General features: G+C 58.2%; 39 protein-coding genes, 2 tRNA genes and 1 pseudogene (1 of these 42 running past the window's edge). 23 read left to right on the forward strand and 19 right to left on the reverse strand.

All coding sequences use genetic code 11. The features are described 5' to 3' along the window. The coding region (locus K315_RS10930; RefSeq protein ID WP_425304041.1) for an IS1/IS1595 family N-terminal zinc-binding domain-containing protein at positions 1-254 on the reverse strand (254 nt) is incomplete at its 3' end. Positions 255-433: 179 nt separating this feature from the next. On the opposite strand from K315_RS10930, the gene K315_RS0104025 reads away from it, so the two are divergent. The 3 genes from K315_RS0104025 to K315_RS0104035 all read left to right on the forward strand — a co-directional run bounded on the left by K315_RS0104025 (position 434) and on the right by K315_RS0104035 (position 8093). Next, positions 434-1585, forward strand: a complete 1152-nt coding sequence (locus tag K315_RS0104025) for a hypothetical protein (RefSeq protein WP_029576295.1) — start codon at positions 434-436, stop codon at positions 1583-1585. Between the two features lie 325 nt (positions 1586-1910). Next, positions 1911-2402 carry a hypothetical protein gene (locus K315_RS10380; RefSeq protein WP_152571448.1) on the forward strand — a complete coding sequence of 164 codons (492 nt, stop codon included), beginning with the start codon at positions 1911-1913 and terminating at the stop codon, positions 2400-2402. A gap of 636 nt (positions 2403-3038) precedes the next feature. Next, positions 3039-8093, forward strand: a complete 5055-nt coding sequence (locus K315_RS0104035; protein ID WP_081666390.1) for a type ISP restriction/modification enzyme — start codon at positions 3039-3041, stop codon at positions 8091-8093. A gap of 104 nt (positions 8094-8197) precedes the next feature. Here the strand turns inward: K315_RS0104035 and K315_RS0104040 are convergent, their stop codons facing one another. Then, positions 8198-10771: a DUF4268 domain-containing protein gene (locus K315_RS0104040; protein ID WP_029576298.1), complete on the reverse strand. Its 2574-nt coding sequence runs from the start codon at positions 10769-10771 to the stop codon at positions 8198-8200. 219 nt (positions 10772-10990) lie between these two features. Between K315_RS0104040 and K315_RS0104045 the strand changes: the two genes are divergently transcribed. From K315_RS0104045 to K315_RS0104055, 3 genes are read left to right on the forward strand one after another with little or no spacing between them, the layout of a single operon-like run. Beyond that, positions 10991-12394, forward strand: a complete 1404-nt coding sequence (locus tag K315_RS0104045) for a methyltransferase (RefSeq protein WP_029576299.1) — start codon at positions 10991-10993, stop codon at positions 12392-12394. After that, on the forward strand, positions 12376-13326 hold the full coding sequence (locus K315_RS0104050; protein ID WP_029576300.1) for a BsuBI/PstI family type II restriction endonuclease: 951 nt from the start codon (positions 12376-12378) through the stop codon (positions 13324-13326). Before K315_RS0104045 ends, K315_RS0104050 begins: the two co-directional genes overlap by 19 nt. 3 nt (positions 13327-13329) lie before the next feature. Next, positions 13330-13524, forward strand: a complete 195-nt coding sequence (locus tag K315_RS0104055; protein WP_029576301.1) for a hypothetical protein — start codon at positions 13330-13332, stop codon at positions 13522-13524. A gap of 588 nt (positions 13525-14112) precedes the next feature. Here the strand turns inward: K315_RS0104055 and K315_RS09945 are convergent. Together K315_RS09945 and K315_RS0104065 are read right to left on the reverse strand one after the other, a co-directional pair. After that, complete coding sequence (locus K315_RS09945) at positions 14113-15015, reverse strand: tetratricopeptide repeat protein (protein WP_029576302.1); 903 nt, start codon at positions 15013-15015, stop codon at positions 14113-14115. Positions 15016-15337: 322 nt separating this feature from the next. Beyond that, positions 15338-16777, reverse strand: coding sequence for an amidase family protein (locus tag K315_RS0104065; RefSeq protein WP_029576303.1), 1440 nt, complete (start codon positions 16775-16777; stop codon positions 15338-15340). Positions 16778-17377: 600 nt separating this feature from the next. On the opposite strand from K315_RS0104065, the gene K315_RS0104070 reads away from it, so the two are divergent. Beyond that, on the forward strand, positions 17378-17860 hold the full coding sequence (locus K315_RS0104070; protein WP_162142811.1) for a hypothetical protein: 483 nt from the start codon (positions 17378-17380) through the stop codon (positions 17858-17860). Positions 17861-17935: 75 nt separating this feature from the next. Here K315_RS0104070 and K315_RS10935 read toward each other — a convergent pair whose 3' ends face one another. Continuing rightward, on the reverse strand, positions 17936-18160 hold the full coding sequence (locus tag K315_RS10935; RefSeq protein WP_420796737.1) for an HNH endonuclease: 225 nt from the start codon (positions 18158-18160) through the stop codon (positions 17936-17938). On the opposite strand from K315_RS10935, the gene K315_RS10595 reads away from it, so the two are divergent. Continuing rightward, a complete protein-coding gene (locus tag K315_RS10595) occupies positions 18086-18256 on the forward strand; it encodes a hypothetical protein (protein WP_238556420.1) in 171 nt (56 codons plus the stop codon). The genes K315_RS10935 and K315_RS10595 overlap by 75 nt on opposite strands. 186 nt (positions 18257-18442) lie before the next feature. On the opposite strand, the gene guaA is transcribed toward K315_RS10595, so the two are convergent. After that, entirely contained in the window at positions 18443-20005 is a 1563-nt protein-coding gene (gene guaA / locus K315_RS0104080) for a glutamine-hydrolyzing GMP synthase (protein WP_029576305.1), read from the reverse strand. Between the two features lie 671 nt (positions 20006-20676). Between guaA and K315_RS0104090 the strand changes: the two genes are divergently transcribed. The 4 genes from K315_RS0104090 (at position 20677) to K315_RS0104105 (ending at position 27543) form a co-directional block, all read left to right on the forward strand. After that, positions 20677-23154, forward strand: a complete 2478-nt coding sequence (locus K315_RS0104090) for a phosphoketolase (protein WP_029576306.1) — start codon at positions 20677-20679, stop codon at positions 23152-23154. 534 nt (positions 23155-23688) lie between these two features. Next, a complete protein-coding gene (locus tag K315_RS0104095) occupies positions 23689-24330 on the forward strand; it encodes a hypothetical protein (protein ID WP_029576307.1) in 642 nt (213 codons plus the stop codon). Between the two features lie 123 nt (positions 24331-24453). Continuing rightward, positions 24454-26139, forward strand: a complete 1686-nt coding sequence (pta, locus tag K315_RS0104100) for a phosphate acetyltransferase (RefSeq protein ID WP_029576308.1) — start codon at positions 24454-24456, stop codon at positions 26137-26139. Between the two features lie 174 nt (positions 26140-26313). Further along, entirely contained in the window at positions 26314-27543 is a 1230-nt protein-coding gene (locus K315_RS0104105; protein ID WP_029576309.1) for an acetate/propionate family kinase, read from the forward strand. Positions 27544-27836: 293 nt separating this feature from the next. Here the strand turns inward: K315_RS0104105 and aroA are convergent, their stop codons facing one another. After that, positions 27837-29234: a 3-phosphoshikimate 1-carboxyvinyltransferase gene (aroA, locus tag K315_RS0104115; RefSeq protein ID WP_029576310.1), complete on the reverse strand. Its 1398-nt coding sequence runs from the start codon at positions 29232-29234 to the stop codon at positions 27837-27839. Between the two features lie 217 nt (positions 29235-29451). Here aroA and K315_RS0104120 point away from each other — a divergent pair. Continuing rightward, positions 29452-29528: transfer RNA gene (locus K315_RS0104120), tRNA-Pro, on the forward strand. A 313-nt stretch (positions 29529-29841) separates the two neighbouring features. After that, positions 29842-31182, forward strand: coding sequence for a hypothetical protein (locus tag K315_RS0104125; protein ID WP_029576311.1), 1341 nt, complete (start codon positions 29842-29844; stop codon positions 31180-31182). A 126-nt stretch (positions 31183-31308) separates the two neighbouring features. Here the strand turns inward: K315_RS0104125 and glgX are convergent, their stop codons facing one another. From glgX to K315_RS0104150, 5 genes are all read right to left on the reverse strand, one after another. Continuing rightward, complete coding sequence (gene glgX / locus K315_RS0104130; protein ID WP_029576312.1) at positions 31309-33450, reverse strand: glycogen debranching protein GlgX; 2142 nt, start codon at positions 33448-33450, stop codon at positions 31309-31311. 111 nt (positions 33451-33561) lie between these two features. Further along, positions 33562-34260, reverse strand: a complete 699-nt coding sequence (locus tag K315_RS0104135; RefSeq protein WP_029576313.1) for an NUDIX hydrolase — start codon at positions 34258-34260, stop codon at positions 33562-33564. 90 nt (positions 34261-34350) lie between these two features. Then, the gene (locus tag K315_RS0104140; protein ID WP_029576314.1) at positions 34351-35238 is read right to left on the reverse strand and encodes a Nif3-like dinuclear metal center hexameric protein; all 888 of its coding nucleotides are present in this window, start codon (positions 35236-35238) and stop codon (positions 34351-34353) included. A 122-nt stretch (positions 35239-35360) separates the two neighbouring features. Continuing rightward, a complete protein-coding gene (gene polA, locus K315_RS0104145; protein ID WP_044085840.1) occupies positions 35361-38426 on the reverse strand; it encodes a DNA polymerase I in 3066 nt (1021 codons plus the stop codon). Next, on the reverse strand, positions 38416-39216 hold the full coding sequence (locus tag K315_RS0104150) for an ANTAR domain-containing response regulator (protein ID WP_029576316.1): 801 nt from the start codon (positions 39214-39216) through the stop codon (positions 38416-38418). Before K315_RS0104150 ends, polA begins: the two co-directional genes overlap by 11 nt. Before the next feature lie 289 nt (positions 39217-39505). Between K315_RS0104150 and K315_RS0104155 the strand changes: the two genes are divergently transcribed. The 6 genes from K315_RS0104155 (at position 39506) to K315_RS0104180 (ending at position 45338) form a co-directional block, all read left to right on the forward strand. Then, positions 39506-39579: transfer RNA gene (locus tag K315_RS0104155), tRNA-Leu, on the forward strand. Positions 39580-40007: 428 nt separating this feature from the next. After that, on the forward strand, positions 40008-41162 hold the full coding sequence (locus tag K315_RS0104160; protein WP_029576317.1) for an ABC transporter substrate-binding protein: 1155 nt from the start codon (positions 40008-40010) through the stop codon (positions 41160-41162). Positions 41163-41315: 153 nt separating this feature from the next. Beyond that, complete coding sequence (locus K315_RS0104165) at positions 41316-42275, forward strand: ABC transporter permease (RefSeq protein WP_029576318.1); 960 nt, start codon at positions 41316-41318, stop codon at positions 42273-42275. Beyond that, positions 42266-43192 (forward strand): ABC transporter permease, encoded by a 927-nt coding sequence (locus tag K315_RS0104170; RefSeq protein WP_029576319.1) that lies wholly within the window; start codon positions 42266-42268, stop codon positions 43190-43192. The genes K315_RS0104165 and K315_RS0104170 overlap by 10 nt, the downstream gene beginning before the upstream one ends. Before the next feature lie 25 nt (positions 43193-43217). Further along, positions 43218-44387 (forward strand): ABC transporter ATP-binding protein, encoded by a 1170-nt coding sequence (locus tag K315_RS0104175; protein WP_238556442.1) that lies wholly within the window; start codon positions 43218-43220, stop codon positions 44385-44387. A gap of 285 nt (positions 44388-44672) precedes the next feature. Further along, on the forward strand, positions 44673-45338 hold the full coding sequence (locus K315_RS0104180; RefSeq protein WP_029576321.1) for an NUDIX domain-containing protein: 666 nt from the start codon (positions 44673-44675) through the stop codon (positions 45336-45338). 218 nt (positions 45339-45556) lie between these two features. Here the strand turns inward: K315_RS0104180 and pyk are convergent, their stop codons facing one another. The 6 genes from pyk to K315_RS0104210 all read right to left on the reverse strand — a co-directional run bounded on the left by pyk (position 45557) and on the right by K315_RS0104210 (position 54062). After that, positions 45557-46999 carry a pyruvate kinase gene (gene pyk / locus K315_RS0104185; RefSeq protein ID WP_029576322.1) on the reverse strand — a complete coding sequence of 481 codons (1443 nt, stop codon included), beginning with the start codon at positions 46997-46999 and terminating at the stop codon, positions 45557-45559. 214 nt (positions 47000-47213) lie between these two features. Next, positions 47214-48221 carry a TerC family protein gene (locus tag K315_RS0104190; protein ID WP_029576323.1) on the reverse strand — a complete coding sequence of 336 codons (1008 nt, stop codon included), beginning with the start codon at positions 48219-48221 and terminating at the stop codon, positions 47214-47216. 288 nt (positions 48222-48509) lie between these two features. Next, a complete protein-coding gene (gene uvrB, locus K315_RS0104195; RefSeq protein WP_029576324.1) occupies positions 48510-50621 on the reverse strand; it encodes an excinuclease ABC subunit UvrB in 2112 nt (703 codons plus the stop codon). 118 nt (positions 50622-50739) lie between these two features. Further along, positions 50740-51375, reverse strand: a complete 636-nt coding sequence (coaE, locus tag K315_RS0104200; protein WP_029576325.1) for a dephospho-CoA kinase — start codon at positions 51373-51375, stop codon at positions 50740-50742. A gap of 123 nt (positions 51376-51498) precedes the next feature. Next, a complete protein-coding gene (gene rpsA / locus K315_RS0104205) occupies positions 51499-52977 on the reverse strand; it encodes a 30S ribosomal protein S1 (protein ID WP_029576326.1) in 1479 nt (492 codons plus the stop codon). 203 nt (positions 52978-53180) lie between these two features. Further along, entirely contained in the window at positions 53181-54062 is an 882-nt protein-coding gene (locus K315_RS0104210) for a bifunctional methylenetetrahydrofolate dehydrogenase/methenyltetrahydrofolate cyclohydrolase (protein ID WP_029576327.1), read from the reverse strand. 350 nt (positions 54063-54412) lie between these two features. On the opposite strand from K315_RS0104210, the gene K315_RS0104215 reads away from it, so the two are divergent. From K315_RS0104215 to K315_RS0104225, 3 genes and pseudogenes are all read left to right on the forward strand, one after another. Beyond that, a complete protein-coding gene (locus K315_RS0104215; RefSeq protein WP_152571445.1) occupies positions 54413-55339 on the forward strand; it encodes a metal ABC transporter solute-binding protein, Zn/Mn family in 927 nt (308 codons plus the stop codon). Between the two features lie 195 nt (positions 55340-55534). Beyond that, positions 55535-56146: pseudogene (locus tag K315_RS10975) on the forward strand (ATP-binding cassette domain-containing protein); the annotation flags it as partial. Between the two features lie 358 nt (positions 56147-56504). Then, on the forward strand, positions 56505-57347 hold the full coding sequence (locus K315_RS0104225; protein ID WP_029576330.1) for a metal ABC transporter permease: 843 nt from the start codon (positions 56505-56507) through the stop codon (positions 57345-57347). Between the two features lie 36 nt (positions 57348-57383). Here the strand turns inward: K315_RS0104225 and ispF are convergent, their stop codons facing one another. Further along, positions 57384-57671, reverse strand: partial view of a 2-C-methyl-D-erythritol 2,4-cyclodiphosphate synthase gene (gene ispF, locus K315_RS0104230; protein ID WP_033520764.1) — the 3' portion only. It continues 189 nt past the right edge of the window; the window shows 288 of its 477 coding nt (coding positions 190-477); the start codon falls outside the window, past its right edge; its stop codon occupies positions 57384-57386.

Consider the following 57671-nt stretch of genomic DNA (forward strand, 5'->3'; position numbering starts at 1 on the left):
GGGCGCAGGCCCCAGCACCAGGAGGTCCTCTTGCGGAACGCGCGCGACCCGGACGGCTGCGGCGATGGCGCGAGCAGCCAGCCGAGGAACTCCGCCAGCTCGGCGCGTCTGCGCCTGGACAGGTCACGTACCGCGCCCGTCGTCCTGCAACCCGGGCACATCCAGCGTTGGCGTCCGAGCCGGTCATGGCCGTTCTTCTTCATCCTCGCCCCGCACAATCCACACTCCGGGGCCCTGTTCGATCGTGTCCTCATCACCCCATGAAGACACAGGAACCAAGTCCGACACCCCGACACGCTTACGGGCACAACGCCTGCGGGGATTATAAGCAATAACTTTGGTTCCTATATGCCTAGATGTCCGATGCCTAAGAACCGGATTGCGTACATGGGTGCTGACTCTTCACTCTCGCGGAGAGAATTACCATTCAGCAATGCTCATTGAGAGAGCAGAACAGCTGCTTCCACTAGCGTTACGAAAGGAGATTCCTATTTACGATGAAAAATCTCTTTACATTGGTCATCGATTATACCCATTGTTTGGCAGAATAGAGCAGCGACTCCGAGAAGTCATTTTCCTACTCAACTATGAATCAGGCGGGGAACTACTGAGTGATAAAAATAAAGAATTGAACGATTGGGATTTGAACACACTTCTTCAGAACTTGTTTAATTGGAAAGCCTACGTTGTTCGAGAAGATTCCGCCGGTTTCCGACAATACAACATTCGCTACAAGAACGAAGGCGGATTGCAAGGGGCAACTACAGCTACAATTGCCGACCGCTTGCCCGCAGATTACATTCAACCGTTAGAACAGCGCCAACAGGAATTCCGGAATAAAAGAAATGATATAATGCATTTCCACACATTGAACATCAGCTCGCTTCAACCGTCGCTCAATCGACTCGATGAATATGCCGAGAAAACTGACGAACTGATTAATGCGATGCCGAAAATCTTCGCTTACTCTGATGGATTTAATCAATCTCTCACCCTTCTCAATTCTCTCGTTGCAGAAATTCCTTCGATTATCACTTTCCCCACTACTCCTGTAGCCTTTTCCCGTTTTTCTGAAATTTTGAATACCGTCAGTAAAAACAATCAGAACATTCTATCCAATATCCCTGCAATCCGCAATATTTATCAGGGCATTGCAAATAACTTCTCGGAGTCTATCGAACGCACAATCAAGACCTGTAGTCTCGCTATCTTTGCGTCAGCGTCCGAAACAATGGAACAAACGATTTCAATAATGACAAAGCCCATCAAAACGGAAATCTCGAAACCTGTTCAGCAATTAGCTCAGATAGGGAATTTGAGTGCATCGATTGTCCGCGCTCAAGTAGAGACCATGGCAAACAATGAACTTGCCGCCCTGCGTGAATCTATCACGAAGATCCCGCGCCCCGAGACAGCAATACCACATGAAATGACGGCACAAGCGATCTCGAAACAATCCCAGCCCCCAACAGCGCAAAGAACGAGAAAACCCCGAGAGATATCGAGGCAGCCGATTCCACGAATGACGCAATGCAAACTAAGAACAACTGAGACATCCTACGATTCCATCCATCCACACGGATAGCAGCACCCATGTAACGAAACGGATCACAGAACACGCCGGACCTCTCTCTTCACCGTTACACAGCATCGTACCCGGAACGGAGAGAGCATAATCATGCTCCCTCACGCGAAACGGCTACGTGACCATACCTCGAGAATTGCAGTTATCGCGCATCTTGCGCTTATACAAACTCGCATGATTCCCTGCAAGCCCTGTCAACTCAGTGACAACGAGTTCAACTGTTGACGAACGCAACTTGCAATGGACGACGCAACCGAATAATCCTTTTCAACTCATTCTATGATTACAATATTCTCAGATACTGTCAGCGAAAGAAGAAAATACAATGAGCAATGACGAAAGACTTGACGTTGTTCAGTTTTCGGCTTTAAGTTGTTTGGCAAACGGCATGCTGCTTTGCCCGGCCGGCAATGAATTTGATTTTCATTTCATGCGCGCGTGGAACGATCAGCACCTCAACAACATTTACCCACACGCCAATCTCAGCATGTGTTGCAAACAAGGACAATCCTGTCCTCACGAACTGATTCAGCAGGCAATTAACGGACATAAATTCACATTGGCAAATCCGAATTGGATGTCAATCCCAATGCAAGAAAATGGACACACCATCTATTATTACTGCCCCGGAAAATTTGACAGTGAGACAAACTCATCCTGGTTACATGAGTACCGAAATGCCGAAGATAAAATGAAATGGATACGAGACACTTGGCTTGCCAGTACCCCAGAAGATTTCAGGATTTTTGAAGACTATTGGAAAAACTTTGGAAAAGTGTTTAACACACTTTATTCAAATAGTAAGCGAAAATCCTGATAACCCATGCGGTAGATTTTCATATATCGGATGCATGCTTGAACTTTCTATGCATCAAAATCGAGAAGCTTAGGAGCCGATCACCCCAGTCCCAATACACTCCAAGGCAAGAGAAACCGCAGAAAGCACTTGAACCCTCAGCCGCTTTCACGCTCTGATACACAGCACATCCAAGCACAGGGACTCTGCAATGTGCTACAGAATCCCCATGCATCAGGAATGCATCAATGCTTTGACTTGGCCCGCGACTTCAATCTTGGCCTTGCTTGCGCTAGCGCAGAGCCAGCCACAGCCTTCGCCGCTTTGCTAGCACGCGGATTACGCAACGTCTTGGAGGCCTTGCTAGCGACTTCAGGAGAAGTCTGTCTGATATTTCTCTTTACCACAATCATCACCCCCTCACATCAACAACCAAGTTCTTCCCTCACTTATTTGTCACAGTAAGCGTACCACATCATTCGAACATATGTTCGATTTATGCCAATGGCTTATTCGGCTTTCCCGCTCGGCCTCAACCATGGCATCGCAGGACCAGATCAGTCAATTATCGCTCAAGTCAGTCTTTCCCCCACCCCATAAATTCACGCACCCGCGTACACTCACAGATATATCGCAAGTCACTTTCCGGGGAGAGACATGGTAATGGAGCACGATGAGACCGACGAGACCGCCACGCCCTACGACGGGCATTCGATCTTAGACGAGTGGATGAAGAACATTCTCAAAACCGCCGCCGACAAGAGGCAGCGCGGAACCGATTTCGAGCGTCTGGTCAAGTGGTTCCTGCAACATGACCCATCATGGCAGTCGAAACTCCAGGATGTGTGGATGTGGGATGAAGCCCCGACCAATGACGGGCAGGATACCGGCATAGATTTGGTCGCCTTGGATGTCGACGGGTCGTATTGGGCAATCCAGGCGAAGTGCTATTCAAAGAGCCTTTCTTTTGAAGACGTGTCCACGTTCTTGGCAAAGGCCCACATGGACAAACGCTACCAGCACTATATGCTGGCAGATTCCGCCCCCGCATTGAGCGGCCAGCTTGAGAAGCTGATTGGAGAGGACACCGAGCTGACACGTGTGGATTATGAGACCATGCGTGATGCGAACGTGGACTGGGACGCGTTCATCCACAACAAGCAAGCAGTCCATCGCACGACGTTTGACCCGAGGCCTCACCAACGTGAAGCTATCGACAGCATCAAGAAGACTTTCGAGACGCATGACCGTTGCTCACTGGTCATGGCGTGCGGCACAGGCAAGACGTTGACATCCTTGCGTCTGTGCGAGGAGATGCTGGGCATGGGTGGCACGGTCCTGTTCCTTGCCCCTTCGATTTCGCTGATCAGCCAGACCATGCGCGCGTGGGTCAATCAGATTCGCGACAACGAGAAGATCAACCTGTATGTGGTATGTTCCGATCCGAAGGCGAGTAAGGTCGGCAAAACTAAACAAGAGGAAGACGAGGCATATGGGCGTTTGACTGACCTGCCCTATCCTGCGACTACGAATCCTATTACCATTGCCCATCGTTTCCGCAAGCACGGCGATGCGCTGAACGTCGTCTTCTCCACGTACCAGTCAATTGATGTCATTCACCAGGCTCAACAGAACGGGCTTTTTGATTTCGATCTGACAATATGCGACGAGGCGCACCGTACGACGGGCGTCATGGATGGGGAAAGCGCCTTCCAAAGGGTGCATGATCAGGAATACCTGCGTTCAGACAAGCGACTGTATATGACCGCCACCCCTCGTATCTACGGCGAGGATGCGAAACGTAAGGCACGTGAAGGTGTTGTCCCCATCGCCAGTATGGATGACGAGAAGACTTACGGCCCCATCGCGTATCGTCTCGGCTTCGGTCAGGCGGTCGAACGAGGTCTGCTGACCGATTACAAGATCGTTGTCATGGGTGTCACTGCGAATATGGTGCGCGTCCCATTCCAGAGCATCACGGACGCGGGGATGAAACTCCAGATTGAAGATACCGCGAAGTTCATTGGATGCTGGAAAGCCCTGTTCGACCGCCGTCATGCGCGTGGGGTCGAAGATATTGTGCAAATCGGACGTCATGCCCGGCGTGAGGACACCAATGATGATGCGAAACGTCCGCTTCACCATGCTATTGCGTTCGCCAGCTCTATCAAGGCGTCCAAGCAGCTCAGCGAGGAATTCCAGTCAGTCATCGACGCCTATACCAATAACGAAACCGATTCCTCCCAGCCAGAGGGGCAAGCGCAACCATTGCGTGTGACCATCGACCATATCGATGGCACGATGGATTCAGAGCTTCGCAAGGAGAAGCTTGCATGGCTCGCTGCCGACGAGGGCGAGTACCAATGCCATATCCTGTCGAATGCACGTTGCCTCGCGGAAGGCATTGACGTTCCTGACCTAGACGCGGTGATTTACTTGTCTTCCCGACGCAGCAAGGTCGATATCATCCAGTCTGTCGGCCGCGTGATGCGTCGCTCCCCCGGCAAGGAGTACGGCTATATCATCATCCCCGTGTTCCTTGAGAATGGCGAGGACCCGGATGCCGTGCTGTCCACGTCCGCATTCTCCACAGTCTGGGACGTAGTTCGCGCGCTACGCAGCCACGATGAACGGCTCGACGCCATCATCAACTCCGCCCAACTGGGTGATACCACCAAGCTCAGCCAGATTGTTGAATTCGACGTGCTCGACGCATCCAAGCTCGACTTGGATCGGAAACACAAGCAGAAAGACAGCAAAAGCCACGTCGGCGACAAGGATCAGAACCCGACTCCCGGCGACGATGACAACCCCCATAAGGACAGCGCGGCACAAGGTGAGCTGGATTACGTCAACGACATGGACAAGGGTGTAATCGCCCAGATTGTGCGCAAATGCGGCACCAAGGTCTATTGGGGCGAATGGACCGCGGATGTGGCGACCATCGCAAAACGTCGTGTCAGCCAAATCGGCGAACTCATCGAGCACCCGGGACCGGCACGGGACGCATTCTTGCAATTCCTCAAGGGTCTACGCGACAGCTTGAACTCCGACTATTCGGAAGTCGATGCGGTTGCTGTGCTCGCACAGCACGAGATCACGAAGCCTATTTTCGCAACGCTGTTCACGGATTCCACGGTCTTGGACAACAACCCCATCGCACAAGGTCTTGACTCCGCGCTGAAAGCCTTGTATGAGGCGGGACTTCCCCGAGTGGACGGGGATGCGACGCTGAGGGATCTCTACGCGAACGTACGGATGTGCGCGAACCAGCTTGAATCCGATGTTGCTAAGCAGAACCTCATCAAGGAGATTTATAACGACTTCTTCACTGTCGCCTTCCGCGACACGGCTGATTCCCTCGGTATCGTGTACACGCCCGTCGAAGTCGTCGACGCGCAGCTGCACATGGTCCAGCGCGCCCTCGAACACGAATTCGGACAGTCTCTCGGCGACCGTGGAGTGCATGTGCTTGACGGATTCGCCGGCACCGGCACGTATATCTGCCGCCTTATCGAAGACACGACGCTCATCAGCGACGCGGACCTGCCGTACAAGTACGCCAATGATCTGCACTCAAACGAAATCGTGCCTCTTGCAGCCACAATCATGGACATCAACATCGAGCAGTCCTACCACAAGCGCACAGGAGGCGAGTATCAGGCATTCCCAGGCGCCCTGCTCACCGACACGTTCCAGATGAGCGAAGACGGCGACACCATGGATGACACCGTATTCCTAGAGAACTCCCAACGCGTTCGCCACCAGCTTGACACCCCCATCCGCGTCATCGTCGGCAACCCGCCGTACCGGGCGGGTGACTCAAGCAACTCCGGTGTCAAGAACACCAAGTACCCCATGCTTGATCAATGTATCAGAGAGACCTACGTGGCAGGATCCGAAGCCACGCTGAACAATTCGCTGTATGACCACTACATCCGCGCATTCCGGTGGGCGAGTGACAGAATCGGCGACTCAGGCATCGTCTGCTTCGTCTCTAATGGAGGGTGGCTCACTGGCGCATCAGGCGCAGGAGTACGCCGTTCTTTTATGGAAGAATTCAACAGCATCTACGTCTATAATCTCCGCGGCAATGCGCGCTGCAGTGGGGAAGAACGTCGTAAAGAGAAAGATAACGTATTCGGTCAGGGATCCCGCACCACAATCGCCATCACCATGCTCGTCAAAAACCCCACTTCCAATGAACACGGGGTAATCCACTACCACGATATCGGCGATTACCTCTCCCGTGAAGACAAACTAAACATCCTCAAGGAATGCGTCCAGTCCGACCCCACATGGGAGACGCTCACCATGGACAGGCATGGCGATTGGCTCGACAAGCGCGATGATTCCTTCTACCAGTTCGCTCCCATGGGCATTCAAGACGGCGCGAAAAAGCTGAATACCGGCATATTCTCCAGATGGTCGGCAGGCGATAAAACAAACCGCGATCCTTGGTGCTACAACTACAATCGCCAAACTGTGGAGACTAGCATGCACAGGACGGTTGACACGTATAATGCCGAACTGCATAGGTGGATTTCCGCGAACGAGCCGGAAGACAATGCCAGGGGATTTCTCACTCATGACGAGACGAAAATCAAATGGACTCGCGAGGTGTATCAAGACATCCTTAATGGCAAGATGGCACGTTATTCAAGCGAAGGCATCAGACTGGCGTCGTATCGGCCCTTCTGCAAGCAGTGGTTGTACTTCGATTCGCAGTTCAACAACTGCCAGTATTTACAGCCGTCACTGTTCCCCTATCGGAATGCGAAGAATCTTGAAATCTGTCTGTCGGGTGACAGTACACTCATCGCAGACACTATCCCAGATCTCCACTTCGTCGGAGACTCTCAGTGCTTCCCTCTGTACTGGTATGAGAAACCAGATAAGAAAACTCCCACGTTTGATTTAGATCCAGTTGACGAGCACGGGTACGTGCGTCATGATGCCATCACCGATACTGCACTCAGAGTGTTCCACTCAGCTTTCCCTCAGCTGACCATTCCACGCTCCGATGGAAGCCAGTCTGGCATTACCAAGGAGGACATCTTCTATTACATGTACGGCATCTTGCACTCCCCCGAATACCGCGAGCGCTTTGCCAGCAACTTAGGCAAAGAACTGCCCCGCATTCCTCTGGCGAAGGATTTCCTTGCGTTCATGCAGGCGGGCCGCGAACTCGCAGACATTCACCTACACTACGAAACTGTGGACCGCTATCCCGTACGCGAGGCATGGACCGGTGAACCGGGGCAAGCGCAATTCGAAGAGGTCTCCGTGGCAGATGGCACCCCGCTCACTCCGCGGATCCTCAATCCTGGCCGAACCGAGAAAATGACCTACCCGAACAAGGTGAAAGATCCAGACACCGGTAAGAAGACGAACGACCTGAGCACGCTCCAGGTGTCTGACAATGTACAGCTCCAGAACATCCCGGTGCGCGTCTATGACTACATGATCAATGGCAAGTCCGCCATCGCTTGGCTCATCGACCGTTACCGTGTCACAACGGATTCCAAGAGCGGCATCGTGAACGATCCGAACGACTACTCGCCCGATCCCCGATATATCGTCAATCTCGTGGAACGTGTCATCACCGTATCGATGAGAACACTGAACATTATGGATGCCCTGCCTCCCATCGAGGAGCTTCCGCAAACAACCAACTGGCCCAAAGAATGGAACGTCATGCAGCAGGACTGACGCCCACACGGGTTTGGCCCCGGACTCCTTCTTGGAATCCGGGGCCAAACAATGCATGGCTTGCGCGCCGCTCTCTCATTGGCAAAAGCCCGTCAGCAGGCTGTTCACCGCCCAGATGAACTCTCCTTCAAAATCGGCACAAACACATCCAGGAATTTCCGACTCCATGTCGCCATGAACTCGGCCATGCGAGGCCAATCCGCCTCGTTCGCGAGCGCAACACCTTCCAGCGAAGTGGAAATCAGGGATGCTTTGGAGGTCTTGCTGCCGCCGAGTCTGTTCCATGTGAGTTGAATTCCTTCCAGCGCATCCTCTATTTCCTTGCTGCGTGATTGCAGGAAGTCAAACATCCGGCGGTTTGCTTCTGCATCTTGCTTTCCGAGGTAAAGTTCAACCCGCGCCTCATCTTGATTGGCAACGCAGTTCACGGCGAATCCGCTGATGCCGAATGTGCCAGCGATCGATCTCCAATCGCTTGGTTTGCGGTTGTCGAAGCAACCGTTCTCGCGATTCGCTTCTTGAACCACGGGAAGCGCATACTCCCAGTACGCTCTGTTCAATTCATGTCTGGTGCGATCGGTAAGCGTGTCATCATCTTGGTCGCGAAGGTAGAACACGAGGTCTGTCGGGTCTTCGTGGAACAGCGAGAACAGCTTGCGCAGAATCGAGATCTTGGCCGCCGTGTTATTGTGCTTTTCCACGTAGATGCCGTCATCAACCTTCAGCGGGGTACGGAATCCGCTTGGATTACCGCTGAAATACCCGCTGATATCGGTTTCTCCGTTCTGATGGTATACAAGGCCCAACAGCACAGAATTGTCTTTATCATGCAGGTATTTCACCACATGCTCGAACATGTCCGCCCAGCTCGAGACCGGTGCTTCCTTGCCTTGGTAGGCGTACTTGACGATGTCCCGACCGGTCAGATCGAAATCCTCATCGTCCAGCGTGCAGGAGTCATACTCTTTCTCAACCGGTTTGAACGCTGTAAACGGCATGGGCCAGATTCCACTTACTGCACGGGAAACCAGCTCATCGTTGCGCTCCTGCATATCCTCGGCACCCCACCGGTCCTTCGTCGCAAGCCGCTGGTTCATCCGCAAGCCGCTGTACTTGTAGCCTCTCTCAGCGTCCCTCTTCTCACGGAAGGTGGCGTTGCTCATGTTGGAATTGTAGGCGGTCAACGTCAGGTTGCCGAGCCTGTGCAACCACACGTCATGGCTCTCCTCCGCGTCCGCCCCAAGCTCTTCAACCCATGCAGGAGTCAGATGTTGCGGCATGATGTGCTCAATGGAATACGTGCCGTTGTCCAACAACGTGTACACGTCCTTGGTCTCCAGCGTGCCATAGTTTTCAAAACGCTCGAACAAGTATGATCTGTACTTCCCGCGCATCTGATACACGGCCTTGTTTGCAAGCGCCCGTTCGAACTCTTCATCGTCCGGGAAGCGGCTACTTTCCTTCTTCGAAAGCAGCACATACTTGAACTTGTCCAGATAGTTGTCAGCTGTGCCGTCGAAGCGCAGTACCTCGCGGTTGAGCATGAGGAACACCTTGTTCAACGAGTTTGTCGGCACGTCACAGATATTGCGGCGAAACAGGTAGTTCTCGACAATCAGCACAACCTGTGCAAGATCATCACTGGATATCTTACCGTCCTGGTTGAGCCGGAAGACCTCCATGAGGAACGGTTCCGCCACAGTAACGTCGAGCCGACGCAACCGGTACAAGGAATCATCGAGTACCCGGTTGTCCAGACCGCTCTTGCCGTCGTACAACTTGCGGTAGATACGCGCATATCCGAGCATATCCTCCAACACATTAATCAAAGGTGTATTGCGAGACGCGACGAATTCCTTGAAGGCACGGTACACATTCTTGAGGGTTGGCGTCACCTGCTGCTTGATGCTCAGATAATCGCGGACGAAAGCGCTGACATCCCCGCCTGTGCACTCTTCGATTTTCGTCCAGTATTTCGCATAGACATCATCTTGCTGTTTCGGATCGAGACCCATGAGAACGTAGTTGCGGATCTTATCGCCCTCGGTCAAGGCGAGACCCGTGGAATTCAGGCTTTCAAAAATCAGTTGCGCATTGTCATCCCCATCAAGAGTGATGCTGATGACTTGTAGCTTTTTCACAGCGTCGAACAGCTGGTCTGCGGTTATTGTCCCTTGAGCGACGCGATCGCAGAAGTACTGGTAGTTGATGGTCAGATTGGAAGCGAGATCAAACTCCTCCCGATCGCCTGCCACGAGCCTGTGCAAAGCATCACGGTCAGCCTTGACAGGACGAAGCTTAATCTTGTCATCTCCGCTGCTCCACTCGTCCACGATGTACCGCTTCATGATCTGATCTGCAACGGTTCCATCAGCCGACTTCGCTTGTCCCGACCGAACCATGTTGGAAATCGCAAGCAGCAACAACGTAACCGTCGTCAAACGTTGTTGCCCATCAATGATGTGATATTCAATCTTGCTGCCGTCCGGCACAATCTGGGAAACGATGCTGCCGAAGAAATGATGACTTCTTCCGTCGCGAATGACTTTCTCGAGATCTGTATACAGCTGACGGCAATTGTCAACCTTCCAGTCGTACTTCCTCTGGTACACCGGGATGACATACCGCTTGTCAGCACCCTCCATCAGCCCAAGCAGCTGAGTCTCAGAACCCTTCATATGGCCTCCACTCCAATGCCCCGGGAGCTACTCGCTGCGGGACATGCAACGGGATGGACGACAGCCGGGATAATACCGATAGTGGTTAGTGTAATTCGTGGTGGTGAACGTGGCGGCAACAGGCGTAAAGCAGAACGAGACACTCAGTACCTCAGTCCTTCCGCGCCGAACTCTCCTTACCCCATTCCCCCGCCCCTACCTGGCGGTAATGTTGACGGTATGAGAACATCAGCAGCCGAAATCCGTGACCATGCAGCGGCAACACTGTCACCCGAGACGCAGCAGCGCCTTGAGCAGTTTCTGACGCCCGCTCCGGTCGCCGATCAGGCCGCCAGCTTGTTCACTCCAACACATCAGCCGGTCCGCATCCTTGATTTGGGCTCCGGGACGGGCATTCTGGCCGCAGCAGTCGCGGAGCGTTCGGCAGACGGCAGCAGCGTGGTCGCTGTCGAACAGGATGCGAATCTTGCCGCCGATTCTAAACGCACCCTGTCTCAGGTGTGCCATAACACGAAGGTCATCAACGCATCAGTGTTCGAAACGCTGCTCGACCCGGTGTTCGACCGTGTCATCCTCAATCCCCCGTACAAGAAAATCAGCCCGATCCGCATTCCCACAAGCGCGGGCGACGTCAAAGTAACCAACCAGTACACCGCGTTCATGGTGTACGCGATCCAAGCCATGGCGGACGGCGGCGAATGCGTCGCCATCATTCCGCGCTCCTGGATGAACGGCGAGTATTTCAAGGATTTCCGCAAGTGGCTGCTCAACGAATGCAGCATCGACGCCATCGCCGTATACGGGTCGCGGCAGGATCATTTCAAGGATATGGACATCCTTCAAGAAATCATGCTGCTAAAACTGACAAAGCAGGCGCAACGGTCCGACGTTCTCATATACGCGTCCGCCACGCCATCGCTTCCGCTGGACCGGCAGCAGGCGGAACACGTCCCGTTCAACCAGCTGATTCTCGGGCATGACCGGATCATCAGAGTGCAACGGCAGGACCCGCGGCTGGCCGGTTTCGGCACGCTGAGCGAACAGGGATTATGGGTGTCCACAGGCAAACTCGTCTGGTTCCGCAACCGCGATATCCTCAGTGCCCAAGACACGCCGGGATCACACCCGTTGTACTGGTCAGACAACCAAGTGGGGCTACTGACACCACACCCGGTTGAATGCAAACGTGAGCAGTGGGTCACCGAGCAAGCCGACGAGCGCAACGTACTGCTGCCCGCAGGCAGCTACTGCCTGGTCAACAGGTTCTCATCCAAGGAGCAAGCCCGGCGAATACACGCAAGCTACCTGCGGTCCGACACCGGATTCGTCGCCGACAACAAGCTCAACTACATTCATCAGGGCACATCGCGGCGAACCATCCCCCTGCCTGACGACATAGCACGGGGACTGACCTTATGGCTGTCCACGAGCATCGTCGACGAATGGTATCGTCAAATATCAGGCAGCACCCAAGTCAACGCGACCGACCTAAGGCAACTCCCTTGCCCAAACAGGAGCCAACTCGCGCAACTTGCCGGGAAGCTGCCCATCGAGGACGACCTCGACCAAGAACGCATCGACCACGCGGCGGAAGGATTGTTTTCATGGACGACGGCAAGCTGACCGGTGAAGCCCTGCACACCCTCGAAGACCTCCAAGTCGGCAACGACCAGCTCAACGAGCGCAGCGCCATGACGCTCCTGGCACTGCTTCAGCTGAAGCCCGGCGATTCCTGGAGCCAAGCGAACAACCCGATGCTCGGCACACGGGCAATCATGGATTGGATCCGCGACTATTACGGCGTTGACTACAAGCCGAACACGCGAGAAACCATCCGGCGGTTCACTCTCCACCAATTCATCATCGCCGGGTTCGTCGAAGAAAACCCAGATAAACCGGACCGCCCCATCAACTCACCGAAATGGAACTACAGGGTCACGCCGGAAGCCTTAAGCGTGTTCCGCCGGCACGATGATGAAAGCTATCAGCGTCTTTTGCGCATGTTCTTGTCAGCCCACCCGTCATACTTGTCCCTCACCGAAGAACGCAAGCACATGCCCAAAACGCCGGTACAGCTGCCCACCGGCGCAGCACTTGACCTGTCTCCCAGCGGGCAATCGCTGCTCATCAAAGCGATTATCGAGGAAATGCTCCCCCGATTCGCCCCCGGATGCCAAATCGCGTACATCGACGACACCGACCACAAGCACGGGGTAATTAATCCCGCGTTGCTCGACCGACTCGGTATCAGCATGCGTGCCCGAGAGAAAGCACCCGACGTCATCGCGTGGGATGAACGACGCGGATGGCTCTTCCTCATGGAAGCGGCAAGCACACACGGGCCGGTGGATGTCACGCGGAAAACCGAACTCCACAGTCTGTTCGCCGATCAATGGGACAAAGTCGTACTCGTCTCCTGCTTCCCCGACAGGAAAACCATGCAGAAATACCTCGCACAACTCGCGTGGGAAACCGAAGCGTGGTGCGCCGACACCCCAGACCACATGATGCACTTCAACGGCTCCAGGTTCATGGGGCCGTATGGGGAGGAGTGAGTGATGTCAAACCAAACACATGAAAAGGGAGCCAGTGCTATTTCCTTTGCTGGTGACGTACTTGCTGGTCACGGGATCATTTCGGAATACTCCCATGACCTGCTCCATGCGGCACAGGAGGCCAAGCGCGTTTCCGGTGACACCGCTGTGCTCGGATACACCGGCATGGGCAGTCTCAAGCATGCGCTTGAAGACTAACGAATCTGACGGTGGTTCCTGACTGACCCGCCACAACTCGCCCAGCAGCATTGCTCGGTGCTACCCGCAGACCGCCCGGACGCATTCGCGGGGGGGAGTTTAGCCCGATTCTGCCCATCGGCCAAAATGCTCCCGGGAGAACTCGCGGATTTTGGGATTTGGTGATTATCTTCCTAATGAGAATGTTGGAATTCCGCGGTTTTTACACATCGGCAGGAATCCGTGGTTGGGAGATTATACGTCGAATGACCCATCCGCGATAAACTCCCGGGAAAACACGGAACTTTACCCGCCAAGCGACCGAATCGCACTCATCACCCACAACAGCGCGGGACTTTACCCGTCAAACGGCCAGTTTGCTGTAATCTCCCACAATCTCCCAAGATTGCCGGCGAACTCCAACGCCCACATGGCAAATCATCCAAAACAAACCGGTCAACGGATAAAGTCCCGCACATCACCCCGGATACCAGCACTCGTATCAGCAAGTGCCAGTACGCGCCAGCCGGCACCATACCGCGCACCAGCCCACGCACGCCAGCAAGCACCAGCACGCACCTGCCCGTGCCCGACAGCACCGCCCCGAGCCTACATCGATGCCGCCGTCGGATCAGAATCCAGCTCCGCCCGCAGCTTGGCGATCTCCTTCTGCACACCGTCCAGGTGTTGTGCAGTACTGTAATACGGTGTGTCACGCCGCCCGTGTGCCAAATCACGGTAGTGGATGATCTCCAGCTTCTCGTAATATTCGAGCGCCTTGAGCGGGCTGCGCTTGACTCCCCTGCCATCTCGGTACGCGAGCGCCAGCCGGCGGTACAGGGATTCCTCGTTCTCGGCGAACCAATCCTGCATATCATCGTCGGTAACCACGTCGAGGATGTCGAGATACGCCTGCATGGCGACTTTCTCGTTGCGCGGCACGCCGTAGCCGTTGAAGAACATATCGGCCATCTTGTAGCGCGCCTCAGGATTCGTCGGATCGGCGAGATACGCCACGTTGTAGCAGTTGCAGGCTTTGACGTCATCGCGCTCAGTCCCGTGAGCGTACTGGTAGCAGTAGCCCAGGTTCAGCGTCGCCCGGATGCCGCCACGCTCGGCCGCAGCCTGATAGTATTCGAACGCCTTGGCGTAATCCTGCTCGCCGAGCACGCCGTCGTAATAGTACGAGCCGAGCAGGGTCATGGCTCCGGTGACGCTCAGTGCCAAATCAGGCAGGTCGTCGCCGGAATCCGGTGTAGTGCGGATTACCTCTTCCAAGGTGGAACGCACGAAACTCGCCGCACGCCCGCCGACTACGCTTCCGGCGTCCTGCATGATGCGATGCGCGGTGGGTACGAACAGGTTCTGTACGACCGCCCACACGGGCACGCCACCCTGCTCGTTGATCTGCTGCTCGATGCTCTGCAGCGTTTCCACGGTCACCGGCCCCATCTCGTCATGACTCAGCGACTCTTCGAAGGACATGTCCTCATCATCGTCGAAATCGTCCATGGTGTTCCCTTTCCCTCGTTGGTTCACTCGTTGGTTCCCTTGCCGGTTGCTGCAACATGACACGTTGTGCTGCCTCATGTTGCAGATCTTGCGGACCTTCGCAGACCGGGCGCCGCGACTATTGCGGCATCCTTTATTTTTCTACTCTACGCGATAACAAGTCTGAATCCAACTTCCGCATGATTGTGCGGCTGTAGGCCTGAACCAGCGACTTGCGGTTGCGGGTCTCGAGCTGCCCGTGATGTCGTGGTGCGATAGTGCCGTTGTGTCGACGGAAGGTTGCGGTTTCCGTCGCCGACTCGTGTCCGTCCGCCGCGTAACCTTACACCGATAGCCGGCGACGCAGCTCCTTGCCGAACGCCACCAACGCCTTATCGCTCCCCGCCGGACCGATCAGGCACACGCCGCACGGCAGTCCCTGCGCGGTTACGATAGGCATGTTCAAGGCGGGAAGCCCGCCGATGCCGGCCAAGGAGGTCAGTCGCATCGTCTGTTGACGGGTGCGTGCCGCGGTTTGGGTGTCATCCTGCTGCGCAAGGGTCGGGGCCACGGTGGCTGCTGTCGGCATGAGCAGCACCTTGTTGCCGATCAGCGACCTGACCATCGCGCGCGCCCGTTCAAGCCGCTCCAATCCCCGGCGGTATACGGCTTCATTGATTAGCGCGTCATTGCGGAACCGCCCCGCGATATCCGGGGCGATCGCGTCCATATGCCCGCCGACCCAATCCCCATTGGCCTGCCACGCCTCGTAGCCGCGCACTACAGAGAAAATGTCAAGGAATCCGTCAAACATGTCGGCGTCGAGCGAGAGCTCATCCCATGTGCCGTTCCGGGCTGTGGCTTTTGCGGCTGCTTTTGCGGCTGCTTTGGCGGTGGCGGTGCCTGCAGTGTCCGCGGTGCCGGTGGAGTCCTCGCCGGCGCTGGTTGCCGCATCAGTTGTCTCGCTGACTGCCCCATCGGCTGCGGTATTTGCAGCAGCCTTGGTGTGATGATGCGTGTCAGCCGTCGTGCTGCGCATACGTTCGCAGGAACGCGCGAACGCTTCGGCGACATCCGCGTCAACCATCTGCCTGGGCAACACGCACACCGCCACCTCGCCGGACAATGCTGCCGGATCCCGGTCCGGGAGCATCGCTTGCGTCACGGCATCCATGGTCTGCACGTCACGGGTCATCCAGCCGACCGTGTCGAACGAGCCAGACAGCGGGTGGATGCCTTTGCGGCTGATTCGACCGTGCGTTGTGCGCAATCCCCATAATCCTTGATACGCGGACGGAATACGGATCGAACCGGCGGTATCGGTACCCAAGCCGATGGCCGCCTGCCCTGCGGCGACAGCGCTCGCGGGTCCCGACGACGATCCGCCGGGCACACGCCCGGGAGCCCTTGGATTCGGCGGCGTGCCGTAGTGCGCGTTGACGCCGGCGAGCGAGTACGCAAATTCGTCCGTGCGCGCGATGCCGATCACATCTGCGCCGGAATCAAGCAGACGCTGAACGGCCGGAGCGGAATGCTCTTGAACCAGCGCATCGGCCAGATACGTGGGATTTCCAGCCCCAACCCGTTGTCCGGCGACCGCATACAGGTCTTTCACAGCGACGCCCATGCCGGACAATGGACCGGGGCGGGTGGCGGCAACCAACGGCGTGCCAACGACACGCCAGATGGTCGGATCAATGGCCCGCGTCCCGGTTGCCATGCCTGCGGCGGCGCCATCGACTGCGTGTCGATGCGATGCCCCATGTGATGTCCAGTATGCCATGTCGTTCCTCCCGCCGATCAATCGGTTAGATGATTCGGGTCACTGAACGCGCCCGATCAGCGTTGCGTCCGATCAGCATCGTTCCCATCGTAAGTCCGCTTGGTCAAGGGCGTGTGACGACGCCAGGCGGTCGGGAATCCACGAAAAAGCATGCGATGAACGTAGGCGGGCACAAGCGCACAGCTGCTTTCAGTTACGACAGATACGACAAGCGACAGATACGATAAGAGGCTCGCAGCCACCATTGCAACGGCTGCGAGCCTCTCACCGGATTACCGGAGATTCCCGGCGATGCGCTCTACCCGGCGCATCGCGGCATCACTCCAAGCGTCACTCCCACTCGGCAAATTCAAGTATAGGGGTGCTTATTTACAATGGTTTCACGAGCGAAACATTCGCAAATATGCCAATGATTTGCGCTCGTATTTTCGGCTGCTTCAATTTTTAGTATCAAAATAGTATCACAGAATATGCTCAAGGCTGCACAAAATAAGGCGTTCACAATCTGAATGTTTTATGGTATTACTATATAATACAGTGGATTTCGCGAAATACGCAACTACTCTTATGACCATTCATAAAGAGGGAGAGGATACTACTGTGGCAACCTATGAATTGCAGCGAGATGAAGTGATCTTGTATGAGGGGAACGTAACTTGTAAGACTTACAAGGGGAGTTTGCAGCTAACGTTGACTTCGCAAAAAGTAGTCTTTGAAAAAGAAAAGGGGTTGTTCAAAAAAGAGCGCGAATTAGTTGATGTGATTCCACTTGAAAGTGTGAAACTTTATAATGATGCTGCGCAGATCAAACAAAAAGGTGCAGATGTCGAAGTACAGACAGTCGGGAAAAATATCACAATCGTATTTTCTGGTATGCTTGAAGCACGGAAGTTTACTGCAAAAACCGTAAACGCAGTAACAGGCACGACGCTGGCAACGCGCGGGTCAAACAAGATCAAAGACGCATTTGCTTTAGTTGATGATACCTTGGGGTTAGATACAAGAGCAACAATCCAGGGCGTGCTTGAACATGGGGTTAAAGGTGCTATCTTAAACGGCATAGGCAAAAGTAATACAAAGTAGAAAAATCCTGGTTTCCCTCATAAGGGTGGAAACCGGGATTTTTGTTCACGCTTAGTGAAAAGCACATTTTAAGACTCAGGCAATGATTTTATCGCTCTTTGCACGATTGCATTTCCAGCACAATGTCTGGAGATTATCCTCCACTGTTTCGCCGCCTGTAGCCACGGGGATAATGTGATTTATCTCAAGTAATAGATTGGTCTCAACTGGCCTATCAGACAGCCAATGGGAATGTACTTCCAATATGGTCTTGTCGATGAGTTCATGCAGGAATGGCTGCTGCGCCAACAGGAACTTCATGCGGGGCAGATCACGCGGGAGGAATACTTTGAATGGAAACTGAACTGGCCGCATACCTGTGATGACAGCAAAGAGCGCAAGGAGTATATTCCTTGAAAAAAAGAAATAAGACAAGCAAAAACCGTCCTGCTGAATTTGTCGTTCAGCAGGACGGTTTTGCTTGTCATTTTGGAATCATTCTCTCGGAGTGCCGGATTTGAAAAAATAGTATCACCCAGTATCACGAGCCATTTTGACGGGCAAAAAAGCCTGTATTCGTGCAGGTTTCCAGCGTTTTCGACATCACTCCCATTCGATGGTTGCCGGCGGCTTGCTGGTCACGTCAAGCACCACACGGTTGATGCCACGGCATTCGTTGGTGATGCGCGTGGAGATGGTGGCGAGCACGTCGTACGGGACGCGCGACCAATCGGCGGTCATCGCGTCCTCCGAGCTGACCGGGCGCAGCACGATCGGTGAGCCGTACGTGCGTTCGTCGCCTTGCACGCCCACGGAATGCACGTCGGCAAGCAGAACGACCGGGCACTGCCAGATATCGCGGTCAAGGCCGGCCTTCGACAACTCCTCGCGGGCAATCGCATCGGCCTCACGCAGCAGATCGAGCCGTTCGCGAGTGATTTCGCCGATGATGCGGATACCGAGCCCCGGACCGGGGAACGGCTGACGCCAAACGATATCGTCCGGCAGACCAAGCTTGGTGCCGATCGCACGCACCTCATCTTTGAACAAGGTGCGCAGCGGTTCGATCAGCTTGAACTTGATGTCCTTGGGCAGACCGCCGACATTGTGGTGGCTCTTGATATTGGCCGCACCGTCGCCGCCGCCGGACTCGACGACATCCGGGTACAGGGTGCCCTGCACGAGGTACTTCACTTCGGCGCCGTTCTTGCCAGCTTCTTCAATGACCTGGCGCTGGGCCTTCTCGAAAGTGCGAATGAACTTCTCGCCGATGATCTTGCGCTTGCGTTCCGGCTCCGACACGCCCTTCAGCGCGGTGAGGAAGTCCTCGGAAGCGTCGACGGCGATGAGCTTGATGCCGGTCGCCTTGACGAAATCATGCTTGACCTGCTCGGCCTCGCCCTTGCGCAACAGGCCGTGATCCACGAACACGCAGGTCAGCTGGTCGCCGATCGCCTTGTGTACGAGAGCGGCGGCAACAGCGGAATCCACGCCGCCGGACAGGCCGCAGATCACCTGGGCGTCTCCGACTTCCTCGCGGATCTTCTTGACCTGCTCTTCAATGATGTTCGACGCATCCCAATCGCGGTCGAGGCCGGCGCATTTGTGCAGGAAGGTCTCGATAAGCTCCTGGCCGCGCGGGGTGTGCTTGACTTCCGGATGCCACTGCACGCCGTAGAGTTTGCGGGATTCGTCCTCCATCGCGGCAACAGGAGCGCCCTCGGTGTGGGCGAGCACCTTGAATCCCTCAGGCGCCTTCTCCACAGCCACACCGTGGCTCATCCACGTGGTCTGCTCGGTAGGGGAACCGGCGAGAATGCCTTCGTCATCGTCAATGCTGGTCTCGGTCTTGCCATACTCACCGAGCGCCGCCTTGTCAACAGTGCCGCCAAGCTCATACGCCATAACCTGGAAGCCGTAGCAGATACCGAGCACCGGGACGCCGGCCTCGAAGATCTTCTTGTCGATGCCAGGGGCGCCGGGCTCGAACACGGAGGCCGGGCCGCCGGACAAGATGATGGCCTTCGGATCCTTGGCAAGCATCTCGTCGGCGGACATGGAATGGGGCACAAGCTCGGAATACACGTTGGCTTCGCGCACGCGACGCGCGATAAGCTGGGCGTACTGCGCGCCGAAATCGACGACGAGCACTGGACCTTTCGCCATAGGTGACTCTCCCTATCTATACAATCGACTGGTCACAACAACATACCTATTGTTACGTGGCAAGCCGACAATGTCGCGGTGGTTATATGGCAAACTCACAAAGTCATACTGGGCATGTGGGCAAAAAGCGACACCCCAGTCGCACCGCGACCAGTTACCACCCAGCACCGGACTCCAAAGCCGTGTGAACCAACCCGCAGTGCGGCAATCCAATCACACAACAGCCTGATACCGGCCGCGACTGCCCCACCAGACGCCAAACCAACCCACCATGCGACACCCCAGTCGCACCCCACACCGCTACTCCTTGGAACCGACCACACCAGCAAGCGAACATGAACAGAACACGCCGCGCGTCAACACGCCGCCATGTTTTTCACCGAAATGAACGTCCAAAATGTTCAGCAACTACTATATTCCTTGATATTCCGCGGTTTTGGAGGCATTGTCATCTTGCATTCACCTTCACATCTCCACCATCTCAACCTCACAATACATCAAAATTTAACAACAGTTTCGAACACACATGCAAAAAAACGTGCAAAAGTCGTGTGTTCCACGTACGATAGTTCGCGACAGGGAGAGAAGTCCACGGACCGCAAGGCCTGAGGTCTTCTTGCCCGAATGTAAACAACCAATCGCACGAACAGTGCAGGAGTACAGGAGTACACATGACGAATCCTGTTATTGGCACCCCTTGGAAGAAGCTTGACGCTCCGGTTTCCGAGGAAGCCCTCGAAGGTGTTGACAAGTACTGGCGCACCGCCAACTACCTGTCCATCGGCCAGATCTATCTTCGCAGCAACCCTCTGATGAAGGAGCCGTTCACCCGCGAAGACGTGAAGCATCGTCTCGTCGGTCACTGGGGCACCACCCCGGGCCTGAACTTCCTCATCGGCCACATCAACCGTCTCATCGCCGATCACCAGCAGAACACTGTGATCATCATGGGCCCGGGCCACGGCGGCCCGGCCGGTACCGCTCAGTCCTACCTGGACGGCACCTACACCGAGTACTACCCGAACATCACCAAGGATGAGGCTGGCCTGCAGAAGTTCTTCCGCCAGTTCTCCTACCCGGGTGGCATCCCGTCCCACTTCGCTCCGGAGACCCCGGGCTCCATCCACGAGGGTGGCGAGCTTGGTTACGCTCTGTCCCACGCTTACGGCGCTGTGATGAACAACCCGAGCCTGTTCGTGCCGGCCATCGTCGGCGACGGCGAAGCCGAGACCGGCCCGCTGGCTACCGGTTGGCAGTCCAACAAGCTCGTCAACCCGCGCACCGATGGTATCGTGCTGCCGATCCTGCACCTCAACGGCTACAAGATCGCCAACCCGACCATCCTCTCCCGCATCTCCGACGAAGAGCTGCACGAGTTCTTCCACGGCATGGGCTATGAGCCGTACGAGTTCGTCGCCGGCTTCGACGATGAGGACCACATGTCCATCCACCGTCGCTTCGCCGACCTGTTCGAGTCCGTCTTCGACGAAATCTGCGACATCAAGGCCGCGGCTCAGACCGACGACATGACCCGTCCGTTCTACCCGATGATCATCTTCCGTACCCCGAAGGGCTGGACCTGCCCGAAGTTCATCGACGGCAAGAAGACCGAGGGCTCTTGGCGCGCTCACCAGGTGCCGCTGGCTTCCGCTCGCGATACCGAAGAGCACTTCCAGGTGCTCAAGAACTGGCTCGAGTCCTACAAGCCTGAAGAGCTGTTCGACGAGAAGGGCGCTGTGCGTCCGGAAGTCACCGCCTTCATGCCGAAGGGCGAGCTGCGCATCGGCCAGAACCCGAACGCCAACGGCGGCCGCATCCGCGAAGATCTCAACCTGCCGAAGCTCGAGGACTACGAGGTCAAGGAAGTCTCCGAGTACGGCCACGGCTGGGGTCAGCTCGAGGCCACCCGTCGTCTCGGTGTCTACTGCCGCGACATCATCAAGAACAACCCGGATTCGTTCCGTATCTTCGGACCGGACGAGACCGCTTCCAACCGTCTTGCTGCCGCTTATGAAGTGACCAACAAGCAGTGGGATGCCGGCTACCTGTCCGCTCAGGTTGATGAGCACATGGCCGTCACCGGCCAGGTCACCGAGCAGCTTTCCGAGCATCAGATGGAAGGCTTCCTCGAGGGCTACCTGCTCACCGGCCGTCACGGCATCTGGAGCTCCTACGAGTCCTTCGTGCACGTGATCGACTCCATGCTGAACCAGCACGCCAAGTGGCTCGAGGCAACGGTTCGTGAGATTCCGTGGCGCAAGCCGATCTCCTCCATGAACCTGCTGGTCTCCTCCCACGTGTGGCGTCAGGATCACAACGGCTTCTCCCATCAGGATCCGGGTGTGACCTCCGTGCTGCTGAACAAGTGCTTCAACAACGACCACGTGACTGGCATCTACTTCCCGGTTGATTCCAACATGCTGCTGGCCGTCGCCGAGAAGTGCTTCAAGTCCACCAACATGATTAACGCGATCATCGCCGGCAAGCAGCCGGCCGCCACCTGGTTGTCCCTCGACGAGGCTTGTGCCGAGCTCGAGAAGGGTGCTGCCGAGTGGAAGTGGGCTTCCAACGTCAAGTCCAACGACGAGGCCGACATCGTCCTCGCTTCCGTCGGCGACGTTCCGACCCAGGAGATCATGGCTGCTGCCGACAAGCTCAACAAGCTCGGCATCAAGTTCAAGGTCGTCAACGTGGTGGATCTGGTCAAGCTCCAGTCTGCCAAGGAGAACAACGAGGCGCTCACCGATGAGGAGTTCGCTGACCTGTTCACCACCGACAAGCCGGTCCTGTTCGCCTACCACTCCTATGCCCGCGACGTGCGCGGCCTGATCTACGATCGCCCGAACCACGACAACTTCAACGTTCACGGCTACGAAGAGCAGGGCTCCACCACCACGCCGTACGACATGGTGCGCGTCAACAACATCGACCGCTACGAGCTGACCGCTGAGGCTCTGCGCATGGTTGATGCCGACAAGTACGCCGCTGAGATCGACAAGCTGGAGGCCTTCCGCGACGAAGCCTTCCAGTTCGCGGTAGACAAGGGCTACGATCATCCGGATTACACCGACTGGGTGTGGCCGGGCGTTGATACCGCCAAGCAGGGCGCCGTCACCGCTACCGGCGCAACCGCTGGCGATAACGAGTGATTGAAGCGTCTAAAGACGCATAAGGCATAAGCCTTAACCGCTCAGGAGGGGCATCGGGAGCAATCCCGGTGCCCCTCCTGCCGTAATGTCGGGGGGAATCGCAAACAACATCGGAAAAGACAGACCGATATTATCCGTTTTCTCAGGCTCACCGTGTTACGCATGCCGCGACATGCACAACCGGCAAGAACACGAGGAATGATGGCAGATCCTCCGGCATCTGCCATGTTGAGCATGCCGGGGCATACGTAAGATGCCAGACACACAACACCAAGCAACTCTCCCCCTAGGCATCCGTCGTGTTACGCATGCCGTGATATACGCGACGCAGCTGAACATACTCATGGATGGCATCGTGCACAGACTACGGACCTTGCAGTCACTCGATGACGCATCAGAGAATGTCATTTCGCCCAGCAATACTCGCCGACCAGCCCTACGGCACCGCTTACCGCTCCGGACACCGTCGGCGCCACACCGCCGGACAGACAAGACTGGGTGCAGGAGACCGGTAAGACAACAAAGGAGAAGATTGTGAAAGCCAGATTCGACTTCAGTAAAACATTCACCCGTGTCTTCACTTTGATGGCCGATATGCTCGGTGTCCACATGCAACTCATCGCCATAGTTCTGGCGATACTCATTGGAGGCTTTGATTTTCCTATGAGCGAGTGGAGGGTGCTTGACCGCTTCTTTTACATCTGCGCACTGTTGTGTGTGCCCATGCTCACGGTAACAGCGGTGATGTGCTGCGCCTTGCTGCGAGACGGCTTCCAGCACAAGTCTCTGCGACCCTTCGAAGCCGAAATAGCCATCCTGGCCATTGTTGCCGCGCTCATCGCCACCACACACTTCTTCTTCATCCCCGCGGTCAAGGACATCCCTTACGTCGGCAATCCGGAGCAGGTCACACTGACCAACATCAGCACGTCCATAGAAGAGGGATATGATGTGTTTTGCGGCAAATACCGATGCCATAGAACCTTCTACCATGTTGTAGGGACGGATGCGAATGGCAAGCAGGAGGACGTGCAGGTCGACAAGGCGCTATATTACCAGTGCGACTCCACTCCCCACACGGTGGAACGCGGCAAACTCATCATCTCCCGGCTGCCGAATACGCACCTTGAAATCTCATACTCCTGTCCGTATGTCGACAGCCCGCTGAGACAGTGACACAGACAGCTCCTCTTTCGACACAGTGATATACCGCGAAACGCAACGACCGTACAATAGAACGGAACAGTTCACGTCCAAGCCGCGTGCATAGACGCGCGACGGCCTGAATCAAGGAGCAGTATGTCGGAACGAGTGATCTATATCGCCAGTCCAGAAGGCGGCAACGGCCGCAACGTCGTGGCGTACGGGGTGCTTGACGCCCTCACCGCCGTGGCACGCACCGGGGTGTTCCGCCCGATCGCATGTCGAAAAAGCCCCATCACGCAGCCCCTTGTCGAAGCGTCGAATGCGGGTCAGGGTCTTGACGATGTGCGCGGAGTATGCCCCAAGTATGCACGCGAGCACCCGCAGTGCGTCCGCCCCGACATCGTCTCCGCATACTACGACACCGTGAAAGCCAGCGGCGCCGAGGCCATGGTCATCGTCGGCACCGACGCCTCCCACGTGTTCAACCCGCACAGCTTCGAACTTGACGTCGATATCGCCGCCGACCTCAAATCCCCGGTGTTCCTGGCGGTGTGCACCATGCGACGCAATGGCGAGGAAGTGCTCGCAACCGTCGAATCCTGCCGTCAGGCGATCGAACACGGCGGCTCGGCTGTCGTCGGCGTGTTCGTGACCGGCTGCACGCCCGAGAAAGCGGCGGATGCGCGTCAGGCCTTGTCCGGGCTCGATATTCCGGTGTGGACGATTCCCGCGGTCGATTTCCCCGATCCCGAGCATGGCGATGCCGCAGAGCGCGCGCTCAAGGCTTTCCGCGACAACGCTCCCGCCGACGAGGTGCGTGCGGCAATCGACACGCCCTTCTCCCCTGCCACCACGCCATACGCGTTCCAGAACAAACTGCTGCATGGCGCCAAGGAGTCCGGCGCGACCATCGTACTGCCGGAAGGCGAAGAATGCCGTATTCTCGAGGCCGCGGATTATCTGCTCGAACGCGAGGTCGTCGATCTGCTAATTCTTGGCGAACGCGACGATATCCTCAAGCATGGCGACGAACTCGGACTCAAGCACCTGTCCAAGGCACGCTTCCAGAGCATGAACGATGAAACCGTTCTCGCCCCGATGATTGACAAGCTGTGCGAGCTGCGGGCCAAGAAAGGCATGACGCCTGACAAGGCGCGCGAGCAGCTCAAGGATCCGAGCTATTTCGGCACGATGCTCGTCGTGCTCGGCAAGGCGGACGGGCTGGTATCCGGCTCGGTCAACTCCACGGCGAACACCGTGCGGCCTGCCCTGCAGGTCATCAAGACCAAGCCAGGCAATTCGCTGGTGTCCGGTGCGTTCCTCATGTGCTTCAAGACGCATGTCGCCGTCTTCGCGGACGTGGCGATCACACCGAATCCGGATGCCCGTCAACTCGCCGAAATCGCCATCGAATCGGCGCGCACGGCCAAAAGTCTCGGCATCGCGCCGCGGGTGGGCATGCTGTCGTATTCGACGCTCGGCTCGGGCAAGGGGCCGGACGTCGACTTGGTCGAGGAAGCCACCGCATTGGTGCATGAACAGCAGCCGGATTTGCCCCTGGTCGGGCCGATCCAGTTCGATGCCGCGTGGGAGCCGGAGGTGGCTGCAACCAAGGCGCCGGGCAACCCGGTCGCCGGGCATGTCAATGTCTTCGTCTTCCCGGACCTGAGCGCCGGCAATATCGGGTACAAGGCGGTCCAGCGTGCGTCGGGCGCCCGCGCAATCGGGCCGGTGCTGCAGAGCCTCAACCGACCGGTCAACGACCTGTCTCGCGGCGCGACCGTCCAGGATATCTGCAACACCATCGCATTGACGGCGTTGCAGACGAAAGATGACTGACCGAGGGCGGGCTGGCCCGGAGCCAAAGCTGCCGGGCAAGCCCTGTGACGAGGGGCGCACGCTCATGGATTCGCCATGGCGTACGCCCCGATTTGTAGCCGCTCACGAGTAAAGTCAGCAATGGTAGCCGTGCAAAACCGCACGGATCGTACACAACAATGGAGGATGCCCACTATGGCGAAAACCGTCCTTGTCATCAATTCGGGTTCCAGCTCGATCAAGTACCAGCTGGTCGACCTCGAGACCGGTGAAGGTCTCGCTTCCGGCCTCGTCGAGAAGATCGGCGAGCCGACCGACGGCCATTACAAGCACGAGTACAACGGTGAGAAGCATGAGCTCGAAGAGCCCATCCACGATCATGAGCAGGGCCTGAAGCGTGTGCTCGGCTTCTTCGAGCAGTACGGCCCGAAGCTGTCCGAGGCTGGCATTGTGGCTGTCGGTCACCGCGTGGTCCAGGGCGGCTACATCTTCCCGAAGCCGGCGCTCGTCACCGACAAGACCATCAACCAGGTCAAGGATCTCGCCGTGCTCGCCCCGCTGCACAACGGCCCGGAGGCCAAGGGCGCTGAAGTCATGCGTCAGCTGCTGCCCGACGTGCCGCAGGTCTTCGTGTTCGATTCCTCCTTCTTCTTCCAGCTGCCGGCCGAGGCCAGCACCTACGCGCTGAACAAGGACATCGCCGAGCAGTACCACATCCGCCGCTACGGCGCTCACGGCACCTCCCACGAGTATGTCGGCTCCGTCGTCCCGGGCATCATCGGCAAGCCCGCTGAAGGCCTCAAGCAGATCGTCCTGCACATCGGCAACGGCGCTTCTGCCTCTGCCCAGATCTCCGGCAAGCCGATCGACACCTCCATGGGTCTGACCCCGCTCGAGGGCCTCATGATGGGCGGCCGTACCGGCGATATCGACCCGGCTGCCGTCTTCCACCTGATTCGCAACGCCCACATGAGCGTGGACGAGCTGGACACCCTGTTCAACAAGCGTTCCGGCCTGACCGGCATGTGCGGCCACGCCGATATGCGTGAGGTCCACAAGCTTGTCGCCGCCGGCGACAAGGATGCCAAGCTCGCGCTCGACGTGTACGTGCACCGCATCATCAAGTACGTGGGCGACTTCACCGCTCAGATGGGTGGCGTCGACGTGATCACCTTCACCGCCGGTGTCGGCGAGAACGACGAGATTGTGCGCAAGATGGTGTGCGATCGTCTCGCCCCGTTCGGTGTCAAGCTCGACGAGGAGAAGAACAATACGCGTTCCAAGCAGCCGCGCGTCATCTCCACGCCGGACAGCTCCGTGGTCATCGCCGTTGTGCCGACCAACGAGGAGCTCGCCATCGCCCGCAAGTCCGCGACCATCGCCGCAGAGGGCAAGGACTCCTACGGCAACGAGTTCACCCGCTGAATACGCCAGTCAGTTTGACCGGCTGGTCGATGACATAGTCGGTAACCGCTGAACGTTGGCACAGCTGAGGGGCTGTGAGGATGCGCAGAAACATCCTCACAGCCCCTCATTCGTATATACTTGCGTGTCACAATCAGGTGCGCGGCGCTCTCCTTTGCACCCCAGCGGCTCCCATCTCTGTTTCTGCCGACGCTGAGCAGGCCGTCAGCGTCGGCAGAAACAGAGATGGGAGCAATCACAAGCAATACGGCGCGATCACACAATCCCAGTTGCCACAACAGCGATGACGCGAATCAGCGTTGCGTGAGCATATCCGACCACATACCGGGGAAATCGGGAATCGTCTTACGGGTGGTCGCGATGTTGCGGATTTCGATGCCTGGCACGGCGAGCCCGATCATGGCGGCGAAGGTCGCCATCCGGTGGTCGGCGTAGCTTTCCATGACCGCAGCGTGCAGTGAAGCGCGCGGGACAGGTTCGATTGTCAGCCCGTCAGGCGGCTCCTCGGCTTTCCCGCCGATCCGCTTGATTTCGGTGACCAACGCGGCCAAACGATTGGTCTCATGGCCGCGCAGATGCCCGATGCCATGCAGCGCTGACGGCGTGTCGGCGAGCGCTGCGGCGGCGGCGATACTCGGTGCGATCTCCCCCGCGGCGGACATGTCGTAATCTCCAAGCCCGTGGATGGTGCCGTTGCCAGTCAAAGTCAGCGTTCCCGACCGGTGGGTGTACGCGTGTGGTTGGGTTTGGGCTTGATGCATGGCTTCGTCGAATGGCGTGCCGTCGAGGGTGATGCTCGCGCCCATATGTTGCAGGATTCCGGGCAGCAGTCCCCCAGGCTGGGTGGTGATATACGGCCAGTTCGGTATGGACACGCTGCCGGAAGCGATCATCGCCGCCTCAAGGAAGGGCGCGGCATTGGACAGGTCGGGTTCGACGATGACGTCTGTGGGCAGTGCAAGCTGCGCGGGATCCACGGTCCAATGTCCCGGCTCGGGCATGCTGATATGCCCGCCCGCGGCTTCGACATCATGCATGGTCATGCGGATATGTGGCATGCTGGGCAGGTGTTCGCCGGTGTGGGTGAGGTCAAGCCCACCAGAGAGCCGCGAGCCGATCAGCAGCAGCCCGGAAATGAACTGGGATGATGATGACGAGTCGATGGCGACATGCTGCCGCTGCCCGTCGATTGACGTGTGTTGCGGCGGGGTGATGGTGAACGGCAATCGTCCGGTCTCCCCCTCGTAGGCGATGGTCGCACCAAGTTGCTCGAGACCGTCGAGAATCGGTCCCATCGGCCGCTGGTAGGCTTGCTCGTCCCCGTCGAAGCGGACCGGACCGTCGGCGAACAAGACGAGGCCGGGTACGAAACGCATCACCGTGCCGGCGAGCCCGCAATACACGGTATCCGAACCGTGGAAATGTCCGTCGGCCGGAGGAGTCACGGTCACTGTGGTCTCGGCGTTAGGAGCGGTCTCGCAATGCACACCGAGCGTACGCAGCGCGTCCATCATCAACTCGGTATCGCGCGAACGCAGCAATCCGCGCAACGTAACCGGCTTCGTGCCGAGCGCGGCGAGGATGAGGAAACGGTTGGACAGGGATTTGCTGCCCGGAATGGTCACAGTCGCGTTAAGCGGGCGGCTCGCTGTCGGTGCGGGCCAGGGGTCGGGATATGCGTGTTCGGTCATGGTCACCATAGTATCCGAAACGCCGCATCTGGCGACGCCTCATCACAGCATATGGGAGAAAAGTCTGCGAGACAAGCCGGTGCAGACAGAACGGAAGGGCGGCGGGAATGACAATGCAATAACGGCGGAACTCCGGCGAAATGGCGATGGAATAACAGTGTCGTGTCGTACTCGTCTTGGCTTTAGGTATAATGGGTGATTGTGCCGTTTGACACATCGGGCTGTAGCGCAGTTTGGTAGCGCGCCTGCTTTGGGAGCAGGATGTCGCAGGTTCAAATCCTGTCAGCCCGACCATAAAGCCACAGAATTCCAGCGATTCCGTGGCTTTCTTTTTTCTTCGATCCCCGGCGTGCGACAAACGTGCGTCAACCGCGCACAACAATGCACCACCCTCCAACACAAGTGCGGGCATGAAGCTGTCCCCTCCCTCCCCCACATATCTACGCAAATCACGCCTCGCTCGTCACCAGTTTAGACGAACCCACAATCTATCTACGCTAACGACCCGCCCAGCGTAACCAGTTTGGGTGGCACCACAAACCATCGCCGCCGCCCCTCTATCGCTGGCGATACAATGGCTGCTGCAAGGCAATGAGAGGAGAACGACGTGGGACGTAACCAGCGGGCTGAATCGTCGGGGCTGATTTCCTGTGTCGTCTGCGCGGTCATCGGGTACTTCGCGATGACCATGTTCCGCGCCTACGCGCCCGCAATCTGGCAGCTGACCCAGCGCACATTCACCGCATGCTCAGGTATCGCCGCGGGATGCGCCGTCGTTTCGTTCATCATCGGGTATACGCATTTCTCCAGGTCGTTGCGAGAGAAACACCATTGGTATCTCGTCGTCCGGCGTCTGTTTGAGGTGCTCGCATTATCGGTTGTGTACGGATCGACGATATTCCTCACGTCGTTCATGTTCCTCGACATGATTAATTCGCTCATGGGCAAGACGATGACCGGGTACCTGCCTGCAATCTGCGCCGCATCCTCAGGAATCGTCGGCTATCTGACTTTCGTTCAGGCGGAGCTCATGAACGCGAAAACCCTGGCGTCCCTGCTGCCGTTCTTCATCATCGCAGGTGTCAGCACCGCGGGCTCGACCAGTGATGACCCGTATTGGGCGAATAACAATTTCTCCCAGCTGGGCGACCGCACCACGTTCGCGGCCCGTATGTTCAATTCCACACTCATGCTCGGCGGCATTTGCATCATCATCATCAGCTACTTCGCCATCTCCGAGCTCGTGGCGAATTACCGGCAACGTCTGCGCTGGCATGGCGACGAGACAAAACTGGGTTCGGGCCCTATCCCCCATTTCATTCCGCGCACCGTCATTCTCGGGATTCTGCTCACGCTCGCCGGTATCGAGTTCTTCGGCATCGGCATGTTCCGTTACACCCCGCATCCGGTGTTGCACAACGTGTTCGCACGTAGTCTGCCCGGAGTCATGGGTATTCTGATGCTCGCCCTGCCGTGGTTGGCGCCGCAGCTGTCGAAAGCGGTGTATGTAATCTCTGATCTCGCGATTGTCGTGTGCGCTTATACCGGCATCATCTGGTTGGAAGGCGAGAATACGCTGACGAATGTCGAGGCGTTCGCCGGACTGCTCTTCCTCGGATGGTTCGTGGTGTTCACCAGGCAGATTGCGGCGATTGAAACCGACCGTGTCCAGGCCCAGCTTCTGCACGCCCAGTATGATGTCGCCGCAAGCGGCAACGACGCTGATGCGATGCGGACCGTGCCGATTCCGGTCAACGTGCCGGTGACGAGAGCATCCAAAGACGATGTGGAAGCTGCCAAGACAGCCGGTTCAGGCGCCACCGACGACCATCATTCGAAATCCGGTCGCCACCATTGGTTGCGCTGGTTGCCTTCCCGGCATCGCTCGACAATCGAGACGAAACCGGTTGATTCGTCGCTGGAGTCGCGGCTCGCATCCGATCAGTAATCGGGCACAGCAGCACGACACTCGGCGGTCGGCAGTACCGACCAGTTTGTGTGGTCCAGTCAATCACTGCGATCGCCGGACAATCATCGGAAATCCCTGAACAACCGCGCGTTCATAGCAGTTCCTTCAGAACAGCTCCTCCTTGCCGGTATCATCCACGCTCATGAGCAGTAGGAAGCTACGCGATTGCGCGGTGATGTCGAACCCGGCCTCATAGCTCAATTCCGGTCCCTTGGGATTATAGGTATCGACGACCAGCTGCCACTTCTGCCCGTATTTCTCGTCAGGCAGCGTGAACATGATCGGCTCGTAGTGGGCGTTGAAAATCAGGATGAAATTGTTGTCGACCATCTGGTTGCCGTACCAGTCGCTCTCGGGAATATCCTTGCCGTTGAGGTACACCATCATCGACGAGGCATGCGTGTTCTGCCAATCATCCATATCCATGATCCGCCCGAGATGGTCGAACCATTCGACCTGCGGTATCGTATTCTCGTCATCGCCCGGCGTACGCCCCGTGAAGAAGCGGCGGCGGTGCAGCACCGGATGGTCGAGCCGCAGATGGATCATCTTGCTGACGAACCGCAGCAAATCCCTCTGGGAATCGTTGAGATCCCAATTGGTCCACGAGATCTCGTTGTCCTGGCAATACGCGTTGTTGTTTCCCTGCTGCGTGCGCGCGACCTCGTCACCGCCGCAGATCATCGGAATGCCTTGGCTGACCAGGAGGGTTGCGAACATGTTGCGCATCTGCCGTTCACGCAGTTCGTTGACGTCACGGATGCTCGTCGGGCCTTCGACACCGCAGTTCCAGGAACGGTTGTTGCTTTCGCCGTCGCGATTGCCTTCGCCGTTCGCCTCATTGTGCTTGTTGTTGTAGCTGACCAGATCGTTCATGGTGAAGCCGTCATGCGCGGTGATGAAATTCACTGACGCGACCGGTCTGCGCCCGTTCTGCTCATAGAGATCTGAGCTGCCCATCAATCGGCTGGCGAATTCCGGCAAGGTCGAAGGCTGCGAACGCCAGAAATCGCGAACACAATCGCGGTATCGGCCGTTCCATTCCGACCAGCTGGATGGGAAGCCGCCGACCTGATAACCGCCCGAACCCAAATCCCACGGTTCGGCGATCAGCTTGACCCGCGAGATGACCGGATCCTGTTCGACGATGTCGAAGAACGCCGACAGCTTATCGACTTCCTGGAACTGGCGCGCGAGCGTCGCGGCCAAATCGAAACGGAACCCGTCGACATGCATTTCCGTGACCCAGTAGCGCAGGCTGTCGGTAATCAGTCGCAGCGCGTACGGCGAGCGCATAAGCAGCGAGTTGCCGGTACCGGTGGTGTCGAAGTAGTGGCGCTGGTCGTTGTCCACGAGACGGTAGTAGGCCTTGTTGTCGATGCCGCGGAAGCTCAGAGTCGGTCCGTAATTGTTGCCTTCGGCAGTATGGTTATAGACGACGTCGAGAATGACTTCCATGCCGGCATGATGGTATGCCTTGACCATCGATTTGAACTCGTTGACCTGCTCGCCGCGCTCGCCTGAGCTGGAGTAGGAGTTCTGCGGCGCGAAGAAGCCGATGGTGTTGTACCCCCAGTAGTTGCTCAGGCCTTTTTCCTGCAGGAACGAATCGTTGACGAACTGGTGGATCGGCATGAGCTCAATGGCGGTGACTCCGAGCTTCTTGAGATATTCGATTACGCCCGGGTACGCCAGCCCAGCGTAGGTGCCGCGGATATCCGGGGGCACTCTCGTGTTGAGGTTGGTCATTCCGCGCACATGCGCCTCGTAGATCACCGAATCGTGGTACGGGATGAACGGATGCTGGTCATTGCCCCAATCGAAGTACGGGTTGATAACCGCAGCTTTCATCGTGTGGGCGGCCGAATCGAGCGTGTTCATGTCATGCGTGTCGTCCGGGCTGCGGAACCAGTACGAGTACAGGCTCTCATCACCGTCGATGTTGCCTTCAATCGCCTTGGCATACGGGTCCAGGAGCAGCTTGTGCGGGTTGCACCGCAAACCGTGCTCGGGATCATACGGTCCGTAGACGCGATACCCGTAGCGTTGCCCTGGCTGGATGCCGGGAAGATAGTTGTGCCACACGTATGAGTTCTTCTCGGTCATCTCAACGCGTGTCTCATGGTCGTTCTCATCGAACAGGCACAGTTCGACTTTGTCTGCCACCTGCGAGAACAATGCGAAATTCACGCCCGCGCCATCATAGCTTGCTCCGAGCGGAAACATGGAACCAGGTCTGATTTGCATGATTCCAGTATCTCACGTTTTGCCGCTTCATGTTCGCAGGCTTGCCCGCCGTGTGTTTCTCGGCTGGCGTGCCTTTGATTGGTGCCGCCCGAACGGTTCCGCCCGATAGGTTTACGCGACGGTATCGCCCATATGCTTGGTGCGGCGCAGCATCTCATGCTGGATGGCGATGATGGCGTTGGATTCAGTCACGGGCGTGTCCAGCAGCTGTTGCCAGGAGACCCACGCCGATTCGACATGCTCGTCGGCGTCAAAATGCCGGTCTTCGGTATGCCAACGGTCAAGGTGGATGACCATGATATTGGCGAGCTCGTCGGTCATGCCTTCGGACGAGTAGTACGCCCCGACATGGTCGAAGCGGACGGCGGACAGGTTGTCAGGCACGGTGCCGGTTTCCTCGGACAGCTCACGCAGAGCGGCCTGCTCGGGGTTCTCGCCCGCGTCCATCAGGCCTGCCGGCAAGCCGTAGGCGAAACGGTTGGAACCGACTCGGTATTCGCGTTCGATGAGGTAGCGGTCGCCCGGCACGTCGTGCACCAGCATGACCACGCATGGGGCGTGTCGGATCAGCTGTCTGCGGATTCGCGCGGTGCCGCCATCGGTTGTTGGCAGATCGAGAACGATATCGTCGATGGCGAAAATCGGGCCTTCGAACACTGTCTTGCGGCTGATTTCGCGGACGGAACCGTTCATATCGACGCCGTCCGACGAACGGTCGAGCAGATGCTTCGCGTCGAGTTCGCTCTGAGCATCATGAGACAGGAGCGGCGTATTGCGGGTCTGCCCGCTGTGAGCTGAATCTTGCGTCATGTCCGTGTTCTCCTATCTGCCCATGCACGGGCGGATCGTATGCATGGTCTGATGAGCCTGATGCTGAGCCTGACTCTTGGCCGGGACGGTTCAGCGAATCACCAGATCCCACGGGTCGGTGCGCGTATCAATCCATGTGACTTCGGGACGCTCGCCGGACCGCGTTTCAACCGCCGCAGGGACGTCATCCAACGCATACCTGAACCACAAGGATTCAATCGCCGAATGCGGGGTGTTGATGAGCGCCGGGCGCATATGGCCGTCCCCACTGCCCGCATGCAGGCCCTGCCGGCGAAGCGACGCCTCCCAGCGCGCCTGTTCAAGCGCATCCGTGGCCGGATGATGGCGCAAATCGCTGGTCACATACACGTCCGCCCCGCTGGCACGGACCACGTCGAACATCGAATCGCCGGAACCCGGCAGCACGGCGACCGTGGACACCGGTGCATCAAGCTCGCCGGCGACTTGGATACCGTATTCGGTGTGCGGCAGCTCGCGGGCCACAATCCGTGCGAAATCACGCAATGGCATCGGTTGGGGTAACCGGCCGACACGCCCGATACCGACCGCGTGCGGTGATTGCGGATCATCAATCGGCTCCAGTGGCCGCTGGTCTTGCAGTCCGAATGCGTCGGCGGCCGCCTGTCCCACACCACGGTAGGCGGCGTCGGCATTGGTATGTCCCACCCACAGCGCGCAACCGTGGCGGTACAGTTCGCTGACAATCGCACCATGCGCGCCAGATCCGGAGGTCTCGTGCACCGCGCGGAAGAACAGCGGATGATGGGTGACCAGCAGGTCGGCATGCCATGCGAGCGCCTGATCGATGACCGTATGCGTCGGATCCGCCGCAAAGGCGATGCGGGTGACCGGGGCGTCCAAATCGCCGACAATCAGTCCCGGCGCGTCCCACGATTCCGCGTATCGCAGCGGATACAAGGTCTCCAAAGCGTCCACAACGGTTTGCAGATTCGGCATTCGTCCTCGCTTTCCACCGGTGCCGTTAACACAAAATCACCGTTGACGGCACCAGTTCAACTCGATACGTCTGTTGGCATGGTCCTCATGTCTCCTCTTACGAGGTCCCGCCATGCAGGGAGCTAATGGGCGGCAAGCTGCCAATCAGCGCCGATACCAACCGACACGTCAAGCGGCACCGCCAGGGTCACGGCATGTTCCATCGCGTCGCTGACCAGTGCAGAGACCTGTTCCTCCTCGCCGGGCGCGATTTCCACCACGAGTTCGTCGTGAATCTGCAGGATGATTCTGCTTGCCACGCCGGCATCCCTCAAGGCATGATCGGCGCGGATCATCGCGATTTTCATGATGTCCGCCGCCGACCCTTGGATGGGCGCGTTGAGTGCGGCGCGTTCAGCGGCATTTCTCGCCCTTGCATTGGAGCTGGACAATCCCGGGAAGTATCTGCGCCGGCCGAACAAGGTCTCGGTGTACCCGACCTTCCGCGCGTTGCTGACCAACGACTCGAGATAGTCATGGACTTTGCCGAAGGTAGCGAAATACTTCTCTTTGAGCACGTCGGCCTCCGCGGGGCTGATATGCAGCTGCTGCGCGAGACCATACGTGCTCAAACCGTATGCCAGGCCGTAACTCATCGCCTTGACGTGGCTGCGCTGGTCCGGCGTGATGTCGTCCACCGGAACCTGATACACCAAGCTGGCCACATACTTATGGAAATCAGCCCCGGAACGGAACGCTTCAATCAGCGCCTCATCCCCTGACAAATCAGCCATAATGCGCAACTCGACCTGCGAATAGTCGCAGCTGAGCAATGACGAGAATCCCGGCCCGGGAACGAACGCTGAACGGATCTCCCGCCCCATCGCATTGCGGTTGGGGATGTTCTGCAGGTTCGGGTCGACCGAACTCAAGCGTCCCGTAGCCGCGACCGTCTGCTCGAAAGTCGTGTGGATACGGCTGTCATGGGGGTTGGTCGCATCGATCAAGGTCTGGACAATCTGCTTGAGCTTGTTGGTTTCCCGGTGACGCAGCAGCGCTCCCAGGAAATCGTTCGCCTGCTCATTGCCGTTCGCCGATTGCGCGTACAAGGCGGTCAATGTCGCCGCATCCGTCTTGTACTGGCCGGATTTGGTCTTGCGCAGCGGCCGCAGGCCGAGTTTGTCGAACAGTACGCTGCTCAACTGCTTGGGGCTTTGCAGGTTCACTTCGCTGCCGGCTGCACGCCATGCGATTTCCTGGGCTTGTGCGGCATCGGCGGCAAACTGGTCGCGCATGGCCACCAGACGCGTCTGATCGACGCACGCTCCCGCGTCCTCCATCCTGTGAAGTACCTCGGAAACCGGCAATTCGAGCGAACGCAACAGCCCGTATTGCTCGCGCTCGTCCAACGTGGCGGACAACCGTACCGCAAGCTCCCTGACGGTAGCCAGTTTCGCGGTGATCGTCGCATCATCCTGTGATTGGGCCGCACCTGAATCATCCAGGCCGTCAAGGGCAAGCTGGCCTTGAGCCGGGCGTTCCGGCTGGTCAAGGTGGATGTCCGCGAACCGGACCGCAGCCTGCTCAAGGGAGTCGGGATGATAGTCGGGAAGCACCAGATAACAGGCGAGTTTGGTGTCAAATGCAGGCCGACGCAGATGAATGCCGATGCTTTCCAGAAGGTGCAGATGCTCTTTGTACCCGTGGACGATCATCGTGTCGTGGTTGCCATCGATGAAAGTCTGGATTGCGGCAGCCACATCCGGTTCAAGCGGCGGGGTGAACGCCAACGCCCCGTCACCTGCCAGCAAGGCCACACCCGTGCAGTGTGGAGCGCCGGGTTTCGGATCGCCGTCAGCGTACAGCACCCAGCCTTGGGCGACTTTCGGGGCACTCACGGCGTGATGGTCGATGACGATGCTTGATGTTGCGGTCTTTTCCGGTTCGCTCCGGCGCTCCGTTGATTCGTGGGGGTCACTGTCAGGCGTGTCGGAAGAGGAAGAAGCTTCCGGAGAAGCGGGCGTACCGGCAGTGGCTGGCGCTGGCTTGGCCGCGGATTGGGCCGGGGCGACCGCTACTGTCTTCGATTGTTCGCGTTCGGCGAGGGTTGTCGCGTCGGTGTTGGCGGCGTGCTGCGCCTGATACCGCTGCGCCCAGTCCCGTATCCGGCTTGCCGGACAATCCCTGACAAGACTGACTGATTCGCCGGGACGCTCGTCGGTGTCAGCAGAGGCGGTCTTGGAGGAGTCGGGCAGCGCTGCCGACGCGCTGTTGCCGCCGCTGAACGCCTTGACGACCAGATTGCGTGTGCGGACACCGAATTCAAGCTTCGAGAACAAGGCTGACAGCTGCTCGCGATTCATCGGTCCGAAATCAAAGTCGTCCATGCCGACACCGAGATCAAGGTCGCGCACCAACGCGTTGACTTTGCGGTTGAGTTTGACCTGATCGAGATTGTCGCGCAGGGCCTGGCCTTTTTTACCGCCGATTTCGCCAGCGTGTTCGATGATGCCTTGGAGCGAGCCGTATTGGCCGATCCATTTGGCCGCATAACCGTCACCCACGCCGGGTACGCCGGGGATATTGTCCGCGGTCTCGCCGCGCAGGGCCGCCAAATCGGGGTACTGCTGCGGGGTGACGTGGTACTTCTCCTCCACCGCCTGCGGGGTCATATGCTTGAGGTCTTTGAAATGGTGGCCCGGGTACAGAACAGTAATCACATCGTCCACGAGCTGGAATGCATCGCGGTCGCCGGAGAGCACGAGGGTGCGGTACTGTTCGCGTTCGCCCATGGTCGCCAGAGTGCCGATGATGTCATCGCCTTCAAACCCGGGCTTTTCGATGTAGATGACACCGAGCGCGGCGAGCATCTCCTGAATCAGCGGCAGCTGGGACAGCAAATCCTCCGGTGCCGCTTCGCGCGTGCCTTTGTATTGCGGCAGCAGATCATTGCGGAACGTACCGCCTTTGACATCGAACGCGACGGCGAGTTTATCGGGGTGCTCGGTCTCGATGACCTGCGCGAGCATCTTGGCGAAGCCCCAGACCGCGTTCGTCGCCTGACCGCTCGCGGTAGAGAAGTTCTCGACGGGAAGGGCGAAATACGCGCGGAACGCGAGCGAGTGTCCGTCCACGACGAGCAAGGTGCCGCGGAAATCCTTCTCCGCGGCACCTTGTTGAGCGTTTTGAGCTTGGGAGTTATCGCTCATCGTCGGCATCCGGCTTCTGATCGCCGTACTTCGCGATAATCGCCATGGCGAGACGCTTCTTCGGGATGCGCTGATCCATCGACGTCTTCTGGATCCAGCGGAAGGCGCCCTGCTCAGAGAAGTCCGCCTTGTCCATGAGCAGCCCCTTGGCACGGTCGACGAGCTTGCGCTCTTCCAAGGATTCCTGCGCCTTCTTCAGCTTCTCCTCGGCGTCACGCAGCTGGTCGCGGGTCTCGTTGAGCTCGTTTTCACTGCGTTCGACATTGTCAAGCAGGTCGTTGATTTCCTGGAAACGACCCATGGCGACTTCGAGAGCCGGCAACAGCTTGGATTCCTCATACGGCTTGGTCACGTACGCCATGGCGCCGGCACCGGTTGCCTGCTTGACCAAATCAGGCTGCGAGAACGCAGTGAGCATGACCACAGGGGCGATATTTTCGTCGCAGATGACGCCAGCTGCGGTGATGCCGTCCATACGCGGCATCTTGACGTCCATGCAAACGACGTCCGGACGATACTTGCGCGTCAGCTCGACCGCTTCCTCACCGTTTGCGGCTTCACCGACGACCTCATAACCGTTGTCTTCGAGAATGGCGACCAAATCCATACGGTTGACGGATTCGTCCTCAGCGACCACAACGGTGCGCTTGCGATGCTCGTCCCCGCGAGCGTCACCGTCCTGCTCATCCTGCGGCACGACCGGCTCGCCGGCGGCGACTGCCTTGAGCTCATCCTCCGTCAGCACCGGGGTATCCGGCTGTGCCTGTCCCGTCTCGTTCTTCGCAGTCATCCCTGCCTCTTTCCTAATCATCCGGCAGGCACGCTGACACGCGCCGCACCGACACCGAGACCGATCCATGCCCTTCTGTGCGGACCCACACCGCAGGCACGATCTGCCGTCATTCTGTTAGCGATGATACCAGCAGACAAGGTCAAGACAAAGGTTCCGACGCCGAATTCGGGCGTTGTCAAACGATGTATGACAAATATCAAGCATGGAATCGTCCGATTGCTGAAATGTTCGTGTCACTCGCAAATATGTGGTACACTGTTATTTTGTTGCTTCGAGCACGAAGTATGCCCCTGTATCCCAATTGGTAGAGGAAGCAGCCTCAAAATCTGCGCAGTGTGGGTTCGAGTCCCACCGGGGGCACCCATCAACCCGCCTGAACGGCGGGTTTCTTCGTTTTGGCTGTCTACTCATTTTTCGTGCCGTGACCGCCATTCCACACAAACTGTCTACGCAAATCGCCCTCCCAGCGTCACCAGTTCGTGAGATTGTAACCGGCAACGAGGGTTGATCAACGCGCGAGTCGCTGCGTGTCCCCTAACCTTCTACCGACGCTCAAAGGTGTCTCGGCGTCGGCAGAAGCAGAGAACTATATTCAACGGCGTGCTGGCTGGCCTCAACATTCCGCCACGCAATCGCGATTCATCATGAGTTCAATTTCGCGACACCATACTCCACCGAAGATTCATGTCAACGTCAATCCCGCTTCAATCCGCACGCATATAGTGCCTTCTGTCCATACAGACACAACAACCAACGAATGAAATCAATCTCAGGAAAGACTGGTACATATGATTTCCCTGCGTAAGGCACTCGCCATCCCCATGGCGGCGGTCCTCGCCCTGTCCATGGCGGCATGCGGCTCCTCCTCGTCCTCGTCTGCGTCGTCAGGCAAGGCCGTGACGGTCAATGAGAAATCCGCGAAGGCGACTTCGCTCAAGGATTTCGGCACGATGGACGACCTGGTCGCCGCTGCCGAGAAGGAAGGCGCGCTCAACGTCATCGCCCTGCCGCACGACTGGTCTGATTACGGCGAAGTCATCGCAGCGTTCAAGAAGAAGTATCCGAAGATCAAGATCACCGAGCTCAACCCGAACGCCTCTTCCAAGGAGGAAATCGACGCCGGCAAGACGAATAAGGGCACGGACGCCGCGCCCGACGTCTATGACCTCGGTCTCGCGGTCGCATCGACCAACACCGAGCAGTTCGCACCGTACAAGGTGCAGGCGTGGGACGACATTCCCGATTCCGTCAAAGACGCCGACGGCAAGTACTACGCCGATTACACCGGCATCATGTCCATCGGCTGGAACGCCGACAAGTACGGCGACATCAGCTCACTGGACGATCTGCTCGACTCTAAGTTCGCTGGAACGGTCGCCCTGAACGGCAAGCCCGCCGAGGCAGGTGCCGCCTTCAACGGATTCGTCATGGCCAACCAGCTGTCCGGCGGTACGATTAAGAACCTGCAGCCCGGCCTTGACTTCTTCAAGAAGCTCAAGGAAGCCGGCAACCTCACCACCATCGACGTGACCGACGGCACCATCGATTCCGGCCAGACCGGTGTCGTGTTCGACTGGACCTACAACCAGGCTTCCTACCAGAGCAGCCTGAAGAAGAAGGGCGTCACCTGGAAGTACAAGACCTTCAAGGATGCCCAGGTGGTCAGCTACTACAACCAGGCCATTAACGTGGACGCCCCGCACCCGGCTGCGGCCCGTCTGTGGGAGGAGTTCCTCTACACCGCCGACGCACAGAACCTGTGGCTCAAGGGCGGCGCCAACCCGGTGCTGCTTGACGCGATGGAGAAGGCCGGCACCGTTGACAAGACCGCGTTGAAGTCCGCCACCACCATCGAAGGCGACCCGATCACCTACACTAATTCCGATTCCACCCGCATCACCACCTGGCTCCAGAACAACTGGGATTCGGCAATCGGCAACTGATGATTTTCAAGGCGTCACATCACCGACCGGCAGACGCGGCAGGCTGGAGCATTCCCCTGCCGCTGTAGGCCGCAACCGTGGTTGTGACGCTTTCATGTATTGCACCCCAATGAACCACACGAATGTATTCCCTCGAGAAAGCGCATGTCCTCAATGACTGCAGCAATCCAACCGCAACGCCCAGCAGACTTCGGCGCCGCCGGCACCACGCGTGACCCGGCACCGGCGGGACCTTCCGCATCACAACATCTGTCCGTCGCAGCCCGCCATCGCAAACAGCTGGGCACGTTCGCGGTGTCCATCCCGTTTTTCGCATACACTGTATGCTTCCTGCTCGCACCGACCGTGATCGTCATCGTCGGAGCGTTCCGCACATCGAACGGCGGCTTTACCCTCGCGAACTTCAGCAAACTCTTTGAAGCGAACACCGTATCTGCATTCGCCACATCACTGCTCGTCTCCGCGCTCTCGGCGCTCATCGGAGCCGTGGCGGGCGCCGCAGCTTCATACGCCCTGACCATCGGCGCCAAGCCAAACGGCCTGTTGCGCCGCGTGGTATCCGCCGTATCATCGGTGCTCGCGCAATTCGGCGGGGTGATGCTCGCCTTCGCGTTCATCTCAACCATCGGTATCAACGGCGTGTGCACCATGCTGATTCGCCAGCTGACCGGCCAGACGGTGAACCCGAACTGGCTGAGCACGCTTCCCGGATTGATCACCATCTATTGCTATTTCCAGATTCCGCTGATGATTATCATCTTTCTGCCGGCGGTTGATTCAATCCGTCCGCAATGGCGGGAAGCGACCGAGAATCTCGGCGGCACGACATGGCAGTATTGGACGCGCGCTGCAGGACCGATCTTGACTCCTCGGTTCATTTCCGCGCTGCTGTTGCTGTTCGCCAACGCATTCTCCGCGTACGCCACAGCCGCGGCCCTGTTCTCGCAGCGCTCCATCCTCGTGCCCTTGATGATTCAGGGCGCGATGCGCAACGAGATGGATCCGAATCAGCAAGGATTCGCGCAGGTGCTCGCCTTCGCGATGATCGTCGTCGTGGCGTTGGTGATGATGCTCAGCCACGCCGTGGAAAAGAGGGCAGGACGATGGCAGTGAACACCATCACAGCCGTACAAGATGCGGCCACAGCTTCAGCAACAGCAACAACGCCGACCACGGCAGTTTCCCAACAATCCGGCATGCCACCACAATTGCGCGCCATGCGCGTGCACAAACAGCGCATCATCAAAACGGCCATTCTCGCTGTCACGCTGCTGTTCCTCGGCGTCCCGCTGCTGTGCATGCTGATTTTCACGATGCGGCATCCGCTAACCGGACGCTGGAGTCTCGACCCGTGGAAGGCCATCTTCACGGGCGACGGCAGCTCGCTGGGCGCGGACCTGTCCACCCTCTGGTCCGGCTTGGGCACGTCGCTGGCACTGTGCGTGGTGACCGTCATTATCATGCTGTTGCTGCTCGTACCGGTCATGGTGATCGCGCACATCCGTTCCCGCCGCATGGAACGGGTGATTGAATGGGTGGCCACACTCCCCCTGACCATCCCTGCCATCGTGCTTGTCGTCGGGCTTGGACCCATTTACCGCTGGCTTTCCGCCGACGTACTGAGCACCAACCCGATCTGGCTGTGCTTCGCCTACGCAATCCTCGTGATGCCGTACGCGTTCCGCGCCATCGCCGTCGGACTCAACTCGATTGACGTGCTCACGTTGTGTGAAGCGGCGCGCTCGCTTGGCGCCTCATGGCCGCGCGTGTTCTTCCGCGTGCTCATGCCCAACTTGTGGCAGTCCATCCTGTCGGCCACATTCATCTCCATTTCCGTAATACTCGGCGAATACACCGTGGCCTCGCTGCTCGGACGCATGAACCTGCAAGTCGCCCTGTACCAGCTGGGACAGTCCAATTCCCAGATTTCCACGGCGATGTCGCTGCTCGCGCTGTTCTTCGGCGTGCTACTGCTCGTCTCGCTCGACCTCATCTCCGACGCGATGCGCCGTTCCAAGGAGGAACACTGATATGTCCTTGACACAAGGCAACACCATGACATCCCATACTGATGCGTCATCAGACACCGCCGATTCAGGCAGCGTCACCCGAGCCGCACAAGCCGTACTCGCGCAATCCACGAATCGTGGCGGCGGCGTGCAGATGATCGGCATCGACAAGATCTATCCCGGTTCAAGCTCCAAAGCACTCGACGATTTCAACCTCGAAGTCAAGCCGGGTGAAATGGTCGTGCTGCTCGGCGGCTCCGGCTGCGGCAAATCGACCGCACTGCGTTCCCTCGCCGGTCTGGAGGACATCCAACGCGGACGTATTCTCGTCGGCGGTCAAGATATGACGGCGGTTCCTGCCAACAAACGTGGTATGGCCATGGTATTCCAGGCATACTCGTTGTTCCCGCATATGAGCGCGTTGGAAAACGTGGAATTCGGTTTGGAAATCCGCGGTGTCGGCAGCGAGGAACGTCGGCGCCGGGCGATGGAGAAGCTCGACCTGGTCGGCCTTGCCGATCAGGCGGCCAAGTACACGCAACAGATGTCCGGCGGGCAACAGCAGCGTGTCGCGCTCGCCCGCGCACTGGCCATCAATCCGAAGGTGCTGCTGCTCGATGAACCGCTATCCGCCCTCGATGCGAAAGTGCGCGTCCAGCTGCGTGACGAAATCCGGCGCATCCAGATAGAAGCCGGAACAACGACAGTGTTCGTCACCCATGACCAGGAAGAGGCTCTCGCGATCGCCGATCGGATTGGCGTGATGAATCACGGGCGTATCGAGCAGATCGCCGACCCGGTGACGCTGTACCGTGAGCCGGCAACCGAATACGTAGCGACCTTCATCGGCCTGACCAATCGTCTGCCCGGCCATTCCGACGGCGCGCAAGCCGAAGTCTTCGGCCAGCGCATCCCCCTGCTCAAAGGATCGCGTACCGGGGATGTCACCGTGCTTGTACGCCCTGAGAACATCGCGTTGATTGCCGTCGGTTCCGAAGAGGATGCTCCAAAAGCGGATCGTGAGGGTATCAACGGCATCGAGGCGCGGGTCAACGTTATCCACTTCCTGGGCGCTCTCGTCCGTGTGGATGCGGTGCTCGCCGGCAGCGGCACACCGTTGACCATCCAGTTGCCTGCCGGCGAGCTGCCTCCTTCGCTGCACACCGGCTCGACTGTGCTGGTCGCACCGCAGCCGGTACCTGCGCTCGCCGTGTGATGACGAAAACACATATGTAACAACAGGGCGTGAAGTCGGCAGTCTCACGCACACGCCAACGGACCGAGGCCCGGCAGCGCGCCCAACAGCTTTCTGGGTGCACGCTGTCGTGTCTCGGCGTACCCGGAGAAAGGAACAAATGCAAGCCGCCGAGTCCGAGTTCGCCGCAAGCCGAATCCTCCAGGAAGGCGGACATGCCCAGTGACAGCACACCTCAACGGCGTAGAATGAGAGCTGATACACCCACCGCTCCGAGCTGTTTTGAGCGGTTATCAAGGAGGAACAATGAGTGAGACAACCTTCCGCAAGTTCGATCCATGGCGTCCTGCCCCAGTCAAAGAGGAATCTCGCCGGCAAATCATGCAAAGCCACTATTTCAATGTGGACCAGGTATCTTTCGATTCCTCAAAAGTTGGGCATTTTGAACGCTTCATCGTCGAAGAGAACAACGGCGACACGGTCGGTGTCATCGGACTGACTGATGACGGCCGCATCCCCTTGGTCGAGCAGTACCGCCTGCCTACGCATCGCTGGACCTTGGAAATACCGGCCGGCCACGCCTTGGATTCCAACGAGCGTCCGCATGATGTCGCCGTACGCAAGCTGCGCGAGGAGGCCGGGTATGAGGCCAAGGAGCTGGTGCAGGTCGTGCGTTTCATCAATACGCCGAGCTTTTCCACACAGCATACCGCGGTGTTCTTCGCGACGGGTCTGACCGCCGTCGAACGCGGGGAACTCGGTCCGGAGACCCCTCGCCCAGACGTCCGTCTCGTCACCCCCGAGGAAGCCTCGGATATGATCCTCAACGGCACAATCATCGACGCGAAGACAATCATCGCCGTCATGCGGCTGCGCGAGCATCTTGCGGCGGAGGAAGCGGAGCATGCGGGCGCCCATCCGCGTCTGATTCAGCGCATTGCCAAGGCACGCGCGGAACGCAAAGCCAAGTAAACGCAAATCCCGGTGGTGCTGCCCACGCCAACAACCGCACTACTGAAGTGCGCAGCAAACGCAATTGGCCTCCCACATGCAATGTGTGGGAGGCCAATTGCGTTTGCAATCTTGTCATCAACGACCATGCAATCCGAATCATCGAATCGCGCAGTATGAATCATGCGAGGGTTGGGATGCGCCAACCCCGCACAGCGCTGCTCATCGCAGCAGGTGGCTCAGTCGCAAGCGCCGACGGTGTGCACGTAGATGGAATCGGTGCTGCCCGGACGATGCTCGCCCTGTGCGGAGCTCAGCACGACGATACGATCGCCATCAGCGACCTTGCCCGCGGCACGCAAGACCTTGTCGGTGAACACCATGAGGTCGCTGCGGTTCTTGTCGTGGTAGTCCTCATCGAGCAGGAACGCTTCGGTGCCCCAGCTCAGAGCCAGCCAGTGGTAGGTGTGCTCGTTGGTGGTCAGGCCGTAGATCGGAGCAGCCGGGCGTTCGCGGGACACGCGATGCACGGTGTTACCGGTCTGGGTGTAGGCCACGATGGCCTTCGCGTTGACCTTCTCAGCCAGGTCAACAGCCGCGGAGGACACAGCACCGCTGTTAGACATATCCAGGTTCTTCAGTGCCGGGATACGGTCGAAGCCGTGCTCGGTGGCGTAACCTGAGATGCGGGACATGGTCTTGACAGTCTCGGTCGGGTACTCGCCGACGGCGGTCTCGTTGGAGGTCATGGTCGCGTCAGCGCCGTCAAGCACGGCGTTCGCGCAATCGGAAGCCTCAGCACGGGACGGAACCGGGGAATGCACCATGGAACCGAGCACTTCGGTGGCCACGATGACCGGCTTGGCATACTGGCGAGCCAGCTCGATGCAGCGCTTAGTGACCAGCGGGACCTCTTCGAACGGCATTTCGACGGCCATATCACCACGGGCGACCATGATGCCGTCGAAGGCCTTGACGATGTCTTCGAGGTTCGCCACAGCCTGCGGCTTCTCGATCTTCGCGACGATCGGGATGCGACGGCCTTCCTCATCCATGATTTCGTGGGCGCGATCGATATCGGTCGCGAAACGCACGAAGGACATGGCGATGATGTCGGCGCCAGTGCGAATTGCCCAGCGCAGATCGGCTTCGTCCTTCTCGGTCAGAGCAGGCAGGGAAACTGCGACGCCCGGGAGGTTGATGCCCTTGTGGCTGGAAACCGGGCCGGCCACAACAACCTTGGTGTACACGTTGTTGCCCTCGACCTTGGTGACCTCGAGACGAACCTTGCCGTCATCGATGAGAATCGGGTCGCCAGGATGGCAATCGCCCGGCAGACCTTTGAACGTGGTGGAGGTGATGTGCTCGTCGCCCTCGACGTCGTCGGTGGTGATGATGAATTCCTGGCCCTCGGTCAGCTCGACCTTGTCTTCGCCTTCGGCGTTCTTCTTGAACCAACCGCAGCGAATCTTCGGACCCTGCAGGTCAACCAGCGCAGCGACGTTGCGGCCGGTCGCCTTGGAAGCCGCACGCACGTTGTTGTAGACCTTGAGGTGATCCTCAGGGGTGCCGTGGGAGCGGTTGAGACGCGCGACGTCCATACCGGCTTCGACGAGCTTGGTGATGCCTTCGAGGGACTCGGTGGCTGGACCGATCGTGTCGACGATCTTTGCTTTACGCATGAATACCTGCCTCTGTTTCAACTTACTTTTCTATCGAACAGGTGAGAATCCTGTTTCCGTGTGCTAGTCTACTCGGTTCCCCCACCATGCGCCAACCATTCAGGCAACTGTGTTGTGAACGCTCACATCAGCTTCATGTCGCGTTCACCGTCGATATGTCCGCGTGTCGCCGCCGGGCAATCTGGACAGGGTCGGGAGCCTACGAACCGTTACATCAGGCGCCGTCTGAAACCTGCTGCGCCTGTTCCTTGCGATCCTCCTGCTTCATCTTGAGTACGCTGGCCACAGCGGAACCACCCAATGCGAGCACGATCACGAGCAAGGACAGCCAAGTCGGTACTTCCGGCACCCATGACACCGGGTGTCCGCTGTTGATGAACGGTAGCGAATTGCCCGACAGCGCCTCCATGATGAGCTTGATGCCGATGAATCCAAGCACAATGGACAGGCCGACGGGAAGGTAGACGAGTTTGTCGAGCAGTTTGCCGAGCAGGAAGTACAGCTGCTGCAAGCCCAGCAGGGCGAACACGTTCGAGGTGAACACGATGAACGGGTCTTTGGTCAGACCGAAAATCGCGGGGATTGAATCGAAAGCGAACATGACGTCCGTAGTGCCGATGGTCAGGAACACGATGAGCATCGGTGTCCAGAACCGTTGTCCGTTCTTGACAGTACGCAATTTTTCGCCATCGTATTCGTCGGCGATTTTCATGACTTTACGCAGCGCGCGGATTATGCCGTTTTCATGGTATTCCTCGTCATCGTCGTGCCCGGTGACCAGTTTGAGGGCGGTGACGATGAGGAAGGCGCCGAACAGGAAGAACACCCATGTGAACCGCTGGATGATCGCCGCACCAACGAGAATGAAGATGCCGCGCAGCACCAGGGCGACGGTGATGCCCACGCTCAAGACATATTTCTGCAGCTCCTTGGGAACCGCGAAATTCGACATGATGATGACGAAGACGAAGAGATTATCGATGCTGAGCGAGTATTCGGTCATCCACCCGGAATAGAACTCGACAGCCGGCTTCGATCCGGCGACAGCCCAGATGATGCCACCGAAAATCAAGGCCGCCACGACGAAGAACGCGATATGTTGCACACATTCCTTGGTCGAGGGCACGTGGGGCCTGCGGCCGATGATGAACAGGTCTACGACGACGAATACCGCGAGAACGGCGAAGGTCGCGATCATGAATGCTACCGGAGTTTCTGCCATAGGAACAAGCATAGAAAGAACGGCTGACGCACCATCGATGCAGCTGTCAGAACGGTCGCGACGCATTGCTTTGTCTATGAGGCTTGGCACCACAAGCACGGCGCCCTGCGACGTCTATGGGGGCCAGTTTTGCGGTTTCAGCCGGCACGCCCTCTACTTTTCCCGATTTTCCCGACGCTTGGTTGCGCAAGCCGTCTGGTTGTAGAACCGGTCTACGCTATTTCTGCACCATCTCGCCGAAATACACTCCCGCGACGGCCTTGCGGCCTGATTGCGGACCGCACTACGCTACTGCTGGGCCTGCGTCATATGGCGAAGTTCCTTTTTCAGGTCGCGGATCTCATCGCGCAACCGCGCGGCAAGTTCGAACTGGAGTTGTTCCGCGGCGGTGTGCATCTGTTCGCTCATCTGACGGATGAGATCGGCCAAATCCTGCGCCGGAAGCCCGGCTTTGAGGATTTCCTCATGCCGTTTCTCGATCTCGTCCTGATCGACATTGAGCACACCGAGATGAGAATTGCCGGCTTTCCCGGCGTTGCGATACCCGCCTTCGAGCAGGCTCTGCGTATCAACATCCTCCTTGGCGATCATGTCGTTGACGTCGCTGATCTTCTTGATCAACGGCTTGGGGTCGATATGATGCTCCTTGTTATAGGCGATCTGCTTGGCGCGCCGCCTTTCGGTCTCCGTAATCGCCTTGTTCATGGCATCCGTAACTTCATCGGCGTACATGATGACCGTTCCCGACACATTTCGCGCGGCGCGGCCGATGGTCTGAATCAGCGAACGATAGGACCGCAGGAATCCTTCCTTGTCGGCATCCAATATCGCCACCAACGAAACCTCTGGCAGATCAAGCCCCTCGCGCAGCAAGTTGATGCCGACAATCACGTCAATCTTGCCTTCGCGCAACTCGCGCAGGAGCTCGACGCGCCTCAGCGTGTCGACATCGGAATGCAGATATTCGACTTTGATGCCTTTGTCGAGCAGGTAATCGGTCAGGTCTTCTGCCATCTTCTTGGTGAGTGTCGTGACCAGCGCACGCTCGTTCTTGGCTACGCGATCCTTGATTTCGGCGAGCAGGTCGTCGATCTGCCCTTCGACCGGCCTGACCTCGATTTTCGGATCCAGCAGGCCGGTGGGGCGGATGATCTGTTCGACCACGCCGTCGGAGAGCCCGAGCTCGTAATCACCCGGGGTCGCCGACAGATAGACGGTCTGTCCGACTCGCTGAAGGAATTCGTCCCATTTGAGCGGACGGTTATCCATCGCCGAAGGCAGACGGAAGCCATGCTCGACCAGCGTGCGTTTGCGGCTGGCGTCCCCTTCGTACATGGCCCCGATCTGCGGGACGGTAACGTGGGACTCGTCGATGACGAGCAGGAAATCGTCCGGGAAGAAATCCAACAAGGTATGCGGCGGGGTGCCCGGCTCACGACCGTCGAAATGCCGTGAATAATTCTCAACGCCGGCGCATGTGCCCACCTGGGTCAGCATTTCCAAATCGTAGGTCGTGCGCATGGTCAGGCGTTGCGCTTCCAGTTCCTTGCCCTGTTTGCGTAACTCGGCGACGCGTTGGTCGAGTTCCTCCTTGATAGTGTGCAGCGCGCGTTCCATGCGCTCGGGGCCGGCGACATAGTGCGAAGCCGGGAAGATATGCACCTGACTGGCATGGTCGATGACGTCCCCGGTAATCGGGTGGAGGGTGGAGATCCGGTCGATTTCGTCGCCGAAGAACTCGATGCGGATGGCCAGCTCTTCATACACGGGGATGATCTCCACGGTATCGCCGCGCACGCGGAAGGTGCCGCGCGTGAAGGCGATGTCGTTGCGCTTGTATTGCATGTCAACGAATTTGCGCAACAGCGTGTCACGATTGATCTGCTGACCCTCCTTCAGGAACAGCATGCGACCCGCGTATTCCTCGGGAGTACCCAAGCCGTAAATGCACGACACCGTAGCGACGACCACGCAATCGCGACGGGTGAGCAGGTTCGCGGTGGCGGCGTGGCGCAGACGCTCGACGTCGTCGTTGATATTGGAATCCTTCTCGATATAGGTGTCCGTTTGAGGGATGTAAGCCTCCGGCTGGTAATAGTCGTAGTAGGACACGAAGTAACTCACGGCGTTGTCGGGCATGAGCTCGCGGAATTCGGCGCACAGCTGCGCCGCCAAGGTCTTGTTGGGTTCGAGAATCAAGGTCGGCCGCTGCAGTTTCTCGATAAGCCAAGCAACAGTCGCGGTTTTACCGGTGCCGGTCGCACCCATGAGCACGACATCGTTCTCACCATTGTTGATCCGCTCGGCGAGCTCCTTGATGGCCTGGGGTTGATCCCCAGAAGGCTTGTAGGGAGCCTTGACGACAAACGGCTTGTCTGTGCGTTCGATGGAAATGCCCATATCGTCCTCCCATTGAGTCCCGCATGACCCGTCCGTATGCTGATTCTTCCAGCATATCAAGTGATTCGTACAAATGTTCGATAATGCAGTATGCCCGCTCACCGCCAGCTTCTACCGCTTATCTGCCGTGCGCGTTCGCTTCGTCCCGCCAAGTGGCGTAGAGTGAGTCGATGCGCTCGAGCATGGTCTTCACATCCACATTGGAGTCCACGACCGTGTCCGCCACGGCAATTCGGGCCGACCGCTTGCTCTGGCTGGCGATCCGGGCTTGCGCTTGTACCCTGTCCATTCCCCGTGTGCGAATCATGCGTTCGATGCGTATTGATTCCGGCGCTTCGACTGTGACGATATGATCGAAACTGAAGGGCAGGTCATGAAGGACTTCAGCGAGTAGCGGGATGTCATGGACGATTACGGCCGAGCTGTTCTGCCGGGCAGTCTGCATGTCAATCCGTTTGGCCAACTCGTAAATCAACGGATGCTCGATGGCGTCCAAACGCTGCCTTGCATGAGGATCGGCATGCTCACCGAATACACGTTCAGCGAGCCAGGTGCGATCCAACTTGCCGTCTGCACCAACGGCCTCAGGGCCGAACACGTCAACGATGCGCTGTAATGCCACTCCCCCGGGTTCCACGGCCTGCCTGGCGAGGGCATCGTAATCAATAATTGTCGCCCCGAGTTCGCCAAGTCTGCGGGAAACCGTGCTTTTCCCGGCTGCGATGCCTCCGGTCAGTCCGATTCGTATCACCATGTTTTCCATGGTAGCCGCACGACATGCCGGCGCAAGATACGGTATGGCCCCGGTCACCGAAGTGCCGGGGCCATACCGTTGGTTTGTCAGTCAACCATGTCAGTCAGTGATGACTGGCATCGTTCACTTCTTCTCCTTGAGCAGCTGCTCACGAAGGGCGGCCAGCTGGTCGGAACCAGCGAGGGTGCCTTCAGACTCATTGTTCGAGGAGTAGTTGGAGGTCTCCTGGACCTTCTCTTCGCGAGGGGCCTGGCCGTCCTCGGCTGCGGAAGCCGCGGCGTTCTCCAGCTCCTTGGCGACGAAGGCCTTGTGCTCTTCCCACAGATCGTGGGCAGCGGCGTACTGGGATTCCCATTCCTCGCGCTGCTTCTCGTATCCGGCGATCCACTCGTTGGTGTTCGGGTCGAAGCCTTCCGGATACTTGTAGTTGCCGTCCTCGTCGTACTCGGCCGGCATGCCATAGAGCGCCGGATCGAAGTCTTCGGAGTTCGGATCGACAGCGTCGTTCGCCTGCTTGAGGGACAAGGAGATACGGCGACGATCGAGATCGACGTCGATAACCTTGACGAACACGGTCTCGCCCTGTTTGACGACGGTCTCCGGGTTCTCGACGTGGCGGTTGGCCAGCTCGGAGATGTGCACGAGGCCTTCGATGCCGTCTTCGACGGACACGAACACACCGAACTGCACGATCTTGGTGACCTTGCCCTGGACAATCTGGCCGGGAACGTGGGTGCGAGCGAAGCGCTGCCACGGATCTTCCTGGGTGGCCTTGAGGGACAGCGAGATACGCTCGCGGTCCATGTCGACGTCGAGCACCTCGACGGTGACCTTCCGGCCGACCTTGACGACCTCGGACGGGTGGTCGATGTGCTTCCAAGACAGCTCGGACACGTGGATCAGGCCGTCAACACCGCCCAAATCGACGAACGCGCCGAAGTTGACGATGGAGGACACGACGCCTTCGCGAATCTGGCCCTTCTTGAGCTGGGACAGGAAGGTCTCGCGGACCTCGGACTGGGTCTCCTCGAGATACTGGCGGCGGGACAGCACCACATTGTTGCGGTTCTTGTCGAGCTCCAGGATCTTGGCCTTGATCTTCTGGCCGATGTACGGGGACAGGTCGCGCACACGACGCATCTCAACGAGCGAGGCAGGCAGGAAGCCACGCAGGCCGATGTCGACGATGAGGCCGCCCTTGACAGCTTCGATGACGGTGCCTTCGACAACGCCATCGGCTTCCTTGATCTTCTCGATATCGCCCCAGGCGCGCTCATACTGTGCACGCTTCTTGGACAGGATAAGACGGCCTTCCTTGTCTTCCTTGGTCACGACAAGGGCCTCGATGGTGTCGCCGACTTCGACGACATCGTCGGGATCGACGTCCTTCTTGATGGAAAGTTCGCGGGAGGGGATGACACCCTCGGTCTTGTAGCCGATGTCGAGCAGGACCTCGTCACGGTCGACCTTGACGACCGTGCCCTCGACCAGATCACCATCATCGAAGTTCTTGATGGTGGAATCGACTGCCTTGATGAAGTCTTCTTCGGTGCCGATGTCGTTAATCGCGACCTTGGTGACTTCCTTATTGTTTTCTGCCATTAAAATAGTGGTTTCTGTTAATGAGTAGATGGATAAAATCGTTATTCAGTTATCTGGTATGCCCATGGAGACATACCTTGACCGAGTTTAGCGTGTACCATGCACAAATGCCGCCGGTGAAATACGGCGTGTCGTACCCCGGAATGCCACGGTTGCGTGGTTACCCCACACCGGCAGGCACGACACCGCATATACACGTGGTTTCAGCGAGCGGCGGCGCGCTCCGCGATCTCCACGACATTCGCCAACAGCATGGCTCGCGTCATCGGCCCCACTCCACCCGGGTTGGGCGTATAAGCGCCGGCCTTGGCATAGCACGCCTTGTCCACGTCGCCCTTGATGCGATACCTGCCCGTCTGCTCGTCCCAGACGCGCGAGACGCCGACATCAACCAGCACGGCGCCCGGCTTGATGTCATCCGGCGTGACGAAACCGGCCGAGCCCATCGCCGCGATGATGACATCTGCCCGGCGCATATGCTCGTGCACATCCTTGGTGCCGGTATGGCACAAGGTGACAGTCGCATTGACATTCCGTCTGGTCAGCAACAGCCCGATGGTGCGGCCGATGGTGATACCGCGCCCCAGCACGCACACCTCCTTGCCGTCCAACCCGATGCCGTAATGGTCAAGCAGGGTCAGCACGCCACGTGGCGTGCATGGCAGCGGCGTGGCGATTTCACCGGAGGTGTGCAGCACCAGCTCGCCCAGATTGTACGGGTGCATGCCATCGACGTCCTTGCCGGGATCGATGCGCGCAATCACCGAGAGTTCATCAACACCGACGGGCAACGGCAGTTGGACGATGAAGCCGGTGCATGCCGGGTCGGCGTTCAGCTCGTCGACCGCTTGTACGATCTGCGATTCGGTCGCATCGGCGGGCAGATCGCGGCGAATCGACGTGATGCCCACTTCAGCGCAATCCGCATGTTTGCCCGCAACGTATTTGACGGAGCCCGGGTCACCACCCACCAGAAGCGTGCCGAGACCCGGTTGGATCCCTTGCCACTTGAGCGCTGCGACTCTGGTGCTCAAATCCGCTTTGATCTGGGCAGCCACGCTTTTGCCGTCCAATACGATGGGCATGCTGTGCCTCCTGACGCCGCCCCGACCACAACAACATGCCTGCGCCGCCCCGGAGCGGACAGGAGCGGCGCAACTTACGTTTTCTGTATCGTAAGCTATCGTGGGGAGAGAACATGCGCGCATTCCGGCATGCGGAGCGCTCAGCAGACCGAGTCGTTCAGCGAACAGGGCACAGCAGACAGAGAAAAGGTGGCAACATGAGCACACGGGGGCTTGGCAACAGATTGGCAACATGGTTCGCGGCGCTGGCGGCCATCGCATTGCTCCTTCCCCTTGCCGGGTGCTTACCCACCCCGCGTCCTGCTTCCTCGGCGACGCCCTCAGCCACGGCCTCGAAGGGGCCGATCCTTGTGATGGCATCCGTCAATCAGTGGGGCACCCTCGCGCAGGAAATCGGCGGCGATGATGTCAAGGTCACCACGATTCTTAATTCCACGAACGTCGATGCCCACGATTTCGAGCCCAAGACCTCGGACATCGCCGAAATCCAAAAGGCCCAGGTCGTCGTGACCAACGGAGCCGGCTACGACTCATGGGCTTCGAAGAGCATCGCCAAAGGCACGGTCAGCGTCTCCGCAGCCTCCACCGTCGGCGCAATTTCCGGCGACAACCCGCATCTGTGGTTCTCGAAAGACGCGCGCAAAGCGATGGCGACCGAATTGGCCGACACCTTCTCCAAAATCCTGCCGTCCAAGAAGAAGTCCTTCGATAAGCGTCTCAAGACATGGCAAAGCGAGGAATCAGACCTTGAAGATGCCATGGCCGCCTTCGCCAAGAAGCACAAGAACACCACGTATGCAGCCACCGAAGCCGTCGCTTATTATCTGATGTCTGATATGAAGCTCAAGGACGTCACACCGCAAGGCTATCTGCAGTCCGTCACGTCAGGCGGAGAGGCGGCCCCAGCGGATTTGCAGGAGTTCCAGGAGCTTCTGGAATCAGACAAAGCAAAACTGCTGGTGGACAATCCGCAGGAATCCAGCGATTCTGCGGCTCTACTAAAGAAGACGGCCACGGCCAACAAGGTGCCCGTCATTGAAATCACCGAGCAGATGCCTTCCGACCAGCACACGCTGACCGGCTGGATTTCCTCGCTTGTCGAAACCATGACCAAGCAGGTCGCCGCCGCGCAAACCGATGAGAAGGACTCGTCGAACGATACGTCCGACGGCACCGCTACTGATGCGAATACGCAGGACGCCTCCCCCAGCCCGTCTTCTGCAAGCCAGTCCTCCAGCGATCCGTCGAGCAGCGCGAGCCCGTCATCGGCGCAGTAACGGGGCGACTGAGCTCCATACCGTTGCGCGATTGCTTTGGTCACCTTGGTCGCGGTATTGGTTTTATCCCCGACTAAATGAGAATGATTGTCAGCATCATTTGTCATACTTGTTTTCATACGACATCCCTACGGCTTGATTTCAGACAGACAACGGGATGCGCCCGATTCCAACGACAATCCACGGGAGGTCAGCATGACAGGATCAGCGCCCCAAGCCGCCCAGGACGGCAATCTGAATACCAGCGGCGAAAGAAACACCGCAAAGAACACCGTCCATGAGGCTGCCATCGTGTTCAGCCAAGCGGCGGTCAGCCGTGGCGACCGTGTGATTTGGAGCAACGGGACCTTCTCAATCCCGCGCGGATCGGTCACCGCCATCGTCGGAACCAATGGTGCCGGCAAGACGACCATGATGAAAGCCGAGCTCGGGCTGCTCCCGTTGTCGCACGGCAATGTGGAAGTCCTTGGAGAACCGGCAGGCAAGTCCAATAAGCGCATCGGGTATGTGCCGCAAAGTTACACATCGGACATCGATTCCAATCTCACCGCGGAGCAATCGGTGCTGCTCGGCCTGACGGGCACACGATTCGGCTTCCATATCACCACTGCGGCGCAACGCAATCGTGCCCACAAAGCGATGGACTTTGTTGGCGTGGCCGACAAAGCGTCCTACCGTTTATCGCAACTGTCCGGCGGGCTTCGGCAACGTGTCGCCATCGCACAGGCGTTGGTGAGCGACCCCGAGCTGCTCATGCTCGACGAGCCGCTCGCCAATCTCGATCTGGCCAGCCAACGCGCAACCGTCCACGTGCTGGCGCGGCTCAACCATGAGCTCGGCATGACCATCCAAGTGGTCGCCCACGACCTCAACATGCTGCTGCCGATCCTCACCGGAGCCGTGTACCTGCTCGACGGGCATCCCCATTACGCCGCGATGAATGACGTACTCGACGCGAATCTGCTGACCCACTTGTATGGCACGACCGTCCAAGTTGTGACCACCCCGCAAGGCGATATGTTCGTCACCCCGTCCCCCGACGAGCCAGACGACATCGAACAGGATACGCATGCACCCGTCGAAGTGGCGCAATTCCACCATCATGCGCACCAGCATCAGCCGGATGCGCCCGCAGCGGCACCGGCAGAAAGGTCATGACCCGAACATGAGCGATATCGATTTCTCCTTCGATCCCCAGTGGGCGCAGACCCTCGGCATGCCATTCATGCACAACGCGTTCCTCGCCGGGCTGTGCATCGCAGTGGCCGCCGGTGCCATGGGATATTTCACCATCGCACGGCATTCCACATTCGCCGCCCACGCCTTGGCGCACATCGGTTTGCCCGGGGCGACCGGCGCGGTACTTCTCGGATTGCCGGTATCCTTGGGCCTCGGCATCTTCGCGCTCGCAGGCGCGCTCGTCATTGGAGCGCTGGGCAAAAGAGCCTCACAACGCGAAATCGCCACAGGAACCGTGCTAGCCTTCGCCACTGGTCTCGGCCTGTTCTTCGCACGGCTGTCAAGTTCGGCATCGCAACAGATGCAATCCATTTTGTTCGGCTCGATTCTGACAATCACAGACGATCAGGTAATCGGGTTCGCGATTTTCGACATCGTACTCGTCATCGCACTCGCCGTCATCTACCGCCCGCTGCTGTTCAGCTCATTGGATGAGCAGGTGGCTCAGGCCAAAGGCGTGCCGATCGGGCTGATGAATGTGCTGTTCATGGCGATTATGGCGGGAGTCATCACCATTGCGGTGCCCGCAGTGGGAACCTTACTGATCTTCGCGCTCGTTGTCACCCCGGCTGCAACCGCGAATATCATCGCCGCATCCCCGCTGAAAGCCATGTGCACGGCGAGCGTGCTGTGCTTGGTTTCCATCTGGGGTGGGTTGGTGCTCTCAGCAATGTTCCCGGCGCCGCCAAGCTTCATCATCGTGACGCTGTCCACCCTGTTCTGGGTTATTGCGCGTGCCGTCTCCGCCATGAAAACCACCAACGCGTAACACACAATAGTGCTCGAATAGACCGGACTGTCGTGCCTAGACTATCGAGCCTGGATTATCGCATTGGACGACCAGCGCGGTCGCCATCGCTGCGAGGCCTTCCCCCGCCCCGGTGAATCCCATGCCGTCGGTGGTGGTTGCGGTGATGGATACTGGGCATCCTGCGGCCTGGGACATCGCCCGCTGCGCCTGTTCGCGATTGGCACTCATTTTCGGCCTGTTGCCGATAACCACGACACTGGCGTTCAACGGTTTGAACCCGTGCTCACGCAGAGTGTCGCAGGTTGTGCGGAGCATATCGGTTCCATGGGCTCCGGCTCCCGC

It is taken from the genome of Bifidobacterium thermacidophilum subsp. thermacidophilum DSM 15837, from assembly GCF_000426425.1.
In the GTDB taxonomy this organism is placed as follows: domain Bacteria; phylum Actinomycetota; class Actinomycetes; order Actinomycetales; family Bifidobacteriaceae; genus Bifidobacterium; species Bifidobacterium thermacidophilum.

Bases quoted from the DNA above. Each gene is read 5' to 3' on its own strand.
- glgX (WP_029576312.1), bottom strand. From the start codon at position 33,450: ATGCAAATCAGACCTGGTTCCATGTTTCCGCTCGGAGCAAGCTATGAT.
- K315_RS10380 (WP_152571448.1), top strand. From the start codon at position 1,911: ATGAGCAATGACGAAAGACTTGACGTTGTTCAGTTTTCGGCTTTAAGT.
- K315_RS0104175 (WP_238556442.1), top strand. From the start codon at position 43,218: ATGACATCCCATACTGATGCGTCATCAGACACCGCCGATTCAGGCAGC.
- K315_RS0104160 (WP_029576317.1), top strand. From the start codon at position 40,008: ATGATTTCCCTGCGTAAGGCACTCGCCATCCCCATGGCGGCGGTCCTC.
- K315_RS0104045 (WP_029576299.1), top strand. From the start codon at position 10,991: ATGAGAACATCAGCAGCCGAAATCCGTGACCATGCAGCGGCAACACTG.
- K315_RS10595 (WP_238556420.1), top strand. From the start codon at position 18,086: ATGGGAATGTACTTCCAATATGGTCTTGTCGATGAGTTCATGCAGGAA.
- pyk (WP_029576322.1), bottom strand. From the start codon at position 46,999: ATGCGTAAAGCAAAGATCGTCGACACGATCGGTCCAGCCACCGAGTCC.
- K315_RS0104170 (WP_029576319.1), top strand. From the start codon at position 42,266: ATGGCAGTGAACACCATCACAGCCGTACAAGATGCGGCCACAGCTTCA.
- K315_RS0104035 (WP_081666390.1), top strand. From the start codon at position 3,039: ATGGTAATGGAGCACGATGAGACCGACGAGACCGCCACGCCCTACGAC.
- K315_RS0104190 (WP_029576323.1), bottom strand. From the start codon at position 48,221: ATGGCAGAAACTCCGGTAGCATTCATGATCGCGACCTTCGCCGTTCTC.
- coaE (WP_029576325.1), bottom strand. From the start codon at position 51,375: ATGGTGATACGAATCGGACTGACCGGAGGCATCGCAGCCGGGAAAAGC.
- K315_RS0104090 (WP_029576306.1), top strand. From the start codon at position 20,677: ATGACGAATCCTGTTATTGGCACCCCTTGGAAGAAGCTTGACGCTCCG.
- K315_RS0104025 (WP_029576295.1), top strand. From the start codon at position 434: ATGCTCATTGAGAGAGCAGAACAGCTGCTTCCACTAGCGTTACGAAAG.
- K315_RS0104135 (WP_029576313.1), bottom strand. From the start codon at position 34,260: ATGACGCAAGATTCAGCTCACAGCGGGCAGACCCGCAATACGCCGCTC.
- K315_RS0104180 (WP_029576321.1), top strand. From the start codon at position 44,673: ATGAGTGAGACAACCTTCCGCAAGTTCGATCCATGGCGTCCTGCCCCA.
- K315_RS0104050 (WP_029576300.1), top strand. From the start codon at position 12,376: ATGGACGACGGCAAGCTGACCGGTGAAGCCCTGCACACCCTCGAAGAC.
- K315_RS0104165 (WP_029576318.1), top strand. From the start codon at position 41,316: ATGACTGCAGCAATCCAACCGCAACGCCCAGCAGACTTCGGCGCCGCC.
- uvrB (WP_029576324.1), bottom strand. From the start codon at position 50,621: ATGGGCATTTCCATCGAACGCACAGACAAGCCGTTTGTCGTCAAGGCT.
- K315_RS0104105 (WP_029576309.1), top strand. From the start codon at position 26,314: ATGGCGAAAACCGTCCTTGTCATCAATTCGGGTTCCAGCTCGATCAAG.
- K315_RS10935 (WP_420796737.1), bottom strand. From the start codon at position 18,160: ATGAAGTTCCTGTTGGCGCAGCAGCCATTCCTGCATGAACTCATCGAC.
- K315_RS0104040 (WP_029576298.1), bottom strand. From the start codon at position 10,771: ATGAAGGGTTCTGAGACTCAGCTGCTTGGGCTGATGGAGGGTGCTGAC.
- K315_RS0104225 (WP_029576330.1), top strand. From the start codon at position 56,505: ATGAGCGATATCGATTTCTCCTTCGATCCCCAGTGGGCGCAGACCCTC.
- polA (WP_044085840.1), bottom strand. From the start codon at position 38,426: ATGAGCGATAACTCCCAAGCTCAAAACGCTCAACAAGGTGCCGCGGAG.
- pta (WP_029576308.1), top strand. From the start codon at position 24,454: ATGTCGGAACGAGTGATCTATATCGCCAGTCCAGAAGGCGGCAACGGC.
- K315_RS0104055 (WP_029576301.1), top strand. From the start codon at position 13,330: ATGTCAAACCAAACACATGAAAAGGGAGCCAGTGCTATTTCCTTTGCT.
- guaA (WP_029576305.1), bottom strand. From the start codon at position 20,005: ATGGCGAAAGGTCCAGTGCTCGTCGTCGATTTCGGCGCGCAGTACGCC.
- aroA (WP_029576310.1), bottom strand. From the start codon at position 29,234: ATGACCGAACACGCATATCCCGACCCCTGGCCCGCACCGACAGCGAGC.
- K315_RS09945 (WP_029576302.1), bottom strand. From the start codon at position 15,015: ATGGACGATTTCGACGATGATGAGGACATGTCCTTCGAAGAGTCGCTG.
- K315_RS0104065 (WP_029576303.1), bottom strand. From the start codon at position 16,777: ATGGCATACTGGACATCACATGGGGCATCGCATCGACACGCAGTCGAT.
- K315_RS0104150 (WP_029576316.1), bottom strand. From the start codon at position 39,216: ATGACTGCGAAGAACGAGACGGGACAGGCACAGCCGGATACCCCGGTG.
- K315_RS0104210 (WP_029576327.1), bottom strand. From the start codon at position 54,062: ATGCCCATCGTATTGGACGGCAAAAGCGTGGCTGCCCAGATCAAAGCG.
- rpsA (WP_029576326.1), bottom strand. From the start codon at position 52,977: ATGGCAGAAAACAATAAGGAAGTCACCAAGGTCGCGATTAACGACATC.
- K315_RS0104140 (WP_029576314.1), bottom strand. From the start codon at position 35,238: ATGCCGAATCTGCAAACCGTTGTGGACGCTTTGGAGACCTTGTATCCG.